At 67.7% G+C, this 54,430-nt stretch carries 54 protein-coding genes and 1 pseudogene (1 of these 55 cut by a window edge); 27 read left to right on the top strand and 28 right to left on the bottom strand.

Translation table 11 applies throughout. The features are described from left to right. The 3 genes in view from KIT86_RS05725 to KIT86_RS05715 are tightly spaced (each overlapping or abutting the next) and all read right to left on the bottom strand, a layout consistent with a single transcriptional unit that may run on beyond the window. A protein-coding gene (locus KIT86_RS05725; RefSeq protein ID WP_297395896.1) for a cbb3-type cytochrome c oxidase subunit I crosses the window boundary here: on the bottom strand, nucleotides 1-1,750 show its 5' portion. The gene continues 851 nt to the left of window position 1, outside the view; 1,750 of the gene's 2,601 nt are visible here — the first part of the coding sequence; it begins with the start codon at nucleotides 1,748-1,750; the stop codon falls past the left edge of the window. Further along, entirely contained in the window at nucleotides 1,747-2,745 is a 999-nt protein-coding gene (coxB, locus tag KIT86_RS05720; protein ID WP_297395894.1) for a cytochrome c oxidase subunit II, read from the bottom strand. The genes KIT86_RS05725 and coxB overlap by 4 nt, the downstream gene beginning before the upstream one ends. Continuing rightward, a complete protein-coding gene (locus tag KIT86_RS05715) occupies nucleotides 2,708-3,127 on the bottom strand; it encodes a c-type cytochrome (protein WP_297395890.1) in 420 nt (139 codons plus the stop codon). Before KIT86_RS05715 ends, coxB begins: the two co-directional genes overlap by 38 nt. Here KIT86_RS05715 and KIT86_RS05710 point away from each other — a divergent pair. Then, nucleotides 3,126-3,812 carry a c-type cytochrome gene (locus tag KIT86_RS05710; RefSeq protein WP_297395887.1) on the top strand — a complete coding sequence of 229 codons (687 nt, stop codon included), beginning with the start codon at nucleotides 3,126-3,128 and terminating at the stop codon, nucleotides 3,810-3,812. The genes KIT86_RS05715 and KIT86_RS05710 overlap by 2 nt on opposite strands. On the opposite strand, the gene KIT86_RS05705 is transcribed toward KIT86_RS05710, so the two are convergent. Then, the gene (locus KIT86_RS05705; protein ID WP_297395885.1) at nucleotides 3,751-4,398 is read right to left on the bottom strand and encodes a cytochrome b/b6 domain-containing protein; all 648 of its coding nucleotides are present in this window, start codon (nucleotides 4,396-4,398) and stop codon (nucleotides 3,751-3,753) included. The genes KIT86_RS05710 and KIT86_RS05705 overlap by 62 nt on opposite strands. Then, complete coding sequence (locus KIT86_RS05700; RefSeq protein ID WP_297395883.1) at nucleotides 4,395-5,159, bottom strand: cytochrome c oxidase assembly protein; 765 nt, start codon at nucleotides 5,157-5,159, stop codon at nucleotides 4,395-4,397. Before KIT86_RS05700 ends, KIT86_RS05705 begins: the two co-directional genes overlap by 4 nt. 178 nt (nucleotides 5,160-5,337) lie before the next feature. Here KIT86_RS05700 and KIT86_RS05695 point away from each other — a divergent pair, with 178 nt between their 5' ends. From KIT86_RS05695 to KIT86_RS05685, 3 genes are all read left to right on the top strand, one after another. Next, entirely contained in the window at nucleotides 5,338-5,721 is a 384-nt protein-coding gene (locus KIT86_RS05695) for a hypothetical protein (RefSeq protein WP_297395880.1), read from the top strand. Further along, a complete protein-coding gene (locus KIT86_RS05690) occupies nucleotides 5,718-6,995 on the top strand; it encodes a sorbosone dehydrogenase family protein (protein WP_367185422.1) in 1,278 nt (425 codons plus the stop codon). The genes KIT86_RS05695 and KIT86_RS05690 overlap by 4 nt, the downstream gene beginning before the upstream one ends. A 106-nt stretch (nucleotides 6,996-7,101) precedes the next feature. Beyond that, nucleotides 7,102-8,022 (top strand): LysR family transcriptional regulator, encoded by a 921-nt coding sequence (locus KIT86_RS05685; protein WP_297395877.1) that lies wholly within the window; start codon nucleotides 7,102-7,104, stop codon nucleotides 8,020-8,022. Here the strand turns inward: KIT86_RS05685 and KIT86_RS05680 are convergent. The 3 genes from KIT86_RS05680 to KIT86_RS05670 are packed head-to-tail and all read right to left on the bottom strand — an operon-like array spanning nucleotide 8,009 to nucleotide 10,262. After that, a complete protein-coding gene (locus KIT86_RS05680; RefSeq protein ID WP_297395874.1) occupies nucleotides 8,009-8,710 on the bottom strand; it encodes a nitroreductase in 702 nt (233 codons plus the stop codon). The two genes, KIT86_RS05685 and KIT86_RS05680, sit on opposite strands and share 14 nt — an antisense overlap. After that, nucleotides 8,707-9,276, bottom strand: a complete 570-nt coding sequence (locus tag KIT86_RS05675; protein WP_297395871.1) for a DUF4863 family protein — start codon at nucleotides 9,274-9,276, stop codon at nucleotides 8,707-8,709. The genes KIT86_RS05680 and KIT86_RS05675 overlap by 4 nt, the downstream gene beginning before the upstream one ends. Before the next feature lie 2 nt (nucleotides 9,277-9,278). Next, entirely contained in the window at nucleotides 9,279-10,262 is a 984-nt protein-coding gene (locus KIT86_RS05670; protein WP_297395868.1) for a tripartite tricarboxylate transporter substrate-binding protein, read from the bottom strand. A gap of 138 nt (nucleotides 10,263-10,400) precedes the next feature. Between KIT86_RS05670 and KIT86_RS05665 the strand changes: the two genes are divergently transcribed. Beyond that, on the top strand, nucleotides 10,401-11,369 hold the full coding sequence (locus KIT86_RS05665) for a LysR substrate-binding domain-containing protein (protein ID WP_297395865.1): 969 nt from the start codon (nucleotides 10,401-10,403) through the stop codon (nucleotides 11,367-11,369). A gap of 154 nt (nucleotides 11,370-11,523) precedes the next feature. Here KIT86_RS05665 and KIT86_RS05660 read toward each other — a convergent pair whose 3' ends face one another. Continuing rightward, a complete protein-coding gene (locus KIT86_RS05660; RefSeq protein ID WP_297395861.1) occupies nucleotides 11,524-12,633 on the bottom strand; it encodes a porin in 1,110 nt (369 codons plus the stop codon). 327 nt (nucleotides 12,634-12,960) lie between these two features. Here KIT86_RS05660 and KIT86_RS05655 point away from each other — a divergent pair, with 327 nt between their 5' ends. Beyond that, nucleotides 12,961-13,704, top strand: a complete 744-nt coding sequence (locus KIT86_RS05655; RefSeq protein WP_297395858.1) for a class I SAM-dependent methyltransferase — start codon at nucleotides 12,961-12,963, stop codon at nucleotides 13,702-13,704. Between the two features lie 30 nt (nucleotides 13,705-13,734). On the opposite strand, the gene KIT86_RS05650 is transcribed toward KIT86_RS05655, so the two are convergent. Continuing rightward, complete coding sequence (locus KIT86_RS05650; RefSeq protein ID WP_297395856.1) at nucleotides 13,735-15,060, bottom strand: NAD(P)/FAD-dependent oxidoreductase; 1,326 nt, start codon at nucleotides 15,058-15,060, stop codon at nucleotides 13,735-13,737. 181 nt (nucleotides 15,061-15,241) lie between these two features. Here KIT86_RS05650 and KIT86_RS05645 point away from each other — a divergent pair, with 181 nt between their 5' ends. Both KIT86_RS05645 and KIT86_RS05640 read left to right on the top strand, forming a co-directional pair. Next, a complete protein-coding gene (locus KIT86_RS05645; protein ID WP_297395852.1) occupies nucleotides 15,242-16,006 on the top strand; it encodes an NYN domain-containing protein in 765 nt (254 codons plus the stop codon). Nucleotides 16,007-16,415: 409 nt separating this feature from the next. Beyond that, entirely contained in the window at nucleotides 16,416-17,753 is a 1,338-nt protein-coding gene (locus KIT86_RS05640; protein WP_297395849.1) for a hypothetical protein, read from the top strand. 422 nt (nucleotides 17,754-18,175) lie between these two features. Here KIT86_RS05640 and KIT86_RS05635 read toward each other — a convergent pair whose 3' ends face one another. The 4 genes from KIT86_RS05635 to KIT86_RS05620 all read right to left on the bottom strand — a co-directional run bounded on the left by KIT86_RS05635 (nucleotide 18,176) and on the right by KIT86_RS05620 (nucleotide 22,715). Further along, entirely contained in the window at nucleotides 18,176-20,425 is a 2,250-nt protein-coding gene (locus tag KIT86_RS05635; protein ID WP_297395847.1) for a hypothetical protein, read from the bottom strand. Beyond that, nucleotides 20,422-21,942 (bottom strand): SIR2 family protein, encoded by a 1,521-nt coding sequence (locus tag KIT86_RS05630; RefSeq protein WP_297395844.1) that lies wholly within the window; start codon nucleotides 21,940-21,942, stop codon nucleotides 20,422-20,424. The genes KIT86_RS05635 and KIT86_RS05630 overlap by 4 nt, the downstream gene beginning before the upstream one ends. A gap of 264 nt (nucleotides 21,943-22,206) precedes the next feature. Next, nucleotides 22,207-22,515: a hypothetical protein gene (locus KIT86_RS05625; RefSeq protein ID WP_297395842.1), complete on the bottom strand. Its 309-nt coding sequence runs from the start codon at nucleotides 22,513-22,515 to the stop codon at nucleotides 22,207-22,209. Beyond that, nucleotides 22,515-22,715, bottom strand: a complete 201-nt coding sequence (locus KIT86_RS05620; RefSeq protein WP_297395841.1) for a hypothetical protein — start codon at nucleotides 22,713-22,715, stop codon at nucleotides 22,515-22,517. The genes KIT86_RS05625 and KIT86_RS05620 overlap by 1 nt, the downstream gene beginning before the upstream one ends. Nucleotides 22,716-22,805: 90 nt before the next feature. On the opposite strand from KIT86_RS05620, the gene KIT86_RS05615 reads away from it, so the two are divergent. Further along, nucleotides 22,806-23,225, top strand: a complete 420-nt coding sequence (locus KIT86_RS05615) for a hypothetical protein (protein WP_297395839.1) — start codon at nucleotides 22,806-22,808, stop codon at nucleotides 23,223-23,225. Nucleotides 23,226-23,410: 185 nt separating this feature from the next. Continuing rightward, a complete protein-coding gene (locus KIT86_RS05610) occupies nucleotides 23,411-26,275 on the top strand; it encodes an ATP-binding protein (RefSeq protein ID WP_297395836.1) in 2,865 nt (954 codons plus the stop codon). Here KIT86_RS05610 and KIT86_RS05605 read toward each other — a convergent pair. Then, the gene (locus tag KIT86_RS05605; protein WP_367185421.1) at nucleotides 26,272-26,571 is read right to left on the bottom strand and encodes a sensor histidine kinase; all 300 of its coding nucleotides are present in this window, start codon (nucleotides 26,569-26,571) and stop codon (nucleotides 26,272-26,274) included. The genes KIT86_RS05610 and KIT86_RS05605 overlap by 4 nt on opposite strands. Before the next feature lie 25 nt (nucleotides 26,572-26,596). Here KIT86_RS05605 and KIT86_RS05600 point away from each other — a divergent pair. Beyond that, nucleotides 26,597-26,848 (top strand): annotated as a pseudogene (locus KIT86_RS05600) (Crp/Fnr family transcriptional regulator); the annotation flags it as partial. Nucleotides 26,849-26,854: 6 nt separating this feature from the next. Here the strand turns inward: KIT86_RS05600 and fahA are convergent. From fahA to KIT86_RS05560, 8 genes are all read right to left on the bottom strand, one after another. Then, nucleotides 26,855-28,129, bottom strand: coding sequence for a fumarylacetoacetase (fahA, locus tag KIT86_RS05595; protein WP_297395831.1), 1,275 nt, complete (start codon nucleotides 28,127-28,129; stop codon nucleotides 26,855-26,857). A 6-nt stretch (nucleotides 28,130-28,135) separates the two neighbouring features. Beyond that, a complete protein-coding gene (locus KIT86_RS05590) occupies nucleotides 28,136-29,131 on the bottom strand; it encodes a tripartite tricarboxylate transporter substrate binding protein (protein WP_297395829.1) in 996 nt (331 codons plus the stop codon). 40 nt (nucleotides 29,132-29,171) lie between these two features. After that, nucleotides 29,172-29,960 (bottom strand): cyclase family protein, encoded by a 789-nt coding sequence (locus tag KIT86_RS05585; RefSeq protein WP_297395827.1) that lies wholly within the window; start codon nucleotides 29,958-29,960, stop codon nucleotides 29,172-29,174. 16 nt (nucleotides 29,961-29,976) lie between these two features. Then, nucleotides 29,977-30,648 (bottom strand): TetR/AcrR family transcriptional regulator, encoded by a 672-nt coding sequence (locus tag KIT86_RS05580; protein ID WP_297395825.1) that lies wholly within the window; start codon nucleotides 30,646-30,648, stop codon nucleotides 29,977-29,979. A gap of 64 nt (nucleotides 30,649-30,712) precedes the next feature. After that, nucleotides 30,713-31,090, bottom strand: a complete 378-nt coding sequence (locus tag KIT86_RS05575; protein WP_297395822.1) for a hypothetical protein — start codon at nucleotides 31,088-31,090, stop codon at nucleotides 30,713-30,715. A 27-nt stretch (nucleotides 31,091-31,117) separates the two neighbouring features. After that, the gene (locus KIT86_RS05570) at nucleotides 31,118-31,567 is read right to left on the bottom strand and encodes a hemerythrin domain-containing protein (RefSeq protein ID WP_297395819.1); all 450 of its coding nucleotides are present in this window, start codon (nucleotides 31,565-31,567) and stop codon (nucleotides 31,118-31,120) included. After that, nucleotides 31,564-32,466 carry a DMT family transporter gene (locus tag KIT86_RS05565; RefSeq protein ID WP_297395816.1) on the bottom strand — a complete coding sequence of 301 codons (903 nt, stop codon included), beginning with the start codon at nucleotides 32,464-32,466 and terminating at the stop codon, nucleotides 31,564-31,566. The genes KIT86_RS05570 and KIT86_RS05565 overlap by 4 nt, the downstream gene beginning before the upstream one ends. A 1-nt stretch (nucleotide 32,467) precedes the next feature. Beyond that, nucleotides 32,468-33,436: a PDR/VanB family oxidoreductase gene (locus KIT86_RS05560; RefSeq protein WP_297395813.1), complete on the bottom strand. Its 969-nt coding sequence runs from the start codon at nucleotides 33,434-33,436 to the stop codon at nucleotides 32,468-32,470. 151 nt (nucleotides 33,437-33,587) lie between these two features. Between KIT86_RS05560 and KIT86_RS05555 the strand changes: the two genes are divergently transcribed. From KIT86_RS05555 to KIT86_RS05525, 7 genes are all read left to right on the top strand, one after another. Beyond that, nucleotides 33,588-34,736 carry an ABC transporter substrate-binding protein gene (locus KIT86_RS05555; protein WP_297395811.1) on the top strand — a complete coding sequence of 383 codons (1,149 nt, stop codon included), beginning with the start codon at nucleotides 33,588-33,590 and terminating at the stop codon, nucleotides 34,734-34,736. A gap of 27 nt (nucleotides 34,737-34,763) precedes the next feature. After that, nucleotides 34,764-35,621: a branched-chain amino acid ABC transporter permease gene (locus tag KIT86_RS05550; protein ID WP_297395808.1), complete on the top strand. Its 858-nt coding sequence runs from the start codon at nucleotides 34,764-34,766 to the stop codon at nucleotides 35,619-35,621. Between the two features lie 26 nt (nucleotides 35,622-35,647). Next, on the top strand, nucleotides 35,648-36,586 hold the full coding sequence (locus KIT86_RS05545; protein ID WP_297395805.1) for a branched-chain amino acid ABC transporter permease: 939 nt from the start codon (nucleotides 35,648-35,650) through the stop codon (nucleotides 36,584-36,586). Further along, complete coding sequence (locus tag KIT86_RS05540) at nucleotides 36,583-37,311, top strand: ABC transporter ATP-binding protein (protein ID WP_297395802.1); 729 nt, start codon at nucleotides 36,583-36,585, stop codon at nucleotides 37,309-37,311. The genes KIT86_RS05545 and KIT86_RS05540 overlap by 4 nt, the downstream gene beginning before the upstream one ends. Beyond that, nucleotides 37,311-38,033: an ABC transporter ATP-binding protein gene (locus KIT86_RS05535; RefSeq protein WP_297395800.1), complete on the top strand. Its 723-nt coding sequence runs from the start codon at nucleotides 37,311-37,313 to the stop codon at nucleotides 38,031-38,033. Before KIT86_RS05540 ends, KIT86_RS05535 begins: the two co-directional genes overlap by 1 nt. Nucleotides 38,034-38,052: 19 nt before the next feature. Beyond that, on the top strand, nucleotides 38,053-39,276 hold the full coding sequence (locus tag KIT86_RS05530; RefSeq protein WP_297395797.1) for an aromatic ring-hydroxylating dioxygenase subunit alpha: 1,224 nt from the start codon (nucleotides 38,053-38,055) through the stop codon (nucleotides 39,274-39,276). A gap of 62 nt (nucleotides 39,277-39,338) precedes the next feature. Continuing rightward, the gene (locus tag KIT86_RS05525) at nucleotides 39,339-40,346 is read left to right on the top strand and encodes a porin (protein ID WP_297395794.1); all 1,008 of its coding nucleotides are present in this window, start codon (nucleotides 39,339-39,341) and stop codon (nucleotides 40,344-40,346) included. 48 nt (nucleotides 40,347-40,394) lie between these two features. On the opposite strand, the gene KIT86_RS05520 is transcribed toward KIT86_RS05525, so the two are convergent. Further along, nucleotides 40,395-41,141: a TetR/AcrR family transcriptional regulator gene (locus KIT86_RS05520; protein ID WP_297395792.1), complete on the bottom strand. Its 747-nt coding sequence runs from the start codon at nucleotides 41,139-41,141 to the stop codon at nucleotides 40,395-40,397. Nucleotides 41,142-41,319: 178 nt separating this feature from the next. On the opposite strand from KIT86_RS05520, the gene KIT86_RS05515 reads away from it, so the two are divergent. Together KIT86_RS05515 and KIT86_RS05510 are read left to right on the top strand one after the other, a co-directional pair. Beyond that, nucleotides 41,320-42,297: a tripartite tricarboxylate transporter substrate binding protein gene (locus KIT86_RS05515; protein WP_297395789.1), complete on the top strand. Its 978-nt coding sequence runs from the start codon at nucleotides 41,320-41,322 to the stop codon at nucleotides 42,295-42,297. An 8-nt stretch (nucleotides 42,298-42,305) separates the two neighbouring features. Then, nucleotides 42,306-43,379, top strand: a complete 1,074-nt coding sequence (locus KIT86_RS05510; RefSeq protein ID WP_297395786.1) for an NAD/NADP octopine/nopaline dehydrogenase family protein — start codon at nucleotides 42,306-42,308, stop codon at nucleotides 43,377-43,379. Here the strand turns inward: KIT86_RS05510 and KIT86_RS05505 are convergent. Then, entirely contained in the window at nucleotides 43,265-44,263 is a 999-nt protein-coding gene (locus tag KIT86_RS05505; RefSeq protein WP_297395783.1) for a LysR family transcriptional regulator, read from the bottom strand. The two genes, KIT86_RS05510 and KIT86_RS05505, sit on opposite strands and share 115 nt — an antisense overlap. 179 nt (nucleotides 44,264-44,442) lie before the next feature. On the opposite strand from KIT86_RS05505, the gene KIT86_RS05500 reads away from it, so the two are divergent. After that, on the top strand, nucleotides 44,443-44,832 hold the full coding sequence (locus KIT86_RS05500; RefSeq protein ID WP_297395780.1) for a nuclear transport factor 2 family protein: 390 nt from the start codon (nucleotides 44,443-44,445) through the stop codon (nucleotides 44,830-44,832). A gap of 116 nt (nucleotides 44,833-44,948) precedes the next feature. Beyond that, nucleotides 44,949-45,356 (top strand): DUF4440 domain-containing protein, encoded by a 408-nt coding sequence (locus KIT86_RS05495; RefSeq protein ID WP_297395778.1) that lies wholly within the window; start codon nucleotides 44,949-44,951, stop codon nucleotides 45,354-45,356. A 3-nt stretch (nucleotides 45,357-45,359) separates the two neighbouring features. On the opposite strand, the gene KIT86_RS05490 is transcribed toward KIT86_RS05495, so the two are convergent. From KIT86_RS05490 to KIT86_RS05480, 3 genes are read right to left on the bottom strand one after another with little or no spacing between them, the layout of a single operon-like run. Then, nucleotides 45,360-46,073: a Crp/Fnr family transcriptional regulator gene (locus KIT86_RS05490; protein ID WP_297395775.1), complete on the bottom strand. Its 714-nt coding sequence runs from the start codon at nucleotides 46,071-46,073 to the stop codon at nucleotides 45,360-45,362. A 45-nt stretch (nucleotides 46,074-46,118) separates the two neighbouring features. Continuing rightward, on the bottom strand, nucleotides 46,119-47,315 hold the full coding sequence (locus tag KIT86_RS05485) for a hypothetical protein (protein ID WP_297395772.1): 1,197 nt from the start codon (nucleotides 47,313-47,315) through the stop codon (nucleotides 46,119-46,121). Next, nucleotides 47,312-47,800, bottom strand: coding sequence for a flavin reductase family protein (locus tag KIT86_RS05480; protein WP_297395771.1), 489 nt, complete (start codon nucleotides 47,798-47,800; stop codon nucleotides 47,312-47,314). Before KIT86_RS05480 ends, KIT86_RS05485 begins: the two co-directional genes overlap by 4 nt. A 189-nt stretch (nucleotides 47,801-47,989) precedes the next feature. Between KIT86_RS05480 and KIT86_RS05475 the strand changes: the two genes are divergently transcribed. Genes KIT86_RS05475 through KIT86_RS05455 form a run of 5 tightly spaced genes read left to right on the top strand, consistent with a single transcriptional unit; the run spans nucleotide 47,990 to nucleotide 54,287 of the window. Further along, nucleotides 47,990-49,180, top strand: a complete 1,191-nt coding sequence (locus KIT86_RS05475; protein WP_297395769.1) for an ABC transporter substrate-binding protein — start codon at nucleotides 47,990-47,992, stop codon at nucleotides 49,178-49,180. 3 nt (nucleotides 49,181-49,183) lie between these two features. Beyond that, a complete protein-coding gene (locus KIT86_RS05470) occupies nucleotides 49,184-50,227 on the top strand; it encodes a branched-chain amino acid ABC transporter permease (RefSeq protein WP_297395767.1) in 1,044 nt (347 codons plus the stop codon). Next, nucleotides 50,217-51,971, top strand: a complete 1,755-nt coding sequence (locus tag KIT86_RS05465) for a branched-chain amino acid ABC transporter ATP-binding protein/permease (protein ID WP_297395764.1) — start codon at nucleotides 50,217-50,219, stop codon at nucleotides 51,969-51,971. Before KIT86_RS05470 ends, KIT86_RS05465 begins: the two co-directional genes overlap by 11 nt. Continuing rightward, on the top strand, nucleotides 51,965-52,690 hold the full coding sequence (locus tag KIT86_RS05460; protein ID WP_297395763.1) for an ABC transporter ATP-binding protein: 726 nt from the start codon (nucleotides 51,965-51,967) through the stop codon (nucleotides 52,688-52,690). Before KIT86_RS05465 ends, KIT86_RS05460 begins: the two co-directional genes overlap by 7 nt. Beyond that, nucleotides 52,683-54,287, top strand: coding sequence for an amidohydrolase (locus tag KIT86_RS05455; protein ID WP_297395760.1), 1,605 nt, complete (start codon nucleotides 52,683-52,685; stop codon nucleotides 54,285-54,287). The genes KIT86_RS05460 and KIT86_RS05455 overlap by 8 nt, the downstream gene beginning before the upstream one ends. Nucleotides 54,288-54,430 lie beyond the last annotated feature (143 nt).

Genomic DNA, 54,430 nt, shown 5'->3' with positions numbered 1-54,430 from the left:
GCCCGGCCTCGACGTCCTCGCGCAGCCGCGCGTCGGCCCACAGAGGCTCCAGCGAACTGACGACGGGGATCGAGCGGATGCCGTAGTTGCCGGTGGAGAGCCATTCCAGCGTGCCGCCGTTGTACACGTTGCGCGCGTTGCCGTCGCCCCGGTCCCGGCGGCTGTAGCAGCGCAGCGCGTCGATCACGAACAGCAGCACGCCAGCGGCCATGATGAACGCGCCCAAGGTCGAGATCAGGTTGGGCAGCTCCATCGAGCGCCCGGGCAGGTAGGTGTCCACGCGCCTGGGCATGCCCATCAGCCCGCTCAGGTGCATGGGCAGGAAGCAGACGTGCACGCCCACGAAGTTCAGCCAGAAGACCCAGCGCCCGACCCGCTCGGAGAGCTGCTGGCCGTTGATCATCGGCGTCCAGTAGTAGAACGCGGCAAACAGCGGGAACACCATGCTGCCGATGAGCACGTAGTGGAAGTGCGCCACCACGAAGTAGGTGTCGTGCGCCTGCCCATCGAAGGCGACCATGCCCACCATCACGCCCGTGAGGCCGCCCATCACGAAGATGAGGATGCCGCCGATGAGAAAGAGCGAGGGCACGTTGCGCCGGACCTTGCCCGAGGCGAGCGTGGCGATCCACGCGAACACCTGCGCGCCCGCGGGAATGGCCACCGCCATCGAGGCGGCCGAGAAGTAGCCGGCCGACAGGCCCGGCAGGCCCACGGTGAACATGTGGTGCGCCCAGACCCCGAAGCTGATGAAGCCGGTGGCGATCAGCGCCATCACCACGATCTCGTGGCCCACCAGCGGCTTCTGCGCGACCGTCACGATCATGGTCGACAGCATGGCCGAGGCCGGGATGAAGATGATGTAGACGTCGGGGTGGCCGAAGAACCAGAACAGGTGCTGGTAGAGCAGCGGGTCGCCGCCGCGCGTGGCGTCGAACAGCGGCCAGTTGAAGGCGCGTTCGAGTTCCAGCAGAAAGGTCACCATGATCATCGCGGGGAAGGCCAGGATGATCATCACCCCGAAGATCAGCACCGCCCAGGCGTACAGCGGCATCTTCGCCAGCGTCATGCCCGGGGCGCGTGTGCGCAGCACGCCCACGGTGAGTTCGATGGCGCCGGCGATCGCGCTGATCTCGATGAAGCCGATGCCCAGCAGCCAGAAGTCGGCGTTGATGCCCTGGGCGTAGACCGACGAGCTCAGCGGCGGGTACATGAACCACCCGCCCGAGGGCGCCAGGCTGACGAAGATCGAGCAGAAGAAGACCACGCCGCCGATCAGGTAGGCCCAGTACGAGTAGGCCGAGAGGCGCGGAAACGGCAGGTCGCGCGCGCCGATCATCTGCGGCAGCAGCATCACGGCGATGGCCTCGACGGCGGGCACCGCGAACAGGAACATCATCACCGAGCCGTGCATCGTGAACAGCTGGTTGTAGGTCTCCTGCGGCACGATGCCGGCCAGCGGCGCGGACAGTTGCACGCGCATCACCAGCGACAGCACCCCGGCGGCGACGAAGAAGCCGAAGGCCGTGACGATGAACAGGAAGCCGATGAAATTGTTGTTGACGGCGCTGAAGGCGCGCCATCCGCCGGGCGTCTCCCAGACCTTCTTCAGGGCCTCGAGTTCGCCCGGTGGCCTTGGGTCCTGGGTGGGAAAGCGCTCGTAGAGCCGCGCGTCGAAACCGGTCTCCGAGGGCGCGGTCTCGGCGTCGGAGACGGCGCCGGCCACGCCGGCAGGGACGCGCTGCGTCATTTCAGCGACTCCATGTACGCGGCCAGGGCGTGCAGCTCGGCGGCCTGCAGGGAGCGGTAGGCCGGCATGCGGTTGTTGGGCTTGATCGACTGGCTGTCGCCGATCCAGCCGATGAGCGTGCCGCGGTGGTTGGGCAGGATGCCCGCGCCCAGCGACTGCCGCGAGCCGATGTGCGTCAAGTCCGGCCCCGAGAGCCCTTGCGCCGAGGTGCCGGCGATGCGGTGGCAGGCCGCGCAGCCGGCCTCGCCAAAGAGCCGGCTGCCCCGCAGCACCTCGTCGTCGACGGGGGCTGCGGCCGGCGCGGGCTGCGGCTGCTGGCGCGCCAGCCGCGCCGCGTTCCAGCGCTGCCAGTCTTCGGGCTCGTGCGCCACCACCACGAAGCCCATCAGGGAATGCGCGCCGCCGCAGAACTCGGCGCATTGCCCGCCATAGACGCCGGCCCGGTCGGCCTGCAGCTTGAGCCGGTTGGTGCGGCCCGGGATCATGTCCATCTTGCCCCCGAGCTTGGGCACCCAGAAGCTGTGGATCACGTCCTCGGACACCATGTCGATGACCACCGGGCGGCCGACCGGGATGTGCAGCTCGTTGGCATCGGCATGCAGCTCCTTGCCCGCCGCGTCCAGGTAGGACACGCGCCACCAGTAGATGTTGCCCGACACCCGCATGCGCAACTCGTCGCCCTGGATCGTGGTCAGCCCGGCGGCCAGCGTCAGGCCCCAGGCCAGCAGCAGGAACAGCACGCCGGCCGGGACCACCAGCCCGAACCATTTCACGACGCCCTCGCCACCGAGGCGCGCGCGCAGCGTGTCGCTGCCGTACAGCGCCACCCAGAGGGCGGCGCAGACCAGCGCGAAGATCAGCGTCACGAGCGCGATCAGCACCCAGGTGAGTGAGGTGACCGTGTTCGAAAACGGGCCGTGCGGATCGAGCACCGGCGGGGGCCAGCCACTCAAGGCCTCAGCGAGATTGGAGCGTGAGGAGGTAGGCTGTGACATCGCGGGCTTCCTGGTCTGACATCGTGATGGCCGGCATGGCCGTCCCGGGCATCAGCCCGGGCGCGTTCCTGACAAATTGCATGAGCACGCCGGGCTGGTTGGGCAGCTGCCCGGCGATCAGGCCCTGGCGCGCGAAGCCGTGCAGCGAGGGCCCGAGCCCGCCGCGCGGCCACTTCACATCGGGGAAGCTGTGGCAGGCCACGCAGCCCTTCTCGGCGACGAGCCGCCGGCCCGTGGCGGCATCGGCGTCGGCCAGCGTCGGCGTGCGGTCGGGCGGGCCGTCGCAGGCCGCCAGGCCGATGCAGGCCAGCACCAGCCAGCGGCCGCAATAGCCCTTCGGCGAGCGCGGCGCGCCCGGTATGCACGATGATCTAGTTCCCATGCGCACACACCCGTCGCTGCAAGACCACCGGCGCGCGAACCTCGGCTCGCTGCTGCTGGCCCTGTGCGCGCTGGCCCTGACCACGGCCTGCACCGACCGCAAGACCCCCAGCGAAGACCCCTGGAGCCGCAGCGGCGAACTCATCGCCATGAGCGGTGGCCAGGCCGGCGCGCGCTACGCCTGCGCCACCTGCCACGGCGTGCGCGGCGAAGGCAATGGCTTTGACGCGCCGCGCATCGCCGGCCTGCCTGCGGGCTACCTGCAAAAGCAGATGGAAGACTACGCCGCAGGCCTGCGCCCGCACGAGGTGATGCGCGACGTGGCGCGCTTTCTCGACAGCCACGAGCGCGTGCGCGTGGCCAACCACTACGCCGCCCTGCCGCCGCAGGCCTTGCCCGCCGCCACGCAGGAAGCGATCGCCCCGCAGACCCCGGCGCTGTACGCGCGCGCGTGCCAGCAATGCCACGGCGCCGAAGGCGTGGGCAGCGCCAACGGCCCGCCGCTCAACGCCCAGCCGGCCTTCTACCTGATCCAGCAACTGCAGGACTGGCAACTCTCGAAACGGCGCAACGACGGCAATCATGTGATGTTGGAAGTGGCGCAGCAGCTCGACGCGGGGCAGGTCAGGCAACTGGGCCTTTATCTGGCGCAGATCCCACCACGCCCGGCGACGCCGGACCGTTGAGGTCGAACATCGAAGGCAGCACGCGGTCGCGCTTGATCAGGTGGTGCAGCACCGCCGCCCCGGCGTGGCCGGGGATGAGCAGCGCCGTGATCCACACGATCCAGTAATGGGCGCTGGCGGCCCACTGCATCAGGCGGTGCTGCAGGCCCTCGGAGAGCTGGTCGAAAGGCAGGTTGGGAAACGGGATCAGACCGGCGATGGACAAGGGCAGGTCGCTCGGCAGGGTGGACCACATGACCCAGCCGCTGATCGGCAGCGCGAAAAAGCTCACGTAGAACCAACTCTGCAGGAGGCGGCTGGCCTTGCCCGTCAGCGACGCCTCGTCCACCGTATCGGGTCCGCTGATCTGGCTGTGCCAACACAGGCGCAGCGTGCCCAGCAGCATGATCGTCAACCCCACCTGCGTGTGCGTCTGGTAGCCGATGTACTTGTCGCCCCCCACCGGCTGCCACCCCAGGTACCACCCATGGGCCAGCTGGAACACCATGAGCGCGGCCATCACCCAGTGGAAGGTCACGCCAATCGGCGAGTAAAGGCCGCGCCGGTGGTAGCCCTCGGCCCATTCGATGGCGGCAATGAGGTTCATGCGGGGTCGGCGCGCCAGGCGCGCGCGCGTTCGGCGTCCATCCAGCGCCAGCCGATCGCCATCGCCGCGGCCAGGTAGGCGATGCTGCCCGGCGCCCACATCGTGATGCCGGCGAGCTGCTGGTCTTCCAGCGGCGCCACGCCCCAGCTCAGCGCGGAGGCGAAGTGCGGCGGGTACAGCGGCTGTCCCGCGAAAGTGATCAGCGCGCCGAGCAGGCCCATCAACACCGTCGTGACCAGCACCGCGCCCATGGCCGCCGCCGGCCCGGCCCGTCGCACCGCGAGCCAGAACCCCATCGCACTGGCCAGCAGCGTGAACTGCATCAGCGCGTAGATGCCGTGCGACGACAGCGCCGCCGCGTAAGGGGCCGGCGCATGCCAGATCCAGAACACCACCGCCGAGGCGGCCGTGGCGCCCCAGAGCGACACCGGCCAGCGCCGCAGCCAGGGCTCCAGGCCGTGCACCAGCAAAGGCGCCATCACCAGCACCAGCGCGAGGTGGTGGATCACCCGCACGGTGAAGAAGGCCGAGCTCAGGGCGCACAGCGGCGACACATACAGCACCACGGTGAGCGCCCACGCGCCCTGCAGGCTCTGGCGCCGGCGGGGCGTGAGCCCACCCCCCACGCGCGCACGCCAGAGCAGCACCAGGAGCAGCAACAGGGCGATGCCCAGCACCGGGTCGAGGTTCCACCGGCCCAGCCAGCTCGCCGGGTCGGGCGCCTCGCCGCAATACGGCACCCACCGTTTCAATTCGTCCAAGGCATGGTCCTCCAGGTGGGGCGCCCGCCGGCACTGGGGCCGCGCCGCCCACGCGCATGACACCACGGAGCGGCACCGCGCACTGTTCGCTGGCGAACAGACGCCGCCACACCCGCTGAGGAAGATGGTCTCAATGAGCCCTCTAATGAGCCCTCTTCTTGCGACTGCGAACCCCTGAATGCATGCCCTCTTCGCCCTGTCTTCCGTGCCGCTCTTCCTGGGCGCCTTGCTCAGCGACTGGGCCTACTTCAGCAGCCAGGAGATCCAGTGGGTCAACTTCGCCGCGTGGTTGAACGCCGGGGCGCTGCTGGTGGCCGGCCCGGTGCTGCTCTGGGCGGCGGTGCAGGTGCTGCGCTCGCCCGCCCAGCGCCATCAGGGGGGGCTGGTCTACCTGGCCTTGCTGCTGCTCACCTTCGTGGTCGGCTTCGTCAACGCCCTCATCCACGGCAAGGACGGCTGGGCCGCGATGCCGGCCGGGTTGATCCTGTCGGCCGTGGTGCTGGTGCTCGCCGTGGCGGCCAGCGCCACCGGCATTGCGGGCTTTCTGCGGAGGCCGGCATGATGGCCCCGGCCCGCCTCCTGGGCGCCGCGCTGGCGCTGGCGGCCTCGGCCGTGGGAACCGCTGGCGCACAGACGGCCCAGCCCGAGCTGCCACCGCCGCAGCGGGGCCTGCTGCCCAGCATGCGCATCGCGGAGCCTGCCCTGTGGGGCGAGCGCCGGCCCACGGTGCCGCCCGGCTGGAAAATCCAGGCCATCGCCACCGACATGAAAGTCCCGCGCCAGTCGCTGGTGCTGCCCAACGGCGACATCCTCGTGGCCGAAGGCAAAGGTGGCGGCGCGCCCGTGCTCAAGCCCAAGGACTACATCGCCGGCATCATCAAGGCCAGGGGCAACACCGCCGTCAAAGGCGGCAACCAGCTGACCCTGCTGCGCGACGCCGATGGCGATGGCACCTACGAAGGCCGGTGGGTCTACGCCAAGGACCTCAACGCGCCCTACGGCCTGGCCCTGGTGGGCAACCAGCTCTATGTCGCCAACCAGGACGAGCTGGTGCGCTTTGAGTACGTGGCCGGGCAGACCCAGGCCGGCGCCGCGCCCGTCTCGGTGACCAAGCTGCCTTCGGCGGTCAACCACCACTGGACGAAATCGCTCGCCGCCGACGCAGACGGCCGCTACCTCTACGTCGGCATCGGCTCCAACAGCAACATCGGCGAGCGCGGCATGGCGGTGGAGGAAAACCGCGCCGTGGTCTGGCAGATCGACGCCCGCACAGGCGCGACGCGCACCTTCGCCACCGGCCTGCGCAACCCCACGGCGCTGGCGTTCGAGCCCACGAGCCGGCAACTCTGGGCGGTGGTCAACGAGCGCGACGAACTCGGCCCCGACCTCGTGCCCGACTACCTCACCTCGGTGCGGGAAGGGGCGTTCTACGGCTGGCCCTATGCGTACTGGGGCCCCAACGTCGACCGCCGCGTGCAGCCTCAGGACGAGCAGAAGGTGCAGGCCACCGTGCGCCCGGACGTGGCCCTGCCCTCGCACTCGGCGCCGCTGGGGCTGTCCTTCGTGCCGGGCGGGTTTGCGGCACCTTTTGCCGAAGGCGCCTTCGTCGGCCTGCACGGCAGCTGGAACCGCGACGAGCCCGTGGGCTACAAGGTGATCTTCGTGCCCTTCGCCAACGGCCGCCCCAGCGGCCCGGCGGTGGACGTTGTCACCGGCTTCCAGAGCGAGGGCAAGACCATGGGCCGGCCGGTGGGCGTGACCGTGGACCCCAAGGGCGCCCTCATCGTGGCGGACGACCTCTCCAACACCCTCTGGCGCGTCACGCCAGCGCGCTGAAGCCCCCGCCGCGGGGCTTCGCGGCCTCAGCAAGGCCCGGGGCGCCCAACCACTGCCCGGCCCGATAATGGCTTTTGCTCCGCACGCCAAGGCAAAGGCACGGCCGATGAAACACTTCCTCCCCGACCCTGCAGACCTGCGGTGGCTGGTCCGATCGCTCGATCTGCGGTCGTTCTCGGGCGCCGCGCGCGAGATGAACGTGGCGGTGTCGGTGGTCACGCGCGGCGTGGACCGCCTCGAAGCCGGCTACGGCGTGACCTTGCTGCGCCGCTCCACGCATGGGCTGTCGGCCACGCCCGAAGGCGCCGAGCTGGCGCAGGAGGCGCGTGCCCTGCTGGCGCAGATGGAAGACATCTCCGCCGCGCTGTCCCGGCAGCGAAACCACGTGGCAGGCGCGCTGCGCCTGGCCTCCAGCCAGGAGATCTGCGAGCAACTGCTCGTGCCCTGCCTGGCCCAGCTGCGCGCGCGCCACCCGGCGCTGCGCATCGAGCTCGTGGCCGACGACCGCGTGGCCGACCTCGTGACCGATGGCATCGACGTGGCGCTGCGCACGACGGTGGGCCACAGCGATGCCGTGGTGGCGCGCGAACTCGGCTCGTTCGAGCGGCGCCTGTACGCCTCGCCCGCCTACCTGCACGCGCAGGGCGTGCCGGCCGACCCGCACGAACTGCAGCAGCACCAGACCGTCACGCACACCGCGCAAGGCCCCGCCGTGACCTGGAAATTCCGCCAGGGCGGCCGGCCGCTGGACGTCACCGTGCGCTCGCAACTCGCCGCCAACACCTCGGCGCTGGTGCACCACGCCCTGGTGGCCGGGGCGGGCATTGGCATGCTCTCGCGCCCGCTGGCCGCGGCCGACGTGGCCAGCGGCCGCCTGGTGGAGGTGCTCGCGCCGTTCGCTTCCAGCGTGGCCCACACCATGTACGCCGTCTCGCTGCCCAGCCGGCGCAACGCCGCCAGGGTGCGCGCCGTCACGGGCTTTCTTCAGGACGTCGCGCGCCAGCAGTGGCAGCTCAAGCCGCCCTGAAGCCCTGGAAGCTGGCGAACTCGCCCACTTCGCGGCGCGGCATGGCCAGGCGGTTGACGGGCGCATCGCGCTCGGGGTAACCCAGCGACATGCCGCACACCGTGAGCTCGTGCTCGCGCAGCGCGAGGTGCTGCGCGATCACCGGGTGAAAGCGCGCGAACGACACCTGCGGGCAGGTGCCCAGGCCGCGCGCGCTCGCCGCGATCATCACGTTCTGCACCAGCAGGCCCAGGTCCAGCCAGCTGTGCGGTGCGAGCCGGGCGTCGATGGTGAAGATCAGGCCGACCGGGGCGCCGAAGAAATGGAAGTTCTTCTCGGTCTGGCGCATGCGGGCGGGCATGTCGGTCGGGTCGATGCCCAGGCTGCGGTAGTAGACCGCGCCGAACTCGCGCTGCCGCTGCGCGTGTTCCTCGGGCAGCGGGTCGGGGAAATGCGGCGAAGGCGGCAGGCGGTTCTCGCGGAACGCGGCCACCAGCGCATCGCCCATCGACCTCAGGGCCGCGCCCGCCACGGCGTGCACCCGCCAGGGCTGGGTGTTCGAGTTGCTCGGCGCGGTGCAGGCCACGGCCAGCAGTTCTTCGAGCAGCGCGCGCGGCACCGGCTCGGGCCGGTAGGCGCGCAGGCTGCGGCGCGCACGCATCACGCCATCCACCACGCGGGCGGTGTCTTCGGTGCAAGACCCGCTCACGCTGCGTGCTCCACCGGCGCGGCCACCTCGGGCGGCGGGTGGTAGGCGATGCGCCCCGCCGGCAGGTAGAACAGCGCGATGACCGCGCCCCCGCGCGCCTCGGGGTAGTGGTGGCTGCCCGGGCCGGGCGCGGTCCAGCCGCCTTCGCACCAGCCATTGGGGCCGGCCAGCGCGGCACCCGGGTTGAGCGGGATCACCATGTTCAGCTCGCCATAGGGGTGGGCGTGGTACTGGCCACGGAAGGTGTGCCCCGGGTTGCCCTGGGTGTTGCCCGTGCTGTCCATGTACACCGCCGTGATGCTGAACCAGTGCGTGCGCTGCGACGGCTCGGCGATGCGGCTGCGGCGGTAGTGCGGCCCGGTGATCTCGACGTTGGCCGCCCAGCCGTCGCGCACGCCCGCTTTCACGAGGCGGGCCAGCTCGTCGTACAGCGCACTGCCCGGGCCGTGCGTGGCGTTGAGCCAGCGCTCCACGGGCGTGCCGGCGGTCATGTCCTTGACCTCGTCCAGAAAAGCGATGCTGCGCTGAATGAGCGCTTCGCGGTCGTCGATGGCTTGCGGTGTCATGCTCATTCCTCCGATTTGAAGCCAGACGCGCGCACCACGGGGCCCCACTTGTCGCGCTCGGCCTGGATGTAGCGCTCGTAGGCCTTGGGGCTGAGCGTGAACAGCTCCAGGCCCACCTCTTCGAAGCCGGCCACCAGGGCCTCGTCGCGGCTGGCGGCCATCACCGCGTCGTGCAGCGCCTTCACCGTGGCCTCGGGCGTGCCAGGCGGCGCGAAGAGGCCGTACGACTCCACGCCGGTGAGCGCGGCGTGGCCCTGCTCTACAAAACTGGGCACCTGGGGCAGGAAGCGCGAGCGCTTCTCGCCGCTCACGGCCAGGATGCGCAGCTTGCCGCTCTGCAGGTAGGGCAGGAAATCGGCCACGAAGCCGAGGTAGGCAGGGATCTGCCCGCCCAGCAGGTCGTTCATGGCCGGGGCCGAGCCACGGTAGCCCACATGCTGCAGCTGCAGGCCCGCCGCCTCGGAGAACTGGTAGCCCAGAAAGTGCGCCATCGACCCGGCCGCGGGCGAGGCGTACATGGCGTGGGTGGGCGACTGCCGCACCCACTTCACGTAGTCGGCCAGCGTCTTCACCGAGGCGGGCACCGCAGGGCCCACCGCCAGCGCGCAGGTGGCCGAAACCACGGGCGAGATGGGCACGAAGTCGGCCACCGCGTCGTAAGAAAGCCGGGTGTAGACGTGCGGGTAGATGCTGAGCGCCGAGGTGTGGGTGCACAGCAAGGTGTGGCCGTCGGCGCGCTCGCGCTTGAGCTGCGCGCTGGCCACGCGGCCGGCGGCGCCCGCGCGGTTGTCCACGATGAAACTCGCGCCCTGCTTGCGCCAGGCCTCGGCCACGCGGCGAGCCGTCTGGTCCAGCGTGCCGCCGGGCGGGTAGCCGACGAGCAGGCGGCGCACGGTGCCCTGCGCAAAGCTGGCGGGATGCCAGGCGGTGGCGGCCAGGGCGGCGAGGGTGGTGGCGCCGAAGCGCCGGCGCGAGAGGGTGTGCATGGTGGGGCTCCGTGGGAATCGTGGGATTCGTGGGTTTCGGGGTGGGAATGTGCGGATGATCGCCATCCCTCGACTTGAATGGAATCGCTGTTTTTGCAAGAGCAAAATGCACGCCATGCAACTTGCGAAGGACACGCCATGAGCATCGGACGCATCGACCTGAACCTCATCAAAGTCTTCGACGCGGTGCACGAAGACCGCAACCTGCTGCGCGCGGGCAAGCGGCTGAACCTGAGCCAGTCTGCGGTGAGCCATGCGCTCACGCGCCTGCGCGAAGTGGTGGGCGACGAGCTTTTCGTGCGCACCGCCAAGGGCATGGTGCCGACCGCGCGCGCCATGGCCATGGCCGACGAACTGCGCGGCGCGCTGCGCCGCATCGAGGCCACGCTGGGCGTGGAGCCGTTCGACCCCGCGCGCTCCCAGCGGCGCTTCGTGATCGCCGCCAACGACCACCTCACGGCCGTGATGGTGGCCGAGCTCAGCCGGCTCATGGCGCAGGAGGCCCCGGGCATCGACCTCGTGGTGCGCCCCTCCACGCGGCTGGACCTGGCCGAGCAGATCGACGTGGGCCGCATCGACCTGGCGGTGGGCATCTTTGCGCAGGTGCCTTCGCGCCTGAGTTCACGCACCCTCATGACGCAGGGCGAGCTGATCGTCATGCGCAAAGACCACCCGGCCTCGCGCCGCAAGCTCGCGCTGCCGGACCTCGCGCGCTACCCGCTGGTGACGGTGTCCGTGGGTGGGCAGGAAGAAGGCGCGGTGGGGGGCTTCATCCTGGAGCGGGGGCTGGCGCGGCAGGCCGAGATGTTCGACCGCCACGCGCTGGAAGAGGCCTTGTCCGCCGTGGGGCTGGCACCGCGCTACCGCGCCACCGTGCCGCACTCGCTGGCCATACCCGCGCTGCTGCGCGGCTCGGACATGCTCTCCATCATGCCGTCGTCGCTGGCGCGCAACCTGGCCGAGGGCGGCGGGCTGCGCATGCGCGAGCCACCCTACCCCAGCGCGCCCTCCACCTTCCGCGCGGTCTGGCACAGCCGCAACGACCACGACCCGGCGCACGTGTGGCTGCGCGAGGGCGTGGCGCGCGCCGCCGGGCGCGTGGCCTGAGCGCCCGGGCCGTGGGCGGGCCGCTGGCCCCCAAAAAAAACAGCCCCCGAAGGGGCTGTGAAAAAGGTGGAGTCATCTGGGATGGACCACCCTTGGAGAGGCGTTGCGGGCGCGCGGCCCGGTATTTGTGTGAGCCGCGCCGCCCGGAAAAAGTTCAGAACGTGTGGCGGATGCCGACGGCGAACTCCGTGATGTCGTTGTCCACCGCCGAGGTCAGGCCGGCAGGCAGGGCGGCGTTGAAACGGCCCAGGCCGCCCGCGCCGGCGTTCGCGTCGTTGCGAAAGCGCGTCAGGCTCGAATACAGCGCCGTGCGCTTGGAGAGGTCGTACACCACGCCCACGCCAAACGCCTTGCTGTCCGCGTTGCTCAGGTTCTTGGGCGAGTTGATCACGTACTGCGCCTTCCAGGTGGTCTTGCCGGTCTGGTAGTCGATGCCCACCCAGGCGCCTTCGCCATCGAGATTGGCCACGCGCTTGTCGTCGAAGTCGATGTAGCCCGCCACCACGCGGAACGGCGCGAAGTTGTACGCGCCCGACAGGGTGCCGATGCGCGCGTCCGTCGAGTTCACACCGATGCCGCCGCGCGCCTCGTCGGTGAGGTAGGAGCCGATCACATCGAAGCCATGGCCCGTGTAGCGCACCGAGGCCTCCATCACCTGGTTGTCGCCGCTGGCACCCGCGACTTCACCCATGCCGTAGACCGCACCCAGCTTGAAACCGGCCAGGCTCGGCGACTCGTACTTGATCGAGTTGTTGATGCGCGCGGGAGCGCCGTTGCCCGTGGCACCGGCTTGCGGCGGCGCCGCCGTGGCCGAGGCACCCCGCACCAGCTCGTAGCCGCCACCGAAACCACCAATGAGGGCGGTGGAGGGGCCTGCGCCCGCGCTGGTGAACAGGCTGTGGTCGTTCGTGGCCGCATACAGCGCCGTGTACTGGCGGCCCAGCGACACCGCGCCGAACGCGCCCGACAAGCCCACATGCGCCTGGCGGCCAAACAGCGCGCCGCCCTGGCCGCTGGTGCCGTCGTCCAGGTTCACGCCGCCTTCCAGCGTGAAATTGGCGCGCAGGCCACCGCCCAGGTCTTCCGAGCCGCGCAGGCCAAAACGGCTGCCGGCCAGGCCGCCCGACTGCGCGCGCGACAGCGAGTTGGCCCCATCGGCGTACTGGTAGAACATGTCGGCCACGCCATACAGCGTGACGCTGGACTGCGCGAACGAAGGCACTGCAAGGGCGGCCAGAGCGGCTGCGGCGGCGATTTTTTTCATGGTGTCTTTTCTTGGGTTGGACAGTGGAAAGGGCGAGCGATGCCGTCCCTGGTGAAGCACCGGGGCTGGCATTTCCGTGGATGGAACCGGGGGGTGTGGGGTGCCGTCAGGAAGACGGCGGTGCCGCGGCCTGGAAGGCGCCGCGCAGCGCGCCTGCGCCCAGGGCGCAGTGGAGATGAACATGCTGAAGAACCATGGCTGGAACTATAGGCACGGCCTCGCTTCAGATAAAGGCGATAAGCAGGAGTAGTCTGTTTCTATTGCGTCAACAATGCACCCATGCACCCACCCACCCCACAGGCCCCTGGCCCAAGGAGCAGACATTCGATGGAGCCCACCACCCCTTCCCTGCCGCACGCGCCCCTGCCCGCCTACTACCGCGACGAAGCCGACCACGCGCAGTACGTGCGCCGCATCTTCGACGAGACCGCCGTCGACTACGACCGCATCGAACGCGCCATGGCGTTTGGCACCGGTGGCTGGTACCGCCGCGAAGCCCTCGCCCGCGCGGGCCTGGCCGCGGGCGACAAAGTCGTCGACGTGGGCATCGGCACCGGCCTGCTCGCGCGCCAGGCCTGCGCCCTGATCGGCGAGCAAGGCCGCCTCATCGGCGTGGACCCCAGCCCCGGCATGCTGGCGCAGGTGGATCTGCCCGGCATCGAACTGCGCGCCGGCCGGGCCGAGGCCCTGCCCTGCGCCACCGCCGAAGCCGACTTCCTCAGCTTCGGCTACGCCTTTCGCCACGTGTCTGACGTGGACGCCGCGCTGCGCGAATTCCACCGCGTGCTGCGCCCCGGTGGCCGCCTGCTCATCCTGGAAATCAGCCAGCCCTCCAGCCGCGTCTCGCGCGCGCTGGTGAAGTTCTACATGCGCCGCGTGGTGCCCACCCTGGCGCGCTTCGTGGCCCGCGAGCGCGGCAGCGCGGAGCTGTGGCGCTACTACTGGGACACCATCGAAAGCTGCATCCCGCCCGAGCAGATCCTCCAGGCCATGGCGCGTGCGGGCTTCGTGCAGGCGCAGCGCCACACCGAGCTCGGCGTGTTCTCGGAATACACCGCCGTGCGGCCCTGAGCGGGCCGGGGCCGCGCGCGCAGGCGGGCGTCAGTCCGCCTTCATGATCGTCTCGCCGCGCAGGGGCCCCATGTCGCGGATGTTGTGGCGGTGCCGCTTCCAGCCCGCGTAGGTGCGGCGCCAGTTCGCCACCGAGACCACGTAGTAAATCAGCTTGAACATCCGCAGCGACCAGCGATACGCCGGGCCGTGGTGGATGTCTGCCGCCAGCAGCGACATGAGGCCCTGCTTCACCTTGAAGCGGTTGTTCGGGTGCATGAACATGTCGCGGATGGTGGGGTTCGTCACGCGGTAAATGAACCACGAATAATCGCGCGGGCCCACGCGCACGCGCTTCTCATACGCGGCGCGCGCGGCGGGCAGGCGCTGCGGCTCGTCCAGCGCCGTGGCCACCAGCTGCGCGCCGTCAAAGCCGCTCTGCATCGCCAGAAACACACCCGAAGAAAACATGGGGTCGATGAACGTGAAAGCGTCGCCCACCATCAGGTAGCGCTCCCCCGTGGCGTGCGTGCTGGCGTAAGAAAAATTGCCGGTCGCATGCACCTGGTCGTCCACCAGGGTCGCGTCCTTCAGGCGGTCGTGCAGCTCCGGGCACAGGGCGATGGTGTCGAAGAAATAGTCCTTCAGCGGCTTGTCGCGCGCCTTGAGGTAATAGGCCCAGCACACCGCGCCCACGCTCGTGGTGCCATCGGCCAGCGGGATGAACCAGAACCAGCCGTGCTCGAACCAGCAGATGCTGATGTTGCCCTCGCGCTTGCCCTGCAGGCGGCGAGCGCCGCGAAAGTGTCCAAACAGCGCCGTGCTGTTGTGGTCCTTGTTCTTCTGCTTGCACCTGAACTTGTTGGCCAGCAGCGTGTCGCGGCCGGTGGCGTCCACCACGAAGCGGGTGCGCCAGCGGCGCGTTTCGCCGCCCTCGAGCACCGCCGCCACGGCCGCGCCCTCGTCATCGAACGCGACCTCGGTCACCTTCGCGCCCTCCAGCGCCTGGGCGCCCACGCGGGCCGCATGGCGAAACAGCAGCTCGTCCATCTCGGAGCGGCGCACCTGCCAGGCCGAGGCCATGGAAGGGTCCCAACCCTCGGCGAAATCGGCATAGCTGCAGTAATCCAGATCGGGTGGCACGAACTCGATGCCGTACTTCGGCATGCCGATCTTTTCGATCTGGTCCCGCACACCGAGCTGGTCGAACAAGGCCACATTGCCCGGCAGCAGCGACTCGCCAATATGGAAGCGGGGGTGGTGCTCCTTCTCCAGCAGCACCACCTTGCGGCCCTCGCGCGCGAGCAGGGTGGCAATGGTGGACCCGGCAGGGCCGCCACCGACGACGACGACATCGCAATGCTCAGAGGGCTGCATGGGCGGGGCTCCTGGGGTGGTGCGGGGGGTGGTGCAGGCCCGAAAAATACCATGGGCACAGCCAGCGCATAGGAAATGCCGGCTGCGTGGGTGGGGCGCCCATGGGCACGCCATGGCGGGGATCATGCGCCACGGAGCGGCGCCTATGATGTGTGGCGCCGCTCAAGGGAGGACCGCACAGATGGCAAACCACCACCACCACCCCATCGCAGACAACGAATCGCGCGTCGCCGTGCTGGTGGACTGCGACAACACCCAACCAGAGATCCTCGAATACGCGCTGCGCGTTGTCGCCCAGTTTGGCCGCGTCGTGCTGCGGCGCGGGTACGGCAACCACGCCACCCTGGCCAACAAATGGCAGGAGGCCCTGGTGCGCCTGGCCTTCACGCCCTGCCTGCAATACCAGTACGCCGCAGGCAAGAACACCTCCGACATTGCCCTGGCGCTTGACGCGCTGGAGGCCCTGTTCGACCGCAGGGCAGACACGTTTTGCCTCGTCACCAGCGATTCCGACTTTGCCTACCTCTGCCGCAAGCTGCGCGAACGCGGCGCCACGGTGCACATCGTGGGTGAGTCCAAAAGCCCGGACGCGCTGCGAAATGCGAGCGACCAGTTCTTTGAGTGGGTGAAGCCCGAGCCCGCGCCCGAGCAACCCAAAGCGGCCGCCAAGGTGGGGGCCGCCAAACCCGACCCCGCCAAACCCGCGGCCAAGCAACGCCCGGCGTTTGTCGTGGAAGCGGTGGCCTTGCTGGCGGCCGACACATCGGAAGGCCAGGTCAGCGTTGGTGGCCTGGGCTCGTATCTGAAGCGGGCAGACCCGTCTTTTTCGCCCAAGAACTACGGCCACTCAGGCTTGCTCGACATGCTCAAGACCTACGACGTGCTCCAGGTGCAGCAGGAAAACGGCGGGCATTGGACGGTTCATCTCGTCACGGCGGCCAGCTGACCGCACGGTACCCAACACCCTGGCTGAGCGATCTCGGTTCGAGGTGAGCTTCTCGGTGGGGCCGGGAGAAGTCTTGGATGCAGGCAAGCAGCATCGCGCATGCAGCAAGAACGCCTGCCCCGCGAAACTCGGTCCCATGGCTAAGAAACCTTTCGTGCGCGCGGACCGGACGACCGCGAACTCTTGGTGAGGGTGAACCACTCGCCAAGGCGCTGTGGTCGAGGTTGACTGGAACTTTCGACGCAAGAGAGGCAGTTTTTGACTGGTCGCAGCCGGCGGAGCCAACGCCCCGAACGTGCGATCTGCACCACGTTGCATGCATAGAGGAGTTGGCGATTCGTGGTGAGTGCTATCAGATGGCGAAGCCCAGACTAGACTGCGGCTATCAGCCTTAGGCGTATATCCAACTATGAACACGGGAACAGATCACCTTGCCTACTTTCAGTCTGCCTCTACAGCATGGACAACCGATGGAGCGTTCGCTGAGATCCGTTTGATTGGCCGAGTGAGCGCAGGAAGAAACGAGCTACTTAAAGCATCCCTGCAGGTGGGCGTCAACCCGCAGGTACCGACGGTGATTGTCCGTACAGATGATCTTCTGATCGTAAAGCGAATATTGGGCCCCCTTACCCTCGCCCAGACCATGAAGCTTCTTGCCGACGCCGAAAGTGGAAATGTGTCGATTGATGGGGAGAGCTTTTCCCTTCCAGAAGGCCCGCTCAGCTACTACTCAAAAGTACCCAGCGATGACGAGTGGAGCTACACGCTCAACCTTACTTGCCGCTCAGACAATCGCGCACCACAGGACTCTTTGATGTGGTTGGCAATGAACGCACAACTGCGGTGTGCTGAGATTCCTTTCGACGGAATAGCGGACGTGAGCATCTTTCTTGCACTGCCGAATCCGAGTACATCGACAGAGCCACAGATCAATATCTTCGTTCATGCACCCGCAGAGTTGGCCAACTCTGAATCCACGTTCGTGGATGGCAAACTAAACCTGAAATTCAACGCATTTGCTGGCCTGGACCTTCAGAAGCTCTCTGTCGCCCTGCGGTGGTCACAAGTAGAGTTTGAACGCCATCAAGTAGCGAGTGCGATAACGTGGAGTCCGCCCGCAGGAATGCTTAGAGAAGGCCACCTTACAGAGCTCCGAGAGAACGCTGATGGGGCGCTTGTCATGCTTTCCGTTGGAGGGCATCCGGTGCGCCGCCACTGGGTCGTGGGAAGTCACCGTGCTAGGACAGTTCGATCTGGAACGCTACAAGCATTCGACGCCGGCTGGGAAAGGCTCCGCGACAGCCTTCTGAATAACTCCAAGGACGCGAAGGGCTTTGAAAGAGCGGTTTCAACGCTTGCGTTCTTGCTTGGTTTCCAAGCGGTTCCGTACACCGATAGTGACGCACCAGACCTTGCCCTTTTTACTGAAGCTGGACGCGTAGTGCTGGTGGAATGTACGTTGAAAACATCGGACGCTCAGTCCAAGCTTGGAAAACTCGCGAATCGCAGGGGAGCCGTTGTGAGCCATCTGAGTCGGTTGGGCACCCCAGCTTCTGTGTCCTGCCTACTCGTCTGTCAGTGCACCCGTGAGCAAGTGCTCATCGAGGATTCCGAGCTGAAAAAGGCTTCTGTGCTACTGGTCACTCAGGAAAAGCTGAGTGAATTGCTACTGCGAACTCGTTTCAATCCCAACGCAGACGCAGTTTTGGACGAGAGTCTCGACGGTGGCGCACCAATGACCGGTTAATCCGCCACCATGAGCGGGTCTTGGGCTCGCGGCAGCAAAGCAGCCACGCCGTTCGCGAGAGATTGGGTGTCGCAGTATTTTTATGTGCGAACTCGAGCTTCACTGCCCGGTCGGGATCCTGCCGAAGTGGTGGGGAAGCGCGATCGGCATGGTCTAGCCATGACGCCGCCACATGCAAGCAGTCGCCGCAGCTCGCGGCGGTCTGAATGTCCGCAGCGCGGCGCGAAGCGCACATAGAGTGGCGTCTCGACCGGCAGCAGTCGCTGCACAGCTAACCTTGGCATCCAGACGGCGGCTTCAGATTGATCTCGGAAATTCGCCCACTTCGTCCGGTTGGCAGCTTTCAACCCATTACTGCCCTTTTGGCGCTGGTCTCAGGCGCATCCCAGCTGACAGATCAGCGTTGCAGCGCAGTTCCTTAGCTAGAGGGCAGTCTCGTCGCTACTCGACGCGCGCTGTCTTGCGCGAATTTCTTCGTAGGTCTGCTTTAGCAGCGTCGAACCTTGTTCTGCATATGCATTGCATATTCCCTCAGCTTCTTCCACCTCGCCCGCTTCTGCCAATCGATTGACGCATGCAATTACGTCCTCCTTGCGATAGTCAGGCAAGAAGCCAGAAATCGCTGCGCGGAAGATGATGGCAACCTCTTTCGGATACTGATTCGCAAGACGCGCAAGGTTCTCGACCAGCATGTAGCCATGATGCCTAACTTGCGCGTGAGGCGCCGCCTCGACCAATACCTCAACGGCGGCCGGAGTCAGCTCGTGAACAAAGACGACCAGTTGGCCGAGGGCGGACTGCAGTTCAGGCTCGTCGGCTCGGTTTGCACGAACCTGCTCCGCGACCTTCATCCAGAACTTCAGGATCTTGGACGCGCGGTTGGGGGGGACAGACTTACCTCGAAGCGTCCAAAAAAACCAGCATAACTTCGAAAGCTCCTTAATCCTCAGGTCCGCAACAAGTTCGCTGAGCAGTCCACCCTCGGTAATGCTCTCCATGCCCTCCAGATAAGCTAGCCCCAGGAACTGCAGAGCTTTCTCAGCTACCTGATCAGGGAGCCCCTCCGAGAAAACCATCCTCCTAAGATGCCCGCCTGCGACAAGGCGGTTGAAGAGCCAGTCGTGAAGGTGGCGTTGGTACGCGAAGCCTTGTGCTGCGCACTTCCAAGCTGCGTCGCTGGTGGACGAGAAGATTCTGTCAAAGTTGGCTTCCGTCCACTCGGCGTTAACGTAATGCAAGTTCGCGCAGTACATCCCGGCCATCGCCGAGAAGTCAGCATTCAGCCCGGACTCGCTAGTTGCAAGTTCAGCTTCAAACACCGGTCCGACGGCGGACCAAGTCCCTCCTTGACTTGGATTTGGCGCAACCTCCTCGCGTCGCATTGCTAGCGCGAGGTGAATGAAGCACTCCAGAGCTCGGCCTCTTGGGGAGTTGATTGCATGTGAAACGGCATCGTCCCACTGTTCGGCCTCTATAGGAGTAGCGTCGAGAATCCTGCGCAGAACTTGAAGACACGCCTTGTGGAACTCTGAAGGCAGGCGGCGCTGTGTTCCCAATGCTCCCTTCAACAGTTCGGAAATATCACTCACGACCCAATGTACGGAAGGCTCCCACCCTTTCGCTGGATGTGCAGCTAAGTCGGCTTTGAAGGCTGGCGAAGAAACGATTGCGTGCATAAGCGACAGAGTCGCTGGCCAGTTTATGTCTCGCTTGTCGTCAGACCACCGCTCTTTGAGGCCCCTGAGCAGGCCATGCTGGTATGGACGATCCAAGTCAGCGAAGAGACTAATTCGCTGTGCAAAGCCATCCTCGCTCGCCCGCACTGCGGTGGAGATCGATATAGCAAGTCCTCGGTACGTTGGTCCATCCCAAGTGCCTGCATCTGGTACGAAACCCTTTAGGTAGGCCACCAATTCCTCGTCGGACATACCAACTAGCGCATCGGATGTGACGGGGCTTCGGTCTCCGACCCACCCGCTTGACGAGTACGTATGGAAATCCGGGTGGTCACGCACCGGTCCCCAACGCAACACCAGGGCTTGGTACTTCTCATCCACCTCCGCGTCGCCCAGTCCAGATGCCGGATGCAAGAGGTCACGCTTGTGGATATCGTCCCATTCCTCCTGCCGTGACTCCTCCGCCCAATCTCCTTTTAATTGATCCACGATGTGCAGAAACTGAGCTCTTTGCGAGGCAGTAAATTTAGAGAAGGCCTTGTTGATAAGCCAATAGAGTTCATGCCAGTAAAGAGTGTCGAGAAACCAACTCTCCTTTGCGCATTCCCAAAAGACTGCTCCTACAGTGCCATAGTGCTCACCACAAACGTAAATTCCCACTCGAGTGAGCGTCGGATACGGAGATTGAAGGAGCGACTTCGCAACGGTTAGAGCTGCTGGGGAACTGGAGCTCGTAGCACCAAGAGCAGCATCACGGACAGCATCAACGAGTACGTCGCGCGTGTCATCTTTGTGTGCATCTTGCTCGTGGTCTTCAATCGCCGAGCGCCAAATGTATGAGTACTTGTCATCGTCAGCGGAGCCAATGTACTCGGCCAAACGGCCTGCCAACATCTCAACAGCTGCAGCGCTACAGCGCTCGCCGAGCTTCCTGGCTGACGTCTTCAGTACCTCACCCAACCGGTAGCTATCCAGTACGCCGGCTTTGTCGGTCATGGCCGCTCCTCGGTGCGCCGCATCATCGAGAGTGCATCGACAAGCAGCATTGCCCTATGCCAATTTGTCGGCTCCGAGCTGTCGAGGAGTCGCGGGAGCAGCTTCTCGCCTAGCTCTAGACCCACCATGTTTGAATCGAACCGGCCCTCCAGCCAATAGCGAATCATGTCAACGTCCTGGTCCACCATTGCCTCAAGTGGCAGCTTCGATAGGATTGTGGCAAGGGACCACCAAGTCCTCCAATTGTCCAAACCTCGCTTTTGAGCGTCGGCGCTGATAGCCCGAACGATGTTTGCGATTCGTGCCGCCTGTTCGGCCTTTGCCGATGCGGCAATCTGCTCTAGGTAGCGAAGGGCGGGCCACCCCTCAGCTTGGTAGGTGATTCCATGTTTATTCTCGACGACCTTCACCGTGGGATTGTGTGCTACGTTGAAGAAACCGGCATGGTCAAGGTCAGCAAACCAAACCGCGTCATTCAACGAGTTGATGAAGTATGAGGCGAGTTCAGGTCGATTTCTAACAAGTCGAAGCGCCGCTTCGCGATTGACTCCGGTTGGTGAAGCGACGCATCTATCAAGATGCGATTGAAGGTCAAGCATCGTTGGGTCGCGGACATCTAACTCCGATCCCCAACCCTTGAAGACCTCGACCACCTCCTGATGGCCCTTCGCGTCGATGCAGTATGGAACAACGCAAACCCCACACTGATCGCGAAAAAAGTGTTCAATAAATCGTGTTTGAACCGACTCAGTTGATCGATAGGCATACAAGAGAAAGTGTCGTGGTTCAGTTGTCCCAGTTCGCAGCGATTCGTTGGATCTAATGATGTGGTCCAAGACCTCCAGTTCCGCAAGCCCATAGCCCACAAATAGAACCGTGTGGTTCTTGAACATCGCCGACAGAAACGCCTGTACTCTCGGGTCTGCATAGTGCTCGATGTAGTTCTTCAACGAGACAACCATTGAATTCGGGTCTGTATAGGAACCATGGAGATGGATTACAGCCCCTCTCTCGGCTAGCAGCGCGGAAGACAAGTGCTCGCGCAAGTAATACTTTGGCCTTTTGCTTGGCCCCTTCGCGGGTTCCGCCTCGCCGCCGACTTTGACTACGGATGAGAGCTCTTCCGGGCCGGCATCGTCGAGCCATCTGTCGTAATTTGTCGTAACAAAGACGGGGCGCAAGCTCGAAAGCAACTGATACAGCTCGAAGCCAATCGCCGCAGGATTGGACGGATGCAAGATGTTGTCGAAATCGATTGCTAAGTCCCTTTCTTTTGCAAGTGCCATTGCAATTGAGAGAGTTCGCCGCGAATCGCCTAGTCCGCGGAGTTGCTCCGCCTCCAAGAAGCTGAGCACGCCGCCCTTCTCCAGGGCGCCGACCACTTGGCTTGCGAATCCGCGCCAATCGGGGCTGCCGCAAAGCATGGACGCACCAGCACCCACGAAGACGACAAGCTCGCCATGCTTCGCAGCATCTTTGAGGGTTTGATTGGGTATGTAGCTCGCGGCTTCCGGCATTCCTAATCTTAAGCGGCCATCTACATCTCGACGCACTCGTAAGGGTCAGTATGGATAGGCGCGCCCTGCTGAGGTGCGCTCGAGACGCCTCGGAATGACTTTGGCGCTGCGCGTGAAGTGGGTGCCAGCCATTTGCCGTCGATCAATCGGTTCAAGGAGCGACGGCTATTGACCGAGAGCGCCAGCTAGGGCGCCCCCAACGTCTTAGAACGCTACATACCATCCCTAGTGTTACCCCAACGACAAGCCCGCTCCAAGCAACCTTCAAATCTCCGGATCGTCAGGCGAGGCCGCGGCTATCTCGTCCATCATGTGACAGTTGGCCACGGCTTGAAGCAGCTTGTCTGCCAGCAGGCCCGCTTGTGCGGGGGTGAGTTTCCATTCGAGCTCGAAGGGGTTTTCGCGGGCCTGCAGCAACACCACCGAGGGCACTTTGCGAACCGCCGTGCGGCTTGCAGAGACGTTCAGCCCCGAAGTCGATTCCTGTTTGATCGCCAGCGACAAGCGTTGGGCCGGTACGTCGTGTTGCATGGCTCGCACGGGCTCGGGCAGAGGCGGTTTGTTCAGTCTCATCACGCCGCCCCCTGATCGTTCATCCCCAGTTCGCGCAGCACCGCCATGCGGCAGATGCTGGCCATGGAGCGCTGTTCAAGGTTGGCTCTCTCCTTCACGCGCTGCAGTTCCGCAGGCGTAAGTCTCAGTGCAATGGGGCGCGAGCTGTTGACGCCGTTGGGTACGCGTTTGCGGCCTGGCGCAGGTGTCTTTTGAAGCATGGCGTAGACGGGTGTGCATGCCGTGACTCGGGTAGCATTGAGTAACGGTGAATTACTGATTTCTACTTATATTAGAGGAATTATTACTCGATGTCAACGGTGGACGTGGAAATGTTGCTCGCTCGCCTGCGCGATGAGTTGGGTCGCTTTGGTTCTGTTGCCGAAGCGTCCCGACAGATCGGCGAGCCGAGTCCGCTGGGACTTCGTGACGTGTGCAATGGCCGCAAGCGGCTCTCTGCCGAGTTGCTGGCGCGGCTTGCTGCTGAGGGCGTGGACGCGCTTTATGTGTTGACGGGTGAGCGGCTCGTCACGCGCTCGGATCTGAATCCGATGCTGCGCGCCGTGGTGGACGACCTCGAGCGCTGCTCGCCTGAGAAGCAGATCGAAGCGGTGAAGTACGTGTCGATGCTGGCCGCTGGCGTGACGCCCCCCGCGCCGGTTGCCAACGCGGCCCGCAAGAAGCCGCCAGCCAAGCGCCCACCCCGCACCCAGCCCAAGAAGAAGAACTAAATCGAGCTGGACGAAGGCCCTTGCTTCGCGCCGCGTTTGTGCGGTGGCGCACAGAGGCCGGGTTTTCCCCTTGCCGCACGCCGATGCCCTGAAAATTCACTACCCTCTGCGCTGGGCTGCAACGTCAGCGCATCAGATGCCTTCGTGGATCTGTAACGCCCCCTCTTGATTGGAAGCAACGACCCATGACCGCAAGTGATCACACGCCAGCGGGTGCCGCCGTACGCCCCGCAGACGGGCAGCGCGCGCGCGAGTGGTTTTGGCACGGCTTTTCTTTGCGCAGCCGCCTGATGCTGTTGGGCGTGGCGGCGATTTTGCCGCTGTGCCTGTTTGCCACGGCCGCGTTTGTGGTGATGGTTCATCAGCAGAAGCAGCAGGTGGAGCAGGCCACGCTGGGCATGGCCCAGGCGCTGGGCGCGGCCATCGATGCGCGCATGCAGCGCACGGTGGCGACGCTGGAGGCGTTTGCCCTGGCCCAGTCGCTGCAGGATGCCGATGAGTCCCGGCTGGGCGCGGTGCATGCGGCGGCGCGGCAGCTTCGCGCGGCCAGCCCGGACTGGCGGGCCGTGGTGCTGGCGCGGCCGGATGGCGGCGTGGTCTTCGTCAGCGAGCTCCCGTTGGGCAGCGATGCGCGCGAGTCTTTGCACGGCGCCAGCGTGTCGGAGGTGGTGCGCACACGGGCGGCGGCGGTGGGCCCGATGCTGATGGGGCCTCGCGGCTACTTGGGCTACACGGTGCGCGTTCCCGTGCTGCACGAGGGTGAGGTCCGTTATGTGCTCACGGCCATCGTGAGCACCGATTCCATTCTGGAGGTGATTCAGCGGCAACAGTTGCCGGGGCATTGGGTGGTGTCGGTGTTTGATTCCGATTTGAAGCGGGTGGCGCGCTCCAAGGACCACGGCAAGCATTTCGGCACGCCACCCAGCCCTTCGCTGCAGCGCATGCTGGAAGAGATGGGCGATCGGCGCGAGGGCGTGGGCATGACGTCCACTTTGGAGGGGGACGAGGCGTACACGGCGGTGTCCCACATCCAGCGCACCGGCTGGACGATTGCGCTGGGCGCATCGTCCGAGATCGCGCATGCCGGCCTGTGGCGGGCGGCGTGGCTGTACGTCGCGGGTTTGCTGCTGTCGCTGGGGGCGGGGGGCATGGTGTTCTGGCTGGTGAGCCGTTCCATCACGGTTCGCGCGCAGGCTTTGCGCGATGGCGCGGTGGCTTTGGGCAAAGGGGTGCCTTTGCCTCCGCCGCCCCAGGGCCTGCCGGACTTCGACGAGGTTGCCTCGGCGCTGTGGACGGCGGGGCAGGAGCGTTCACGGGCCGAGGAGGAGCGCGAAGGCTTGTTGCGCTCCGAGCGGGGTTCGCGCGCGGTGGCGGAGGCGGCCAGGGGCCGGCTGCAGATGCTGTTGTCGGCCACGTCGTCGTTGACGCAGTCGCTGGATGAGTCGCGGACGATCGACGCGATCGCCGCGGCGGTGGTGCCCGGTGTGGCGGACATGCTGCGCCTGGATCTGCTGAGCCTGGACGGCGCGCCGGCGCAGAGCTGGACGTTCCACCCGGACCCGGCGCGCCTGGAGGCGGCGCAGCGCGTGGTGCGGTCGGGGCCTGTGCCGGCGTCGATGAAGGGTTCGCTGCCGTGGGTGATCGCCACGGGGCGCGAGCATGTGCAGCACTTCGAGCCGGGCGATGTGTCGAAGATCGAGGATGCCCGGTACCGCGAGTTCGCCGAGGCCAGCGGCATGAGGGCGGTGTGCGCGGTGCCGCTGGTGGCGCGCGACCGGGTGATCGGGGCCATGGCGGCGATCCAGGTGGATTCGGTGCGGCGCTTCGAGGCGGACGATGTCGCCTTGATCAGCGAGCTGGCCCGGCGCGCCGCGCTCGCGCTGGACAATGTGCGGCTGTATTCGGAGTGCAACATTGCGCTGGAGAAGGCCAACGCCGCGAGCAAGGCGAAAGACGATTTCCTGGCGATGCTGGGGCATGAGCTGAGGAATCCGCTGGCGCCCATTCTCACGGCCACCGAGATCATGAAGCGCCGCGATGCCACCACGTTTGTGCGCGAGCGCGAGATCATCGAGCGCCAGGCCCGGCATCTCACGCTCCTGGTGGACGATTTGCTCGATGTGTCGCGCATCGTGGCGGGCAAGATCGGGCTGCAGTTGGAGCAGGTGGACTTGCGCCAGGTGGCCTGCCGGGCCATCGAGGTGACGCAGCCTTTGTTTGCGCAGCGCGCCGAGCCGGTGGTCCACGCCGAAGAGGGGCCGATTGGTGTGAGGGGCGATTTTCTCCGGCTGGCGCAGGTGGTGGGCAATCTGCTGAGCAACGCCGCGAAGTTCAGCGACCCGGGCGACCCGGTCACCATCTGGCTGCGGCGCAGCGCGAGCGAGGCCCTGCTGACGGTGGAGGACAGGGGCACGGGCATTCCCGATGAGCTGATGCCTCGGGTGTTTGACCGCTTTGTGCAGGGCGAGCAGAGCTTGCAGCGCTCCAAGAGCGGCCTGGGCCTGGGGCTGACGATTGCGCGCAGCATTGTCGAGCGCCACGGGGGCACGATCGTGGCCGAGCGCGGGCGCGACGGCCGTGGCACGCGGGTGACGGTTTCGCTGCCGCTGGCCTTGCCTGCCGAGGCGGCGGTGGAGCCGTGCGAAGAAGCGTCGCCCCCGGCGCGCAGTGGCGAGCTTGCCCGGGTGCTGGTGGTGGACGACAACGTGGACGCGGCCCAGACGCTGGCGAGCCTGCTGCTGATCTGCGGCCACGAGGTGAGCACGGCCCTGAACGCAGAGGAATGCCTGGCCATGGTGGCGGACCAGGCGCCGGATGTGTGCATCGTGGACATCGGCCTGCCGGGGATGGACGGCTACGAGCTGGCGCGCCGGCTCAGGGCGGAGCCGGCGACGCGCTCGATGCACCTGATTGCGCTGACCGGCTATGGCCAGCCCGCGGACCGCGACATGGCGCTTCGCAGCGGTTTCAACGACCACATGGCCAAGCCGGTGGATATCGGGGCGCTGGAGGCCGCGCTGGACGCGGTGGGCCGGCACCCGGCTGGCTAGGGGAGTTGATGGCGCGGCAGATCGATGGTGAAGACGCAGCCGGTGCCCGGCACGTCTTGCACGGTGAGGCTGCCCATGTCGGCTTCGACGCTTTGTCTCGCGATGGACAGGCCCAGGCCCAAGCCCGCCATGCGGCCTGGGTGGCTGGCGAAGGGCACGAACATTTTCTTTTCATCGCCCTGTGACAGGCCTCCGCAGTGATCGGCCACGCTGATGCGGATCCGGTCGTCGGCCGAGCGGGCGACGAGGTGCACGACGGTCTCGGGCTGGGTGAACTTGAAGGCGTTCTGTATCACGTTGGCCAGTGCCGCATGGAGCAGTTCGCGGTTGCTGATGAGCCAGGACCGCCTGCAGACCGACCATTTCCACGTGACGCAGGGCCTCATCGCGCAGATGCTGGGGGTGCGGCGGGTGGGCGTGACGGAGGCGGCCGGCGAGCTGCAGCGCGCCGGCCTGATCGCGTACCACCGGGGCGAGTTGACGGTGCTCGACCGGGCCGGGCTGCTGGCCCTGGCCTGCGGCTGTTATGCCGCCGACCGCCGATTGCTGGACGAGCAGTCGGCGAGCTCCTGAGCGCGCTCAGGCGCGGGGCAGCACGGTGCCCCGGCATTCGCCGAAGCCGATGCGCCGGTACCCCTCGCGCTGGCAGTGCGCGCGCAGCACGATGGTGTCGCCGTCGGCGAGGAAGCCCAGGGTTTCGCCGTTGGCGAGCGTGAGCGGGCGTTGGCCGCCCTGCGTGAGTTCGAGCAGGGAGCCGCCTTGCTCGGGCGCGGGGCCCGAGAGGGTGCCGGTGCCCAGCAGGTCGCCCGCGCGCAGGTCGCAGCCGTTGACGGTGTGGTGGGCGACGAGCTGCGCGGCGGTCCAGTAGGCGTCGGTGAAGTTGGACTGGCTGATGCGTTCGCCCGCGTGGCCGCTGGCGCGCATGGCCGCGGTCTGCACCCAGACTTCCAGCGCGATGTCGATGGCGCCGTGTTCGCGGTTGGCCGCCGAGTCGAGGTAGGGCAGCGGGGCGGGGTCGCCTTCGGGCCGGGTGAAGGCCTGGCGGTAGGGGGCGAGGGCTTCCAGGGTGACGACCCAGGGCGAGAGCGTGCTGGCGAAGTTTTTCGAGAGGAAGGGGCCCAGGGGCTGGTATTCCCAGGCCTGGATGTCGCGCGCGCTCCAGTCGTTGAGCAGCACGACGCCGAAGAGGTGGTCTTCCGCGTCTTCGATGCCGATGGGTTCGCCTTGCCGGCTGGGCGGGCCGATGACGAGGCCGAGTTCGAGCTCGTGGTCGAGCCGCCTGGTGGGTTGCAGCGTGGGCGCGCCGCCGTGGCCGGGGCTGAGCTGGCCCATGGGGCGCGGGAAGGCGTCGGGGCTCACGCGCAGTGTGGAGGCGCGGCCGTGGTAGCCGATGGGCACCCATTTGTAGTTGGGCAGCAGCGGGTGGTCGGGCCGGAACAGCTTGCCCACGGTGGTGGCGTGGTGGATGCCGGTGTAGAAGTCGGTGTAGTCGCCCACGTCGAAGGGCATGCCCATGCGCACGCTGGCCTGGGGGTGCAGCGCGGCGCTGAAGGCGGCTTCTTTCGGGCTGCCCTGGCGCAGGCCTTCGCTGAGGGTGCGGCGCAGCGCCTGCCGCGCCTGGGGGGCGAGGGCGAGCAGGCGCGCCATGTCGCTGTGGTCGAGCACGCCGGCGCGTTGCAGGTCGAGCACCTGGTCGCCGATGGCCACGCCGATGCGCCAGCCGGGTTCATCGCCCACCTGGAACCGGCCGTAGGGCAGGTTCTGGATGGGGAAGTCGGTGCCGGGTTGGTTGGCGCAAGCCAGCCAGCTTTGCAGGCCGGCGGCGTGGGTGTCGTCGATGCGGGGCGGCGCCATGGGGCTTTATTCCACCTGGATGTTCTGGCGCTTGATGACCGCGCCCCATTTCTGGGTCTCGGCCTTCATGAAGGCGGTGAACTGTTCGGGGGTGCCGCCGGCGGGCCGCAGGGATTGCTCTTCCAGGAATTTCTGGAACTCGGGCGACTTGAGCGCGGCGTTCACGCCGCCGTTGAGCTTGCTCACGACGTCGGCGGGCACACCGGCGGGCGCGAGCAGGCCGACCCAGGAGGTGGCTTCGAAGCCGGGGTAGGTGTCGCTCACGGGCGGCACGTCGGGCAGCGCGGGGATGCGCTCGCGCGTGGTCACGGCCAGCGCGCGCATCTTGCCGGCGCGGATGTGGGCGAGCACCGAGGTGACGCTGACGAACATCACCTGCACCTGGCCGCCGAGCACGTCGGTGATGGCAGGTGCGCCGCCTTTGTAGGGCACGTGGTTGAACGAGGCGCCCGAGGTGGCTTTGAAGAGTTCGGTGGTGAGGTGGTTGGAGCTGCCCGCGCCGGTGGAGGCGTAGTGCAGCGTGTCGGGCTTGGCCTTGGCCAGGTCCACGAGTTCGCGCAGGCTCTTGGCCGGCACCGAGGGGTGCACCACCAGCACCAGCGGCGAGGTGGCGATCAGCGCGATGGGCTTGAGGTCTTTGTCGGAGTCGAAGCTGAGTTTGTAGAGCAGCGGGTTGACGGCGTGGGTGTCGAAGGCGGTGAGCAGGGTGTAGCCGTCGGCCTTGGAGCGGGCGACCTGGGCCGCGCCGATGGAGCCGCCTGCGCCGGCCTTGTTTTCCACCACCAGGGTCTGGCCCAGGCTGGCGCTGAGTTCGGTGCCGAGCTTGCGCGTGACGTTGTCGACGATGCCGCCGGCCGGGAAGGGCACGACCACCTGGATGGTCTTGTTCGGGTAGGGGCCCGATTGCGCGCTGGCGGCCAGCGGCAGGCCACCGACGGCCAGGGCGATGGCGCCGGCGACGACGGTGCGGCGGCGGGTGGACGGCAGGGAGGTGGGTTTCATGTTGTCTCCAGAAAGGGAAGGAAAGAGAAAGGCGCGGTGCTCAGTCGTTGAGCACCGCGACGGCGCGGACCCAGCCGGCCGAGCCGTGTTTGATCTTGATCGGGAAGCAGCTGATGTCGAAGCCGTGCGGGGGCAGCTGGTCGAGGTTGGAGAGCTTCTCCATCTGGTAGTAGCCGATGTCGCGGCCGGCCTTGTGGCCTTCCCAGATGATGGAGGGGTCGCCGTCGCGCTCGAAGCGCTCGACCACGAACTTGAAGGCGGCGTCCCAGCTGTAGGAGTCGGTGCCGACCACGCGCACGCCGCGCTCGAGCAGGTAGAGCGTGGCTGCGCGGCCGAAGCCGCAGGCGCTTTCCCAGTAGTCCTCCTGGCCCTGGCGCGCGCCGGCGCGGGTGTTGGCCACCACGATGTCCAGCGGCTGCAGCTCGTAGTGGATGCGCTTGAGTTCGGCCTCGATGTCCTGCGGCGTGACGACGTAGCCGGCCTCGAAGTGGCGGAAGTCGAGCTTGACGCCGGGGCGCAGGCACCAGTCCAGCGGCACCTCGTCGATGCCGGGGGCGGGGCGCCCGCCTTCCTGCAGCGCGTGGTCGGTGGTGGGGTGGTAGTGCCAGGGCGCGTCCATGTGCGTGCCGGCGTGGGTGGAGAGGGAGATCTTCTCCACCGCCCAGGCCTTGCCCTCGGGCAGCGAGTCGGGGCCGATGCCGGGGAACAGCTTGGAGAACAGCTCCCACGACTGGTCGTGGTCGGCGTACTGGATCTGCGGGCGGTGGTGGGCCGGCGAGGTGGGCTTGTCTTCGAGCGTGACGGAGAGGTCGATGATGCGGCGGGGCATGAAGGTGGGGCCTGGTTTAGGTGGATGAAGGGGGCCGCGCGCGCATGCCGGCGACGACGAAGGCGACGAGCTCGCGCACGATGGCCTCGGGGTCGTCGGTGTCGCACAGGCCGCCCGAGAGGCGGTTGAGGCGGTGGTAGGCGGCGTCGGCGTCGGACACGATGTAGTGCATGGCGCCAATGGCGAAGGCGTAGCGCCAGAACGCTTGCTGCCGGGTGAGGCCGGGCTCGGCGTCCATCAGCGCCTGCACGAACAGCAGGGCGGTGCTGTCGTACTGCTGGAACAGGGCGCTGTTGGTGAACTCGCTGGGCAGCGCGCGCGCCTGCAGGATCAGGCGGGTGAGCAGGCGGCCGTCGCCGGTGGCGTCGGCGCTCAGGCGGATCGGGGGGGCGAGCAGGGCTTCGACCACGTGCTCCAGGGTGCGGCCCGGGCCGTCGGGCTGCTGCGCCAGCATCTCCCGGCGCAGCTGGTTCACCGGGTCGGCCACGGTCTGCAGCACCTCGCGGATCAGCGCTTCCTTGGAGCCGAAGTGGTAGTGGATCGCCGCCACGTTGGTCTCGCTCGCGGTGGTGATCTCCTTGAGCGAGGCCGCCTCGAATCCGCGCGTGGCGAAGACGCGCAGCGCGGCCATCACGATCTTCGTGCGGGTCGAGTCCTTGGGCGTGGGGGACGGTTTCTTGGGGTTCATTTCAAATTCAAATTTGAATTTGAAATGTAGATTTGATTCCGGCCCTGGGGTATGGGTGTTAACCCTAGGTGGGTGGCTGGACGACCAGGTGGGCCTGGAGTTCGCGGATGCGCTCGTCGGTGTAGTAGCCGCCGACCTCGGTGTAGCGCAGGAAGGGGCGGGCGCAGGCGCTGCACTGCCAGACGTCGCAGCGGTTGTAGGGGAACCAGCCCAGGGCGATCGGCGCGTCGGCGGACCAGGCGCCGGTGCCGGCGGGGTGGTATTCGTCGAGCGTGGGGTCGTCGGCCTGCGGGTCGCGCAGGGTGCCGACGCGGCTCAGGCGGGACAGGTCGAAGCCACCGGGCACCGATTCCCAGCCCTTGCACACCAGGCTCTGGCAGCGGGTGCAGGGGGTGGCGGCGCGGTGGGCCCGGGCCAGGGCGATCAGCTCATCAGCGGTCATGGCCGCCATTGTGGCCGGTGCCTGGGTTCAGGGCGTGGGGCTCGCGGCGTTGCGCCTGAGCATGATGGGCTGGGCGTTCCACTGGCGGCGCACCATCCACTGCGCGAGCGCGGAGTCCAGGTGCTGCACGTGGCCCGGAAACCAGTCTTCCAGCGCATGGATCAGGCGCGGCAGCGCGCGATGGTCGTTCTGGCAGAGCCGTTCGTGGACTTGCACCAGCGAGGCGAGCACCTCGGCGTGTTCCTGGATGTGGCAGTCGCGGATGGGGTAGTCGAGGTCGCGCATCCAGGTGTCTTCCTGGGCGAAATGGTCGCGCGTGTGGGTGATGAGGTCGAGCAGTGCGGTGGCGGCCTGGTCGGCCGGCGCGGCGCGCAGGGCCAGCAGCAACAGGTGGAATTCCTCGTGCACCCGGTCCATCCGGTCGTCGCCGGTGAGGTGCTCGTTGCGGTCCATGAAGGTGTGCAGATCGGTGCTCATGGCAGCAGGGGTTTTGTGCGGTGCCGGCTCAGGGCCTGCAGCAGGGGGTTGAGGAGAAGGGCCGACAGGACGAGCACCGTGCCGGCCAGCTGGCGCGTGGTCCATGGCTCGCCCAGCCAGATCACCGAAAGGCTCACGGTGGTCAGTGGCACCAGGTTGATGAGCAGGCTCGTGGAGACCGCGCCCATGGCCCGCAGGGCGTGCAGCCACAGCACGTTGGCCAGCACGGTCACGCCCACGGCCATGAACAGCACGCCGCCGATCGCGCCCGGCGACCAGGCCGCGTGCGCGCCCGACAGCACCCAGGGGGCGGCGAGCAGGAAGGGCAGCGAGCCGGCGCAGATCATCACCATCGAGGTTTGCAGAGGGGGCCAGGGCGTGCCCAGCCGGGAGGCCAGCACCACGGCGGCGCTCCACAGCGCCGCGCCCAGCACCACGAGCGCCACCGCCCACGGGGCATCGCGCCCGCTGGCGCCCACGGCACCGGCCGGTGCGATCAGCAGCCACACGCCGGCCAGCGACAGCAGCAGGGCGGCCACGGTGGCGCGGGCGGGCCAGCGGCGCGTCAACGCGGCGGCGAACAGCGCGACCATGAGCGGTTCGAGCGCGACGACCGCGCCGATGGTGGTGCCTCGCACGCCGGTGGCTGCCAGCGAGACCAGCAGGTTGAAGGCGGAGGTGAGCATCACGCCGATGGCGATCACGCGCAGCCAGGTCAGCGCGTGCACGCCGCCCTGGCGCCAGGCGCGCAGCAGCCAGGGCAAGGTGAGGCCGGCGGCCAGCGCATAGATGGCGGTGGAGACCGTGGCACCGGAGAGCGGGCCGACGAGGGACTTGAGTGCCACCGGGGCCATGCCCCACAGCAGCACGGCGGCCAGGCCGCTGGCGGCGCCGGTCATGTCAGAGGTCCAGCGTGAGCGAGGGGGTGGCTGCGCGCGAGCAGCAGATCATCATGCTCCGGCCCGCGGCCTGTTCGCCGGGCGAGAGGATGGCGTCGCGGTGCACCGGCGTGCCGGCGAGCACGCGCGTCTCGCAGGCCCCGCAGATGCCCTGCTCGCAGGAGAAGGGCACGTCCACGCCGGCTTCGCGCAAGGTCTCCAGGATGCTGCGGTCGGCCGCCACGCGCAGGGTGCGGCCGCTGCGCGAGAGTTGAACGTCGAACGCGGTTTCGCTGCCGTCAGGGCTCAGGTCGGGGGCTTCGAACGACTCCTGCACGCAGCGCAGGCTCGGGCGCCCTTCGCACAGGCGCGCGAGCGCGTCCATGAGCGCGGTGGGGCCGCAGCAATAGATGTCGGCCCCGCCGCTCGCTTCGGCGGCCTGCACCAGGGCGGCCAGGTCCAGGCGCCGGCCCTGACCTTCGGCCAGCGATTCGTAGAGGCAGACGCGCGCGTCGTCGAGCAGCCAGGGCGAGGGAAAGTAGGCCTCTTCACGGCGGGAGAAGGTGTAGTGCAGGGTCCACTGCGCGCCGGGCGTGCGCCGCAGGCGCGTGGCCATGGCGTGGATCGGTGTGATGCCGATGCCGCCGGCCACCAGCACGATGGGCCGTGAGCCCGGGCTGTCCAGCGCGAACAGGTTGCGCGGCCCGCCCAGCCGCACCGGGCTGTCCAGGGCCAGCTCCTCGGCCAGGCGGCGCGATCCGCCACGGCCATCGGGGAGCACTTTGACGCCGATGCGGTAGCGGTGGCCGCCCTCGGGGGCGGGATCGACCAGTGAGTACTGGCGCACGGTGCCGTCACCCAGGGTCACGTCGATGTGCGCGCCGGGCGCGGCTTCGGGCAGGGCGGTCTCGCCGGCATCCAGCACGAGCTCGAGAACGGAGGGAGTGGCCCAGCGTCGCTGGGCCACGCGGGCTTGAATGGGTGCGGTCATGGTCTTATTAAACAAACATGTTCTTTTATACACCCTTCGAGGCGCGCATAACCTAGGGAAAATACGGGGTCTTTGACGGTTGTCAAAAGAACATGATCTTTTACAATGCGTCCCGTCCCACGTTTCATTCCTACATACAAGGAGACACCTGATGCATCCGTTCCTTCGGGGTTCCATTGCCGCCGCCAGCCTCTGGGTGGCTGCCGTGGCCCATGCCGACGTGGTCGTCGGCGTCATCGCGCCCATGACGGGCCAGTTCGCCAGCACCGGCCGTGCCTGGAAAGAATCGATCGACCTCTACACCAAGCTGCACGGTGACACGGTGGCTGGCGAGAAGCTGCGCTTTGTCTACCGCGACCTGCCCGACCCGAACCCGACCAAGGCGCGCGCGCTGGCGCAGGAGCTGATCGTCAAGGAGCGCGCGCAGGTGCTCGGCGGTTTCATGTACACGCCCAACGCCGTGGCCGCCGCCAGCGTGGCAACGCAGGGCAAGGTGCCGCTGGTGGTGTTCAACGCCGCCGGCGCGGGCCTGACGGAGCGTTCGCCTTATCTGGTGCGCGTGTCGTACACCCAGGCCCAGCTCACGCTGCCGATGGCGGACTACGCGGCCAAGAATGGCTTCAAGCGCGTCGCCACGCTGGTGTCGGACTACGCTTCGGGGCTGGATGCCGAGCGCACTTTCGAGGAGCGTTTCAAGTCCAAGGGCGGCGAGATCACCAACCGCATCCGCGTGCCGCTGGACAACTTCGACTTCGGGCCGTTCATGCAGACCATCAAGTCGGCCAAGCCCGATGCGGTGCTCAGCTTCACGCCGGGTGGCGTGGTGTCGATCGGCCTGGTCAAGGCGTTCAAGGACAACGGGCTGGAAAGCCAGGGCATCAAGCTGCTGACGCTCGGCGGCGAGGTGGACGACACCTCCACGCTGCCAGCGCTGGGCAAGACCGCGCTGGGTGTCTACTCCAGCAGCTTCTACAACCCCACGCTTGAAACGCCGACCAACCGCGAGTTCCGCAAGGCGTTCGAGACGGCCTACCCCAAGACCGACATCGGCGTGGTGCATGTGCAGGCCTGGGATGCCATGAAGCTGATCCACCGCATGGTGGGCGCCACGGGGGGCAAGTCGGACGGCGACAAGGCGATCGCGGCCGTCAAGGGCTTCGAGTGGGAGAGCCCGCGCGGTCCGGTGCGCATCGACCCGGCCACGCGCGACATCCAGCAGCGCGTCTACATCCGCCGCGTCTCCGAGATGGGCACTGCCCTGGTCAACCGCGGTATCGACCAGTTTGAAGCGGTGCGCTGAGCACCGGGTCGCGCAGAGGCATACCCCATGAACCTCCTCGTCAACATCCTGATCGATGGGGTGGCGTACTCGATGGTGCTCTTCATGATCACCATCGGGTTGTCGCTGACCCTGGGCCTGATGCATGTGGTCAACATGGCCCACGGTGTCTTCGCGATGATCGCCGGCTTGGTGACCGCCCACCTGGTCACCGCGTGGGGCGTGAACTTTGTCGTCGCCACGCTGCTGGCCATCACCTGCTCCGCGCTGGTGGCGATCCCGGTGGAGCGGCTGCTGATCCGCCGCTTCTACAAACGATCGCCAATGGACCAGATGCTCATGACACTGGGCATCGTGTTCATCGCCTCGGCCGCCGCGTCGGCGGTCTTCGGGCCGCAGGTCGTCAACGTTCCCCTGCCCGAGTGGCTCTCGGGCAGCGTGAGCTTTGCCGGCAAGCAGTTTCCGGCGCACCGGCTGATGGTCATCGTCGTGGGCTTTGCCACCCTGGTCCTGCTCTACCTCACGATCGACCGCTCGCGGTATGGCGTGCTGGTGCGCGCGGCGGTGGACAACCCCGGCATCTCCGAGACCGTGGGCATCAACACGCAGCTGGTCTACGTGTCGGCCTTCGCCATCGGCGCAGCGCTGGCGGGCCTGGGTGGCGTGGTGGGCGCAGAGCTGCTTCCGCTGGAGCCCACGTACCCGAGCCGCTACCTGGTGCTGATGCTGGCGGTGGTGGCTGTCTCTGGCCACGGCAGTCTGGCGAGCGCCTTCGTCGCCTCCTTGCTGCTGGGCGTGGTCTCCACCGCTGCCAAGTACTTCTATCCCGAGTACTCCTCGCTGGTCTTCTTCGGCCTCATGTTCCTGATGCTCAAGTTCCGTCCCGACGGAATCCTGAGCAAATGACGCGCTCCCACGCGCGCTTTCGAACCATGTCTTTACAACGTGTGCTGCGCTTCGAGGTGTTCCTCGTGCTTGCGCTGGTCCTGGGCTACCTGGCCTTCCAGAACAGCCTGGCGTTCCTGACGACCGTGCTGGTCTACGCCATCCTGGCGCTGTCCTATTCCTTCATCTACGGCCAGGCGGGCATCGCGTCCATGGGGCACGCCACGCTGTACGGCGTGGCGTCCTATGCGGTCGCCATCCTGGCCGCGCGCGAGCTCAACGATCCCTTGCTGGGTCTGCTGATCGGCGCGCTGGTGGGCACGCTCACCGCCTGGGTGACGTCCTGGCTGTTCATCACCACCACGCGGCTGACGCTGGCCATGCTGACCATCGCCGTGGCGCAGGTGTTCCTGGAGGTGGCCAACAAGGCCCACTGGCTCACAGGTGGCGACGATGGGTTCACCGGCTACGCGATCAAGCCGGTGCTGGGGCTGTTCGAGTTCGACATGTTCGGCCACACCGGCTACTGGTACGCGGCCGTGGTGCTGGTGCTGGTCTATGTCGCCATGGAGCGCGTGGTGCGCTCGGATTTCGGCCTCGTCGCCCGCGCGATCAAGGCCGACCCGGGGCGCATCGAGTCGCTGGGCGGCAACGTGCGGCGCCATCTGATGAAGGTGTATTGCATCTCGGGTGCGGTGGCCGGCATCGCGGGCGCCATCAACGCGCAGACCGCTGCCGTGGTGTCGCTCGACAGCCTGGGCTTCATGGTCTCCATCAACGTGCTGATCATGGTCGTGCTGGGGGGCTCCAGGCGCCTGTATGGGGCCATCATCGGTGCCGCGGTGTTCCTGGGCATTCAGCACGCCGCGTCCAATTTCAATCCGCACCACTGGCTCTTCGTGGTCGGCGCGCTGCTGCTGATTGTGATGACCGCGATGCCTGGCGGGCTCATCAGCCTGACCGATCGCTGGAGGAAGTCGGCATGACGCGACTCAAACTCGACTCGGTCAACATGCGCTTTGGGCCGCTGCACGTCACTCGCGACGTGAGCTTCTCGCTGGAGGCGGGCGAGCGCGTTGCGCTCATCGGCCCCAACGGCGCAGGAAAAACCACGCTGGTCAACATCATCGCGGGCTCGCTGCGCCACTCTTCGGGGACGGTGCGCTTCGAAGGCGAGGACATGGCCGCGCTCACCACCTCCGAGCGTGCGCGCAAAGGGCTGGTGCGCACCTTCCAGATCAGCCGGCTCTTTCTCGGCATGACGGTGGAGGAGAACGTGCGCGTGGCCGCCCTGCACCGCCACCAGGGGCGCAAGGTCTCGCGCGACACCATCGACGCCGAGGTGGGTGCCGGCCTGGCCAAGTTGCAGGTGGGGCATCTGGCGCACAAGATGGTCGATTCGCTGGCGCTGGGCGAGCGACGCCTGGTGGAGCTCTCGCTGGCGCTGACCATGGAGCCTCGCCTCCTGTTGCTGGACGAGCCGGCCGCGGGCATCCCGCACGGCGAGAGCCGGATGGTGCTCAAGGCGGTCAACGAGCTGCCCAGCGACCTCACGGTGATGCTGATCGAGCACGACATGGACCTGGTCTTCAGCTGGGCGCGCCGCATCATCGTGCTCTCGGGTGGTGCCGTCGTCATGGACGGCCAGCCCGAGGCGATCGCTCGCGACGAGCACGTTCAACGCATCTATTTCGGACGGGGAGACGCGTGATGAACGTCGCACGAAGCATCGAATACCGCCAGGTGAGCGCGGGTTATGGCCAGACCCGCGCCGTCAGTGGCGTGTCCTTCACAGTCCAGCGCGGCGAGCGCTGGGGGGTGCTGGGCCGCAACGGCGCCGGCAAGACAACCACGCTGGCCGCTGCGGTCGGCCTGTCGGAGCTGCAAGGCGGCGACATCCTGCTCGACGGGGTGTCCGTGCGCGGCATGCCGTCGTACCAGCGGGCCCGCGCCGGCCTGGGCTATGTGCCCCAGGGCCGTGACATCTTCGCCTCGCTGACGGTGGAGGAGAACATCCTCTCGGCCATCCGGGGCGGCAAGAGCAGCGATGCGCTGGAGGTGGCCTACACGCTGTTTCCGCGCCTCAAGGAGCGCCGGCGCAACGGGGGCACCCAGCTCTCGGGCGGCGAACAGCAGATGCTGTCCATCGCCCGCGCGGTGGTGACGCGGCCCGGCATTCTGCTGCTGGACGAGCCGCTGGAAGGCCTCGCGCCCAAGGTGCGCCAGGAGGTGATGGAGTCCATCACGCGCATGGCCTCGGAGCTCGGCGTGGGTTGCGTGCTGGTGGAGCAATACGTGGACGTCGTGCTCTCTTTCTGTGAGCACGTCGTCGTGCTCGAGTCAGGCCAGGTGGTGTACGCGGGCCGCACCGACACCCTGCGCCAGGAACACGCGCAACTGCTCGAAAACGCCATCGGGCTGCGAAAGATCTGATCACTGGAGAGAACAACCCATGAACGCAAGCAACCAACAGACCCCCACGCCCTCTTCCCTGGCCGACGCCCAGGGGCGCGCCTATGGCCGCACGCCCGGCCAGCCGGACCAGCTGCTCATGCAGGTCGGCCCTGGCACGCCCATGGGTGAGTATCTGCGCCGCTTCTGGCACCCGGTGGCGCTCTCCAGCGATGCCACCTCCCGCCCCCGCAAGGTGCGCGTGCTCGGCGAAGACCTGATCCTGTTTCGCGACGGCAAGGGCCGCACCGGCCTGCTGTACCCCCACTGCATGCACCGGGGCACCAGCCTGTACTACGGCCGCGTGGAAGATGAGGGCATCCGCTGCTGCTACCACGGCTGGCTGTTCCGCGTTGACGGCGAATGCCTGGAGCAACCCTGTGAACCCAACGGTGGCGCGCGCAAGGAAGTGGCGCGCCAGCCCTGGTACCCCACGCAGGAGAAGTACGGCCTGGTCTTCGCGTACTTCGGCCCGGCCGACAAGCAGCCCCAGATGCCGAAGTTCTCCCACATGGACACCCTGGCCGAAGGCGAGTCCTACGAAGTCGACAACTCGGGCTTTGGCGGGTACGCCGACTACAACGCGCCGTCCATCGTGCCGTGCAACTGGCTGCAGGACTTCGAGAACGTGATGGACCCCTACCACGTGCAGGTCTTGCACTCCACGTTCAGCGGCGTTCAGTTCTCCGAGAAGTTCATCTCCATGCCCAAGGTGGAGTGGTCTTATACGGAAGACGGGGTGGTCTACCACGCCCACCGTACCCTGGACAACGGCGGCAAGCTCACGCGGATCAACTCGGTCTTCATGCCCAACATCTCGGCCGTGCCGCGCGTGGACGCCAGCGAAGGCCAGGCCCCGGGCCTGGGCTGGTACGTGCCGGTGGACGATCACAGCCACACCACCTTCTGGGTGTCGAAGGTGACGGCCGAAACGCGCGGCCAGCTCTATCGGGGCCTGGCCATGCACAACGGCAAGTACTGGAGCGAACTCACGGAGGAAGAGCGCCAGGCCTTCCCCGGCGACGCCGAGGCGCAGACGGGCCAGGGCACGCAGCCGCGCCATGGCGAGTGGCACCTGGCGATGTCGGATCGTGGCGTGTCCATGGTGCAGCGCATGCTCAAGGCCGAGGTGCAGAAAGTGCAGCAAGGCGAGACCCCCATTGGCGTGACGTTCGACGCGAACGCGCCCGCCATTCAGGTGAAGTCCGGCAACTACTACAGCTGAGCTTTCCTGCCCGTCAGGCGCCCCGAGACGAGGCGCCTATTTCCACCCATTTGCGAGACAAGATGAAAAAATTCCGCGATTCCCTGCTGGGGGCCGTGGCGCTGGCTGCTGCCCAGGCGGCCAGTGCCCAGGCCACGCTGTACGGCGTGGTCGACGCCAGCCTGCGTTACCAGAACAACACCAACACCAGCACCTCGTCGCTGATGTCGCTCACCCCGGGGGCCTATGGCGCCTCGCGCTTTGGCGTGCGCGGCCGCGAGGACCTTGGCGGCGGCCTGTATGCGACCTTCCAGCTGGAGCAGGGGTTCAATCCCGACAACGGCACGGCGTTCGATGCCACGCGGGCGTTCAACCGCCATGCCTGGGTGGGGCTGGGCGGCAACTGGGGTCGCGTGAGCGCCGGCCGGCAGTACACGCTGACTCACGAGGTGCTGGGCATGAACATGTACGACGTGCTGGGCGTGGGCGGCTACGACGAGACCGCCTGGTTCGTGGGCTCGCAGTACGCGCTGCGCAACGACAACTCGCTCAAGTACCGCCACAGCCTCAACGGCGTGGAAGTGGGTCTGATGTACGCGGTGAGCGAAGTCCAGGGCGTGAGCGGTTCGTTCGGCGCCATGCTCATGGCCCCGCTGGGCGCGCTGTCCGTGGGCCTGACGCACCAGACCGACAAGGCCGCCACCGGCAAGCGCACCACCAACCTGGTGGCGCTGAAGTACAAGCTGAGCGGTGGCACGACGCTGCACGCGTACAACATGGTCTCGAACGATCGCCGTGGTGTGCAGCGCAAGGACCGCCTGTACTCGGTGGGCGCGATCCACCCGCTGACCGAGAAGGTCACGCTCTCGGGTGTGCTTTACCGCAACCTGAGCGAAACGCCGGCCACCGGCGCGCGTTCCGTCGCGGCCATCCGCGCGCAGTACGCACTGTCCAAGCGCACCGAGGTGTACGTCGAGACCGACCGCACGCGGGTCAGCGGCATCACGCTGTCGGCGCTCAACGGTGCGGGCAAGGTGGGCTCGGACCGCAGCCGCAGCACCGTCTCGGTCGGCATGAAGCACGTCTTCTGACGCGCGCACGCATCGCCAAGCCGGGGCCTGTCCCCGGCTTTTTTTTGCTCAGGACAGGCGCGTGACCGTGTCCAGGTAGTTGAGGAACTGCTCGGCCGTGGGCCGGCGGGTCAGGCGGTGCGCCTTGATGAAGTCGATGAAGTCGGTCCATGAGCCGATGAAGGCCTGCACCGTGGTGCGTGCCATCACCTCGCTCGGGCAATAGCGCATGCTCGGGCTGCCCAGGGGAACGGCCACCACGCCGTGGGTGGCCACCACGATGGCGTCGGTGAACTGCTGGATCAGTTCGTCGCTCGGCTCGACGTCGTGGTGCTGGAAGAAGTCACGCACCAGCGACACACTGAAACCGCGCGCGGCCTGGATGGACGACTGGTCGCGCAGCACCGGTTTGACCGCATCGCCATCTTCGTCGCGCGCGCGGTAGCTGTAGACGTGGCGGAAGTCGTCCGGGTTCTCCACCCAGAACTGCACCAGGGCTTCGAAGCCCAGGCGCAGGCGCTGCGTCGCGTTTTGCTCGCCCTGGATGCGGGCCTGTGCATAGGTTACGGAACGATCCAGGAACTCCTCCCGGATCGCGTACATCAGTTCAGCCTTGGTCGCGAAGTAGCGGTACAGCGCGCTCGGTGAATAGCCCGTGATCTCGGCCACCTTGCGCAGGGAAGGTGCGCTGTCGGGCGACGCCTTGAGCAGCGCCTTGCCGGCTTCGACGAAGCGCTGGCGCAGCTGGGCCTGGCCGTCCAGGGTCTTGGCCTTGGTCTGGAATTTTCGCGTTCTGGCCACGGGGAGCGGGTTCACGGGAGACGCCTTGGCGGACTGCATTGGAGGGAGGGGGACGGCAAGTATACGAAGCCGGGTCGGCGCACGACCGTGCCTGCGTTCACCGCCGGTTAAGACCTCTTGAAAAGGCTTCGCTGGTGGTGGCGCGTGCCGCTGCCTAGACTCGCGACCAGCGAAACACCCTGAGGTTGCGACGATGACACTGAAACAAGCACTGGCCGCGGGCCTGGCCGCGATCGCGGTCGGTACCGCCCCCGCCGCCTTCGCGCAGGCGAGCACCTACCCGAACCAGACCATCAAGTTGCTCGTGGGCTGGACGGCGGGCGGCGCGACCGACCTGCTGGCGCGCCACCTGGCGGCTCACATGGCCAAGCAGCTGGAGCAGCCGGTGGTGGTGGACAACCGGGCGGGCGCCGTGGGCACCATCGCCCAAAGCGAGGCCAGCCGCGCCCGGCCGGATGGCTACACGATCATCCTGGCCACCAACAGCACCTACGCGATCGCCCCGCACCTGATCAAGCCGCTGCCCTACGGCCCCGACGCGCTCGCGCCCGTCGCGCTGGTGGGCACCAGCCCGCTGATCCTCACCGTGCGGCCCACGCTCAACGCGCAGGGCGTCAAGGACGTGATCGAACTGGCCCGGCAGCAGCCAGGCCGGCTGAACTACTCGTCGGGCGGCAACGGCTCCACGAGCCACCTGGCCAGCGAGCTGTTCAAGGACCTGACGCGCACTTCCATCACGCACATTCCCTACAAGGGCGGCGGTCCGGCCACGCTGGCGGTGGCCTCCGGCGAGGTGGACCTGGGCTTTGTCGACATCGGCGTGGCCGTGCCGCTGATCCGCGCGGGCCGCCTCAAGGCGGTGGCGGTTTCCGGCAGCACGCGCAGCCCGGTGCTGCCTCAGGTTCCCACGGTGGAAGAAGCGGGCGTGCCGCGCTTTGAGTCGGCCACCAAGTTCGCGCTGTTTGCCCCGGCCGGCACCCCGGCGGCCATCATCGATCGCCTCTACGAGGCGGTGCGCAGCGTGCAGAAGAACGACGAACTCAAGGACCGCCTGCGCCAGCAGGGCATCGAGTTGGTCGCGGCCGGCCCGGCGGAGCTGCGCAAGGACGCGGCCGAAGACCTGGCGCGGTGGGGCCGGCTGATCCGCGAGCGCAAGCTCTCGCTGGACTGATGCGCCGCATGACGTCGCGCGTCGCCATCGTGGGCGCGGGGCCGATCGGCTGCGCCGCCGCCGCCTTTCTTGCGCGGGACGGCCTCGAGCCGGCCCTGTGGTCGCCCACCGGGCGCCGGGTGCGCCTCCACGGGGACCGCGCCAGTTTCACTTGCGCGGGGGCCGTCAGCGGTGAGGTCGAGGTCGAGTGGCTGGCCTCGCCGGATCGGCTCGCCGAGTTTGATGTGGTGCTGGTCTGCCTGCCGGCCGATGCCTATGCCAGCGTGCTCGGGCCGCTGAACGCGCGCTGGCGTCCTGGCCAGCACGTGATCGTGAGCGGCGCGCTGTCGCTGGCGCCGCTGTGGATCGCCGCGGCGGCCGAGGGTGTGCAGGTCAGTGGCTGGGGCACCACGCTCACGACCACGCACTTCCAGCCCGACGGCCGCCTGCACATCAACCCGCTGCGCAGCCGCATCGACATGGCCACGCTGGGGCCGCTGGAGCCGGCGCAGGCGCAGCAGATGTGCGCGGATTGCTTCGGCGACCGTTTTGTCGTGGCGGACAACCTGCTGACGCCCACGCTGGCCAACATCAACCCGATCGCGCACGCGGCCGAGGTGATCCCGAACCTCACGCGCATGGAGGTGGGCGAGGCCTGGTCGCTGTTTGGCCACTTCACGGCGGTGGTGGGGCGCATGGCCGAGGCGCTGGACGTCGAGCGCCGCGCGGTGGCGCAGGGCTTCGGCCTGGAGGTGCCCTCGCTGCGGCAGCACTACGCGCGCTCGTACCACGTGCCCGAAGGGCCGCTGCACACCATGGCCGCGGCAATCACCGGCAACGGCATGAGCCCCAACGGGCCGGCTTCGCTGCAGCACCGCTACGTGCTGGAAGACGCGCCGTTCGGCCTGGCCTTCCTGGAGGCGCTCGGCCGTGCGGCCGGGGTGCCCACGCCGGTGCTCTCGGCCTGCCTGAGCCTGCTGGCCGTGGCCTACGGGCGCGATTTCCGAGCCGACAATTTCCTGCTTGACGCGCTGGACATCGCCGGTGGCGGTGCCGATGCGCTGCTGGCGAGGTGCGCGGCGGCGGCCAGCCCGGCCAGCTGAGCGCGGTCGTTGCCACCGCGGCGGTGGACCATGGCGATGGGCACCGGCGGGGGCAGGCTTTCCATCGCAAGCTCCACCAGGCTGCCGCGCTGCAGCCGCTCGGTCAGCGTGCCCTGGGCCGCCAGCGTGAGGCCCAGGTTGTGCTCCGCCAGCTCCAGGTGCGTGATCGCGCTCATGGTCTCGATGTGCGGGATGAGCGCCGGCAACCCGTGCCCGCGCAGCGTGTGTTCCAGCATCATGCGCGAGTTGGTCGGCCGCGGGGGCAGGATCCACGGGGCCTGGGCCACCTCGGCCCAGCGCAGGGGTGGGCTTTGGGCGGTGCGCCCTGAGGCCAGCGCATGCCGGGGCGAGCAGACCACGCGCCATTGCTCCAGCCCGATGTGCTCGATGGTGAAGCCCTGGGCCGACAGGCTGCCCAGTTCCGAGGGGGTGTCCATGGTGATCAGGGCGTCCACCTCGCCGGCTTCGAGCTGGCGCGAGATGTCGGCCAGCCGCCCTTCGAGCAGCAGCACGCCGCAGAGCTGGCCCTGTGCCTGGAGCGCCGAGAGGATGCGCGGCAGCACGGTCCAGGTGAGGAACGGTGTGGCGCCGATCTTCAGCCGCTCGTGCAGCGGGCGCAGCGGTGCGGCGAGTTCGTCGGAGAGTTGCTCCATCTCCGAGAGCAGCACGCGCCCGCGCTGCACCACCAGCGTGCCGGCCACGGTGGGCACGACGCCGCGCGGCAGACGGTGGAACAGGGGCTGCTCGAACAGCGCCTCGACGTCTTTGAGGCCCTTGCTGACCGCGGCCGTGGTCATGTGAAGCCGTTGCGCCGCGGCCCGCATGTTGCCGGTGTCGGCCAGTGTGCTGAGCAGTTCCAGCTGGCGAAAACGCAGGGCGGCCATGAGCCGCTGCGATGGGTTCCTCACTCGATGCCTTTCATGGCCGCTGCGGGCCGGTGCGGCCAGCCAGCATACCGCCTTTGGCGCGCGCCTGAGGTGCCGGAGCCGGCGTTGTATCGGGCGATACAGCCCGCAGGACTGAAGCTGCGCAGAATCGGCGCACCATCTTCCAGGGGCCGAACATGAATGAACTCGAACGGGCGCGCCGATTGATCGGTCGCTTTATCCAGGCCGTCAACGACCGCGATGCGCCGCGCGCGCAGGCCTGTCTGGCACCGGGCGCGCGCCTGATCTTTCCCGGCCCGACCGTGTTCCACGAGGTGGCCGATTTCCTCGCCTGGAGCGGACCCCGCTACGAGTCGGTGCTGTACACCTACGGCCCGATGGAGCGGGCTGAGCGAACCGATGCCACGGTGGTGTATGCGCAGGGCGTGGTGTCCGGCGTCTTTGCCGACGGCGTGGTCTTTGAAGGCGTCCGCTATGTGGACCGGTTCGAGATCGTCGAAGACCTGATCGTCTCCAAGGAGGTCTGGTCGGACATGGGGGATCGGCTGCGCAAGCTCGGCCGCTGAGCGCCGCGCGCGAGCCGTCCGGGCGCGGCTGGTATCTGTCGATACAGACACCCGCGCGGTCGGCCCGCACCATCGGGTGGTGCAGAAAAGGCTGCACAGCAACCATTGGAGATCACATGAAAACCCATCAGGACGCCGTCGCGGCGATCACCCAGCGCTATCAGGAATGGATGAAGGCCATTCGCGATCGTGACCTCGAGACGATTCTTTCCATCTACGCCGAAGACGCCACCTACATGCCGCCGGGCCGACCTCTGGCCACCGGGCGGGAAAACCTGCGCGCCGTCTGGGGCGGGTACTTGCAGCGCAAGGACTTCGTGGCCGAGTACACGCCGACCCTGCATGTGTCGGATGCGGGTGACATGGCCTACGACATCGGCCACTACCGCATCAGCATGACCAAGGACGAAGGCCCCGTGAGCTTTGTCGGCAAGTACGTGGTGGTGTGGAAGAAGGTGGCGGGCCAATGGCGCGCCATGCTCGACATGGACAACGACAACGGGCCTGCCCCGGCCCAGGCGTAAGCCTCAGCGGGTGTTGGAGGCTTCGGCCCGGGTCTCGGGCCAGGCCTCTGCGCCGCCCCCGCTCGAATCGTCGTGCGGGATGACAAAGCGCTGGCCCCGCACGATGAGCTGCTTGCGGTTGCGCAGGCGGTTGATGACCCGCGTCACCGTCACGCGCGACGTGCCCGTCATGCGCCCGACCTGCTCGTGGGTCAGGTGGACGGTGATCTCCCGTCCCTCTGGTGTGGTGGTGCCGAACGTGGCGGCCACCCGCCGCAGCAGGTGGAAGATGCGCTCTTCCGGCGGGTAGGAGAAGGCGTACTCCAGGCGGATGGCCAGCACCCGCTGCTTGATGCTGACGATGCGCAGCAGCGACAGCGCCAGTTCGGGGTGGGTGGCGAAGGCGTCGCGCAGGCGCCGCGCGTCGTACCGCAGCACCACCGAGTCCCGCAGCGCGACAGCGGTCGAGAAGCGCGGCAGGCCATCGAAGGCGGGGGCATCGCCGCACAAGGCGTTGGGGCCCATCACTTCGATGGTGATTTCCTGGCCGTTTTCCTCGAAGCAGGACACGCGCACCTCGCCAGAGACGATGAGGAAGAAGTGGGGCGATACCTCGCCCTGGCCGTACAACAGGTTGCCCTTGCGGATGCGCAGGCGGTCGGCCAGGTAGTCGTGGCGGTGCCACAGCGCCACATCGTCGGGCGACAGGCCCCAGGTCTCGTGCCGGCGTTCGTTCATGGGGGGGTAATCTAGCCGGCGGGCCGCCGCATCGTCAAACATGTTTCACAGCCGGGTGTTGGGTGGAAGTTCCAGGCCATACAGGGCTTTGCCGTACAGCTCGCCGCCGACCTCGGCCTGCAGCAGGAAGTGCGATGCCATGCCGTGCATGTCGTGGAAGAAGCGCTGCACCGGGCCATGCGGAAGGATGGCGCCGCCACAGGTGGCGACCAGCCGCGTGGAGGCGGCCAGGGCCATGCGCGAGGCCAGTGCCGCGTCGGCGCGGTACCTCGCACGCTGCTCCACCGTGAAGGGCTGCCCGCGCGTGGCCTGGTCGTGCATTTCTTCCACGTCGGACAGGATCAGCCGGTAGGCCATGTGGATCTGCGCCGCACCCTGACCCAATTCGATCTGGTTGTAGCGGTCATCGGCCTGGGCGACAGAGGTGGCGTTGGCGATGCGCTTGCGGCCCAGTTCCACGACCGCATCGAGCAGGCCGAACGCGCCGCCCACCACGCCCATGGCGGTGCACAGCGCGAAGACGGCGTTGAGCGGCATGCGGTACATCGGCCCGTCGTTGCGCACGGCACCAGGGTAGATGCCGCGCTGCGCATCGGGCCAGGAAATCGTCCGGTAGAGTGGCACGCGCTCGTCGGTCAGGGTCACGTCCTTGCTGCCGGTGCCGCGCATGCTCGACACCTGCCAGGACGCCTCATCCACCGCGAACGCCGAACGCGGCACCGCGGCCAGGCGCTGCTCGATCTCGCCGTGGGCGCCGGGCACCGGAACCATCACGCACAGCCAGTCCGCCACATCCACGCCGGAGGCATACAGCCAGCGGCCCGACAGTCGGATGGTCCCGTCCTCCAGCGCCACCTGCACGCCGCGCCCGACGCCGCCGCTCAACACGGGCACGACGGCGTCGCGCCCCTGGGCGAACACCTCGTCCTGGAAGCGGGGTTCGAACATGCCCAGCAGCCAGGGGTGGACACCGGCCAGGCAGAGGATCCAGCCGCTGGCCGTGTCGGCGCGCGCGATTTCGCGCGCCACTTCAAACAGCGCGCGAGGGTGCATGTCCCAGCCCTCGCAGGCGGCGGGCTGCATGATGCGGAACAGACCGGCCTCGCGCATGGCGGCGATGGCTTCATCGGAGACCCTGCGCGATGCCTCGTGCCGGGGCGCCCAGGCACGCAGCAGCGGCGCGAGGGCCCGGGCGCGGTCCACCAGTTCGGGCAGTGTGGGTGGGGTGGTGGTCTTGCTCATGCCGCGACTCCCGCCAGCTCGTGGTAGCGGCCGCGCAGGAAGACCAGCGCGTTGTGTGGCGTGTCCGACTGGCGCATGGCCGTGACCCTGCCGATCACGATGGTGTGGTCGCCGGCCGAATGCAGGGTGCTCACTTCGCAGACCAGCGCCGCGCTCGCGCCTTCGAGCACCGGCGCCTGCCCCGCGTCGTCCCAGCGCGCGCCGCAGCCCGTGTCCGGCCGCCCCGCGTAGTGCTGCGAGATGCGCTGCTGCTCGGCGTTCAGCACATTGACCGAGAAGTGCCCCTGGGCTTGCAGGCAGCCCAGCCAACGGCTCGCGTTGCGCACGCACACCAGCAGCAAGGGCGGCTCAAGGCTGACCGATGTCACCGAGTTGGCCGTCATCGCCGAGGGCGCTTGCGCAGGGCCGCAGGCCACGATGGTCACCCCCGTGGGCAGGCGGCCCATCACGGCCCTGAAATCTCTGCTGTCCTTTGTCGTATCCATCCATGGACCTCCGTTCTGTGTGAGATGGTGGATGGCAGTCTCGCCAGCGCGCGCCGATCTGTCTGTATCGGTCGATACCGCTTGCGCCGCGTGGGCTAGGGCATTCCCCAACGCCACTTGTATCGGCCGATACCGCGAGAAAACCGCGTGCCCCGTAACGTGGCGGCCTCAACCATGAGGAGCATTTCGATGAAGAACATCTTGCGCACACTGGGCACGGTCTTGCTGGCCGTCTCGGCACACCTGCCGTCCACCGCCCAGACCCCGGACAAGCCCACGCTGGTGATCGGTGTGGTGGCCTCCGCCAGCGGACCCGCGGCGGCCCTGGGCCTGCCGGAGAAGAAGGCCGTGGAACTGGTCGAGGACTTGGCCCGGTCGCGGCCGGACCTGCCCTTCACGCCGAAGTTCGTCTATTACGACGACGGCTCCGACCCGACGCGGGCGGTGAACGCCGTGCGCAAGCTCGCCGGCGAAGATGGCGCGGCGGTCGTGATCTGCTGCACCACCACGCCAGCCTCCATGGCGGTTCTCGACACGGTCAAGTCCTATGGCGTGCTCAACATCTCGATGGCGTCGGCGGCCACGGTGGTGGAGCCCGTGGCCGAGCGCTTCTGGACGTTCAAGACGCCGATGACGGACCGCATGCAGATCGCTTTCACGCTGGACAGGCTGAAGAAGAGCGGCGCCAGGCGTGTGGCCTATTTCGGGCTGGAGGACGCCTACGGCGAAGCCGGGTGGAACGAGCTGCGCAAGCTGGCGCCCGAGCACGGCATGCAGATCGTGGCCAACGAGCGCTTCTCCCGCGCCGACACCAACTTCACGCCGCAGGCACTGCGCATCCGGCAGTCGGGCGCCGACGCCGTCTACCTGCACGCCATTCCGCCGGCCAGCGTGCTGGCGCACCAGGCGCTGATCCGGGTGGGTGTCGATCGGCCGATCTTTCACAGCGCGGGCGCGGCCAACGCAGGCTTCCTCTCGCTTGCCAAGGGCTCGGTCGACGGCGCCTACGTGGTGAGCGGGGCGCTGCAGGTGCACGAGCAGCTGGCGGCCTCGCATCCCCTGAAGGCGCCGCTGCAGCAGTTCGTGCAGGCGTATGCGCGGAAGTACCCCGGCGAGTCGGCGGACCTGTTTGCGGGCCAGGGCTGGGATGCGGGGCAGCTGGCGCTCAGCGCCCTGGCCTCGGCCGTGCGCGCCTCGCCGCCCGGTGCCGCGCTGCCCGCGCTGAGGGCCTCGGCCCGGGACCACATGGAGCGCATCCGCAACCATCCGGGCGCCAACGGCATCTTCAATCTGTCGAAGGACGATCACCTGGGGCTCGACAGCGTGGGCCTGGTGATGCTGCGGGTCGAACAGGGCCGCTTCAAGCTGCAGGAGAACTGACCCGTGGCGGCTTGGGACACCTTTCTGTTTCTGGCGGTGGACGGCCTCACCAGCGGCGCGGTCTACGCGCTGCTGGGCCTGGGGATCGTGCTGATCTACCTGGTCACGCGCGTCATCAACATCGCCCATGGCGACTTCGCGATGCTGGCGGCGATGACCATGGTCAGCCTCGACCAGGGCCGCCTGCCCGGGACCAGCTACCTGCTGGTGGCGGGCGTCTGCCTCTGGGGGCTGCTCGCGATCTGGTCGCGCCGGCGCGCGGGCTGGGCGGCGATGTGCGCCCCGGTGCTGCCCACCGTGGCGGTGGCCGCCGCGGCCGTCTTGCTGCCCATGGGGCTGGCCGCGCTGCAGGCGCCCGCGCTTGTGAACGCGGCCGCCGCCGTGCTGCTGGTGGCGGCGCTCGGGCCGGTGTTCCATCGCATCGCGATCGAGCCGATTCCGCGCGCCAGCGTGCTGGTCTACATCATCGTCACGCTGGGCATGCACCTGGTGCTGCAGGGCCTGACCCTGCAGCTCTGGGGGCCCCAGGCGCATTCGGTGGCGCCCTTGCTCGGCGGCAGCTTCAGCCTGGGCATCGTCGTGGTGAGCTACCAGTCCTTGCTGGTCGTGGCCAGCACCGCGGTGCTGGTGGCGGCGCTGTACCTCTGCTTTGCGCACACGCTTGCAGGCAAGGCGCTTCGGGCCTGCGCGGTCAACCGCACCGGGGCCGACCTCTGCGGCATCCAGGTGGCCAGCGCGGGCCGGCGGGCCTTTTTCCTGGGCGCCGGGCTGGCCGCGGTGGCCGGGGTGCTGATCGCTCCCGTGGTGGGCGTTCACTACGAGATGGGTTTTCTCATCGGGCTCAAGGGCTTTGTCGGTGCCACGCTGGGTGGCCTGGTGAGCTACCCGGGTGCGATCCTGGGGGGCTTGCTGATCGGCAGTTTCGAGTCCTGGTTCTCCTACCTCAGCAGTGCCTACCGCGACGCGCTGGTGTTCCTGCTGATCATTCCCCTGCTGCTGATCCAGACCGCGCGGATGAAGCGCCGTGGAGCCGTTCATGAGCATTGAAATGCGCCTGTTGGCGCTCACCGCCACGCTGCTGGCGGCGCTGGTGGTGTTCGGCGCCGAGTTCCACGCATCCGTGCTTGCCACCATGGGCATCTATGGCCTGCTGGGCCTGTCCCTGGTCGTGCTGGCGATCTCTGGCCAGGTCTCGCTGGGGCACGCGGCTTTCATGGGCCTGGGTGCCTATGCCAGTGCGCTGCTGGTCCTGCGCACGGGCCTGCCGGCCTGGGCCGGCCTGGCCGCTGGGATCGCCATCGCGGCGCTGGCGGCGCTGCTGATCGGCGGCGTGACCAGCAGCCTGCGGGGGCATTTCCTGGCATTGACCACGCTCGCCTGGGGCATTGCCCTGGCGGTGTGCTTCCGCGCGGCCGGCGAATGGACCGGTGGGGCCTCCGGGTTGAGCGGCATACCGCCACTCACGTTGTTCGGCCACCCGCTGAATGGGCCGCGTTCGATGGCGGTCCTGAGCTGGGGTTGTGCGTTGCTGGTCGTCTTCGCCGTGACGCGCGTGCAGCGATCGCGGGTCGGCCGCGCCTTGAGTGCGGTGCGCCAGCAAGAGCTGATGGCCGAGAGCTTTGGCATCTCCGTGGGCGGGATGCGGTTGCGCGCGCTGGCGGCATCGGCCATGGTGGCCGGTCTGGCCGGCGGGCTCTACGCTCACTATCTCGGGTTCATCAGCCCCTCGCCGTTTGACCTGTCCGGCTCGATCAAGGGGTTGATGATCGCGGTGGTGGGCGGTGAGCTCAGCGCCTTCGGTGCGCTGGCCGGCACCTGGATCGTCGAGGGGTTGAACTGGGTGCTCCAGTCCGTGCTGCCGGCGATTTCGTCGTCCGCCAGCAGCCTGGAGCCCTTGTTCTACGGCCTGCTCATCATGGCGGTGATGCGGTTCTTCCCCGAAGGGTTGTGGACCCGCATCGACCGCGTGCTGGCCGCGCGCTGGGCCCCGGTCGCAGGCGATCCGTTGCCGGACAGGGGCCAGGCCAGCACCACCGACGAAGTGGTGCTGGAGGTCGAGCGGGTGGGCGTGGCCTTCGGTGGCGTGCAAGCCTTGGCGGACGTGAGTTTTCGCCTGCACAGAGGCGAGGTGCTGGGCCTGATCGGCCCCAATGGCGCGGGCAAGTCCACGTGCTTCGACGTCATCAGCGGTGTCAATCCGGATCACGCCGGTCAAGTGCGCCTTCAGGGTGCCCCGCTGGCGCAGGCGCGGCAGTCGGGCCGCCTGGCCCGCAGCTTCCAGCACACCCGGCTGCTGGAAGACCGCTCGGTGCTGGACAACGTCATGCTGGGGGCCTTTCGCCGCACGCGCACGGGCTGGTTCGCGGCGTTGACGGGCCGGGATGCCCGCGACGAATCGAGGGTGGCCGCTTCGGCGCACCGCTGCCTGGCGCAGGTGGGCCTGGCGGCGCACGCGGCGCGGACGATGTCGACGCTGTCTTTGGGCGAGCGGCGGCTGGTGGAGGTGGCGCGGGCACTGATCGCGGACCCGGATGTGCTGCTGCTGGACGAGCCCGCCGCAGGTTTGCGACGGGCCGACCGGAGCCGGCTGGTGGAGCTGATCCGGTCCCTGCATTTACAGGGCCGCACGATTGTGCTGGTGGAGCACGACATGGACATCATCATGGCGCTGGCCACCCGGGTGGTTGTGCTGGACCGCGGACGGGTGATCGCCGATGGTGCGCCCGCCGATGTGCGGCGACACCCGCGCGTGCTGGATGCCTATCTGGGAACAGGAGACGCTTCATGCTAGTGGTCCGTGACCTCAACGCCGGCTATGGGCGTTCCGAAGTGATCCGCGGCCTGTCCCTGCGCGTGGACGCGGGCGAAGCCGTGGCGGTGATCGGGCCCAACGGCGCCGGAAAGACCACCCTGCTCAATGCGGTGATGGGCACGCACGCCGAAACGGGCGGCGAGGTGCAGGTCGACGGCCAGGTGCTGGCGCGAACGACCGGCGATCGCCTGCGCGCCGGCATGGCGCTGGTGCCCGAGCGCCGCGAGTTGTTCGGCAGCCTGTCCGTGCTGGACAACCTGCGCCTGGGGGCCTACTTGCGCAGGCACTCGCCCTCGCAGCGCCTGCGCGAAGACATTGCTTTCGTCTTTTCGCTGTTTCCGGTGCTGCAGGAACGCCAGACCCAGTGGGCGCAGACGCTCTCGGGTGGGGAGCAGCAGATGCTGGCGATTGGCCGCGCGCTCATGTCACAGCCTCGGCTGCTGTTGCTGGACGAGCCCTCCACCGGGCTGGCCCCGCGCATCACGCTGCAGATCCTTCAGGCGCTCGATCGGCTGCGAACCGGTCGCGGCCTGTCGCTGCTGCTGGTGGAACAGAATGCGCGGCTGGCCCTGCAGTTCACCAGCCGCGCCTATGTGCTGGAGATGGGCGAGGTCGCGCTGCAAGGGCCGTCGCACGAACTCAGCGAGGACCCGCGCGTGGTCGAGAGTTACCTGGGGAGCGAAGCCCGTCATGCCTGAGCCACATCGCGCGGTCCCGCCGCGGCTGCTGATTTACAACGCCGCGATCTATCCCGACAGCTCGGGCGCCACGGCGGCGGCGGTCCTTTTCGAAGGTGGACGCGTCCGCTGGGTGGGCCAGGCGGGCGATGCGCTGCCAGCGGCGGAGCATCGCATCGACGCCCAGGGCAAGACACTCCTGCCGGGTTTGATCGATCCCCACGCGCATCTCCTGTGGATGGCGATCGACCGACTGACGTGGAACCTGGGCGGGCCGCACGGGCCGGGCTCCCTGGCCGACCTGATGGACGGCTTGCGCGATCGTCGGCTCGACTCGGGCGAGTGGATCGTGGCCCATGGCTTGTCGGAGGCCCGCCTCGCGGAGCAGCGGCTGCCCACGCGATGGGAACTCGATGCGGTGGTGTCGGACCGGCCCGTGGTGCTGCGCCGTGCGTGCGGCCATGCCGCCGTGGCGAACACCCTGGCGCTGCGCCGCGCGGGCTACGCGGACGATGCGGTGGACCCGGTCGGCGGAATGCTGGAGCGCCGCGAGGACGGTGTGCCCAACGGCGTACTGCGCGAGGCGGCGGCGGCGGTGCTGTACCCCATGCTGCCGTCGCCGGCGCTGGCCGATGTGCAGGCCTCCCTGGGCGTTGTCGCGCAGGACTGCCTTGCGCTGGGCCTGAGCACGGTGGTGGAGGCGGCGGTCGGCTTCACCTACGGGTTCGAGACCGAGTGGCAGCTCTGGAATGCCCTGCGCGGCGCCGCGCCGTTCCCGCTGCGCATGGGGTTCATGCTGGCCATCGGCCCGACGGAGGCGGCGATGCGGGGCCTGCGACCCACGCGGGAACCGGACTGGCAGGTGGCCACCCTGAAGTTTTTCAGCGACGGCACCCTGGGCAGCCGCACAGCGGCCCTGCATGCGCCCTATTGCGCGTGCGGCCAGCGCAAGGGCCTCCTCATGAACCCGCCGCAGGCCCTTCGCCGCCACGTGGCGCAGGCCGCGCGCGATGGTTGGCAGGTCGCGGTGCACGCCATTGGCGATCAGGGCGTGGAAGAAGCCGTGGCCGCGATGGAAGGCGCGGCGCCGTTGCCCGGCATGCCCCATCGGCTGGAGCATCTGGGACTCGCACCGGACCCGCTCTGCGACCGGATGGCGCAAGCCCGCATCGCGGTGGTCACGCAGGCCAGCTTCATCGAGCGCATGGGCGACAGCTTCGCGGCGGCGCTGGGCCCGCAGCGCAGCCCGTTGCTGTACCGCGCGCATGCCTTGCTGGAACGCGGCGTGCTGCTGGCAGGCAGTTCCGACGCGCCAGCGGGGGCGCTGTCGCCGTTCGAGTCCATGGCCGCTGCGCGCGAGCGCCGGACGGCGACGGGCCACGTGCTGGGCGCGGCCGAGCGCCTGAGTGCGTCGCAGGCGATGAGGTGCCACACGGAAAACGCGGCGGCGGTGCTGGGCAGGGACGACGAATTGGGTCACCTGCGGGTGGGCGCGGCAGCGGATGCCATCCTGGTGGACACCGACCCCTATCGGGCCGGTGCCAGCGAGGTGCGCGCAACGAAGGTGCTGCTGCATGTGCGCGGCGGCGCGGTGGTCTGGTCCCGCGCCGTTTCGTGAGGGCGTGCGCCGGGCCCCATGTGGCGCGCGGGCATCGCGTTCCACTGCGCCAGAAGACCATGGAGCTGCCCAAGAACCGAAGGCCGCCGTGGACGGATCGTCCAGCGGCGGCCTTCGGCCAGGGAGGCGCTTTCAGCGCGGCT

The organism is Hydrogenophaga sp., assembly GCF_026125825.1.
In the GTDB taxonomy this organism is placed as follows: domain Bacteria; phylum Pseudomonadota; class Gammaproteobacteria; order Burkholderiales; family Burkholderiaceae_C; genus Hydrogenophaga.
This window is presented reverse-complemented; position numbering and strand designations above follow the sequence as displayed.

Coding starts and splice junctions, on each gene's coding strand:
- KIT86_RS05635 (WP_297395847.1), bottom strand. CDS start 20,425: ATGACCGACAAAGCCGGCGTACTGGATAGCTACCGGTTGGGTGAGGTA.
- KIT86_RS05565 (WP_297395816.1), bottom strand. CDS start 32,466: ATGACCGGCGCCGCCAGCGGCCTGGCCGCCGTGCTGCTGTGGGGCATG.
- KIT86_RS05480 (WP_297395771.1), bottom strand. CDS start 47,800: ATGGATACGACAAAGGACAGCAGAGATTTCAGGGCCGTGATGGGCCGC.
- KIT86_RS05660 (WP_297395861.1), bottom strand. CDS start 12,633: ATGAAAAAAATCGCCGCCGCAGCCGCTCTGGCCGCCCTTGCAGTGCCT.
- KIT86_RS05535 (WP_297395800.1), top strand. CDS start 37,311: ATGAACGTCGCACGAAGCATCGAATACCGCCAGGTGAGCGCGGGTTAT.
- KIT86_RS05525 (WP_297395794.1), top strand. CDS start 39,339: ATGAAAAAATTCCGCGATTCCCTGCTGGGGGCCGTGGCGCTGGCTGCT.
- KIT86_RS05510 (WP_297395786.1), top strand. CDS start 42,306: ATGACGTCGCGCGTCGCCATCGTGGGCGCGGGGCCGATCGGCTGCGCC.
- KIT86_RS05670 (WP_297395868.1), bottom strand. CDS start 10,262: ATGCACACCCTCTCGCGCCGGCGCTTCGGCGCCACCACCCTCGCCGCC.
- KIT86_RS05540 (WP_297395802.1), top strand. CDS start 36,583: ATGACGCGACTCAAACTCGACTCGGTCAACATGCGCTTTGGGCCGCTG.
- KIT86_RS05630 (WP_297395844.1), bottom strand. CDS start 21,942: ATGCCGGAAGCCGCGAGCTACATACCCAATCAAACCCTCAAAGATGCT.
- KIT86_RS05585 (WP_297395827.1), bottom strand. CDS start 29,960: ATGCCCCGCCGCATCATCGACCTCTCCGTCACGCTCGAAGACAAGCCC.
- KIT86_RS05560 (WP_297395813.1), bottom strand. CDS start 33,436: ATGACCGCACCCATTCAAGCCCGCGTGGCCCAGCGACGCTGGGCCACT.
- KIT86_RS05575 (WP_297395822.1), bottom strand. CDS start 31,090: ATGACCGCTGATGAGCTGATCGCCCTGGCCCGGGCCCACCGCGCCGCC.
- KIT86_RS05650 (WP_297395856.1), bottom strand. CDS start 15,060: ATGCAGCCCTCTGAGCATTGCGATGTCGTCGTCGTCGGTGGCGGCCCT.
- KIT86_RS05705 (WP_297395885.1), bottom strand. CDS start 4,398: ATGAACCTCATTGCCGCCATCGAATGGGCCGAGGGCTACCACCGGCGC.
- KIT86_RS05530 (WP_297395797.1), top strand. CDS start 38,053: ATGAACGCAAGCAACCAACAGACCCCCACGCCCTCTTCCCTGGCCGAC.
- KIT86_RS05490 (WP_297395775.1), bottom strand. CDS start 46,073: ATGAACGAACGCCGGCACGAGACCTGGGGCCTGTCGCCCGACGATGTG.
- coxB (WP_297395894.1), bottom strand. CDS start 2,745: ATGTCACAGCCTACCTCCTCACGCTCCAATCTCGCTGAGGCCTTGAGT.
- KIT86_RS05615 (WP_297395839.1), top strand. CDS start 22,806: ATGTCAACGGTGGACGTGGAAATGTTGCTCGCTCGCCTGCGCGATGAG.
- KIT86_RS05590 (WP_297395829.1), bottom strand. CDS start 29,131: ATGAAACCCACCTCCCTGCCGTCCACCCGCCGCCGCACCGTCGTCGCC.
- KIT86_RS05580 (WP_297395825.1), bottom strand. CDS start 30,648: ATGAACCCCAAGAAACCGTCCCCCACGCCCAAGGACTCGACCCGCACG.
- KIT86_RS05570 (WP_297395819.1), bottom strand. CDS start 31,567: ATGAGCACCGATCTGCACACCTTCATGGACCGCAACGAGCACCTCACC.
- KIT86_RS05640 (WP_297395849.1), top strand. CDS start 16,416: ATGAACACGGGAACAGATCACCTTGCCTACTTTCAGTCTGCCTCTACA.
- KIT86_RS05475 (WP_297395769.1), top strand. CDS start 47,990: ATGAAGAACATCTTGCGCACACTGGGCACGGTCTTGCTGGCCGTCTCG.
- KIT86_RS05675 (WP_297395871.1), bottom strand. CDS start 9,276: ATGACACCGCAAGCCATCGACGACCGCGAAGCGCTCATTCAGCGCAGC.
- KIT86_RS05715 (WP_297395890.1), bottom strand. CDS start 3,127: ATGGGAACTAGATCATCGTGCATACCGGGCGCGCCGCGCTCGCCGAAG.
- KIT86_RS05545 (WP_297395805.1), top strand. CDS start 35,648: ATGTCTTTACAACGTGTGCTGCGCTTCGAGGTGTTCCTCGTGCTTGCG.
- KIT86_RS05500 (WP_297395780.1), top strand. CDS start 44,443: ATGAATGAACTCGAACGGGCGCGCCGATTGATCGGTCGCTTTATCCAG.
- KIT86_RS05695 (WP_297395880.1), top strand. CDS start 5,338: ATGCATGCCCTCTTCGCCCTGTCTTCCGTGCCGCTCTTCCTGGGCGCC.
- KIT86_RS05460 (WP_297395763.1), top strand. CDS start 51,965: ATGCTAGTGGTCCGTGACCTCAACGCCGGCTATGGGCGTTCCGAAGTG.
- KIT86_RS05610 (WP_297395836.1), top strand. CDS start 23,411: ATGACCGCAAGTGATCACACGCCAGCGGGTGCCGCCGTACGCCCCGCA.
- KIT86_RS05685 (WP_297395877.1), top strand. CDS start 7,102: ATGAAACACTTCCTCCCCGACCCTGCAGACCTGCGGTGGCTGGTCCGA.
- KIT86_RS05465 (WP_297395764.1), top strand. CDS start 50,217: ATGAGCATTGAAATGCGCCTGTTGGCGCTCACCGCCACGCTGCTGGCG.
- fahA (WP_297395831.1), bottom strand. CDS start 28,129: ATGGCGCCGCCCCGCATCGACGACACCCACGCCGCCGGCCTGCAAAGC.
- KIT86_RS05645 (WP_297395852.1), top strand. CDS start 15,242: ATGGCAAACCACCACCACCACCCCATCGCAGACAACGAATCGCGCGTC.
- KIT86_RS05655 (WP_297395858.1), top strand. CDS start 12,961: ATGGAGCCCACCACCCCTTCCCTGCCGCACGCGCCCCTGCCCGCCTAC.
- KIT86_RS05710 (WP_297395887.1), top strand. CDS start 3,126: ATGCGCACACACCCGTCGCTGCAAGACCACCGGCGCGCGAACCTCGGC.
- KIT86_RS05625 (WP_297395842.1), bottom strand. CDS start 22,515: ATGAGACTGAACAAACCGCCTCTGCCCGAGCCCGTGCGAGCCATGCAA.
- KIT86_RS05665 (WP_297395865.1), top strand. CDS start 10,401: ATGAGCATCGGACGCATCGACCTGAACCTCATCAAAGTCTTCGACGCG.
- KIT86_RS05515 (WP_297395789.1), top strand. CDS start 41,320: ATGACACTGAAACAAGCACTGGCCGCGGGCCTGGCCGCGATCGCGGTC.
- KIT86_RS05455 (WP_297395760.1), top strand. CDS start 52,683: ATGCCTGAGCCACATCGCGCGGTCCCGCCGCGGCTGCTGATTTACAAC.
- KIT86_RS05550 (WP_297395808.1), top strand. CDS start 34,764: ATGAACCTCCTCGTCAACATCCTGATCGATGGGGTGGCGTACTCGATG.
- KIT86_RS05620 (WP_297395841.1), bottom strand. CDS start 22,715: ATGCTTCAAAAGACACCTGCGCCAGGCCGCAAACGCGTACCCAACGGC.
- KIT86_RS05495 (WP_297395778.1), top strand. CDS start 44,949: ATGAAAACCCATCAGGACGCCGTCGCGGCGATCACCCAGCGCTATCAG.
- KIT86_RS05505 (WP_297395783.1), bottom strand. CDS start 44,263: ATGGCCGCCCTGCGTTTTCGCCAGCTGGAACTGCTCAGCACACTGGCC.
- KIT86_RS05485 (WP_297395772.1), bottom strand. CDS start 47,315: ATGAGCAAGACCACCACCCCACCCACACTGCCCGAACTGGTGGACCGC.
- KIT86_RS05555 (WP_297395811.1), top strand. CDS start 33,588: ATGCATCCGTTCCTTCGGGGTTCCATTGCCGCCGCCAGCCTCTGGGTG.
- KIT86_RS05690 (WP_367185422.1), top strand. CDS start 5,718: ATGATGGCCCCGGCCCGCCTCCTGGGCGCCGCGCTGGCGCTGGCGGCC.